The organism is Pseudomonas sp. Z5-35 (assembly GCF_051131945.1).
In the GTDB taxonomy this organism is placed as follows: Bacteria; Pseudomonadota; Gammaproteobacteria; order Pseudomonadales; family Pseudomonadaceae; genus Aquipseudomonas; species Aquipseudomonas marvdashtae.
Genome location: NZ_CP071640.1, coordinates 5,515,119 through 5,572,313, shown reverse-complemented (window position 1 = coordinate 5,572,313; position 57,195 = coordinate 5,515,119). Strand labels below are relative to the sequence as shown.

The following is a 57,195-nucleotide window of genomic DNA, read 5'->3' as shown; positions in this document are numbered from 1 at the left end:
CTGCTGCACGTCTGGCCGAGGCTGCAGCCCAGCTGCGCACCGTCCAGCAGATCCGCAAGAAGTTTGGCGGCTAAGCCGTCTGCTTTTTGTGTGATTGATTAAAAAGGGTAGCCTCGGCTACCCTTTTTTCTTTTCCCCACATTCATCATCTGGTCGCAGCCGCTGACCACCCAGGATTGGTAGCCAGTCATGTCTCTCGAAATCGTTATTCTCGCGGCCGGTCAAGGCACCCGCATGCGTTCGGCGCTGCCTAAGGTATTGCACCCGATCGCCGGAAATTCAATGCTGGGGCATGTTATCCACAGTGCCCGGCAGCTTGATCCACAGCGCATCCACGTGGTGATCGGCCATGGTGCCGATGCGGTGCGTGAACGCCTGGCGGCGGATGACCTGAATTTCGTGCTGCAAGACAAGCAACTCGGTACTGGCCATGCGGTGGCCCAGGCCGTGCCGTTCATTACCGCCGATACCGTGTTGATTCTCTACGGCGACGTGCCGCTGATCGAAGTCGATACGTTGCAGCGCCTGCTCAAGCACGTTGCACCACAGCAGCTTGGCCTGCTGACCGTCGAGCTGGATGACCCGACCGGCTACGGCCGCATCGTGCGCAACGGCGCCGGCCAGGTGACCGCTATCGTTGAGCAGAAGGACGCCAACGAGGCCCAGCGCGCGATCACCGAGGGCAACACCGGGATTCTTGCCGTGCCGGCCGAGCGCTTGGGCGACTGGATGAGTCGTCTGTCGAACAACAATGCCCAGGGCGAGTACTACCTGACCGATGTCATCGCCATGGCGGTGGCGGACGGGTTGGTCGTGGCCACCGAGCAACCGTTGGACGCCATGGAAGTGCAGGGCGCCAACGATCGCCGGCAATTGGCCGAGCTGGAGCGCCACTACCAGCTGCGCACCGCCCGCCGCCTGATGGCCCAGGGCGTGACGTTGCGCGACCCGGCTCGTTTCGATGTGCGTGGTGAAGTCAGCGTCGGCCGCGACGTGGTCATCGACATCAACGTCATCCTTGAAGGCAAGGTTGTCATCGAAGACGACGTGGTCATTGGTCCGAACTGCGTGATCAAGGACAGCACCCTGCGCAAAGGCGTGGTGATCAAGGCCAACAGCCATCTCGACGGCGCGGTCATGGGCGAAGGCAGCGACGCCGGCCCGTTTGCACGCCTGCGTCCTGGCACCGTGCTGGAAGCCCGTGCCCATGTGGGTAACTTTGTCGAGTTAAAGAATGCCCGCATGGGCGAGGGCGCCAAAGCGGGTCACCTGACTTATCTGGGCGACGCTGAGATCGGCGCGCGGACCAACATTGGCGCCGGCACCATCACCTGTAACTACGATGGCGCCAATAAGTACCGGACGACCATTGGAGAAGACGTATTTATCGGCTCCAACAATTCCCTGGTAGCTCCCGTGACGATAGGCGATGGCTCAAACACGGCTGCGGGTTCGACCATCAATCAGGATGTGGATAAGTCCCAACTGGCAGTGGGTCGAGCACGCCAGCGCAACATCGATGGCTGGAAGCGTCCGGAAAAGATCAAGAAGCCGTAAAGTTATCCACAGCCCCGCATGGGAGCGAGGAAGCCGCTCTCATGCGGGCCCAATAATTTCTGAATTTTTCTCCTTGCGGCTTGACGATATCCTCTCAATAGGTTTTGATTGCTTACGTTATCTTTCGAATCGAAACTTAAGCCGATATGTCAAAGCGCAACACACCACAGCGCCGCCACAACATCCTCGCCTTGCTTCAAGAGCAGGGCGAAGTCAGTGTGGATGAGTTGGCCAAGCACTTCGAAACCTCCGAAGTTACGATTCGCAAGGATCTTGCCGCGTTGGAAACCAACGGTTTGCTGTTGCGCCGTTACGGTGGCGCCGTGCCGATGCCGCAGGAACTGGTGGCCGATAACGGCCAAACCGTCTCCAAATACAAACAAGCCATCGCCCGGGCTGCTGTGAAGCGGATCCGCGAGCATGCGCGCATCATTATCGACAGCGGCAGCACCACGGCGGCCATGATCCCTGAACTCGGCCAACAGCCGGGGCTGGTGGTGATGACCAATTCGCTTCACGTAGCCAATGCCTTGAGCGAATTGGAGCATGAGCCGGTGCTGTTGATGACCGGCGGTACCTGGGACCCTCATTCCGAGTCATTTCAGGGCCAGGTCGCCGAGCAGGTGCTGCGCTCCTATGACTTCGATCAGTTGTTCATCGGTGCCGACGGCATCGATCTGGTGCGTGGCACTACCACTTTCAACGAACTGCTGGGCCTGAGCCGTGTGATGGCTGAGGTCGCCCGCGAAGTGATCGTGATGGTGGAGGCCGACAAGATCGGCCGCAAGATCCCCAATCTGGAGCTGCCGTGGAGCAGCATCCATACCCTCATTACCGATGATCGCCTGCCCGTGGAGGCACGCGATCAGATTCAGGCCCGCGGCATAAATTTGATCTGCGCGCCTGTCAGCCAGGAGAAATAGCATGTGTGGAATTGTCGGCGCCGTTGCTGAACGCAACATCACTGCAATCTTGCTTGAAGGTCTCAAGCGTCTCGAATATCGCGGCTATGACAGCGCGGGCGTGGCGGTCTTCACCAACGACGAGACGCTTGAGCGGATGCGTCGTCCGGGCAAGGTCAGTGAATTGGAACGGGCGCTGGAAGCGCAACCCCTGGTCGGTCGCCTGGGTATCGCCCATACCCGTTGGGCCACGCATGGCGCTCCGTGTGAGCGTAACGCCCACCCGCATTTCTCCGACGATCTGGCGGTTGTGCACAACGGCATCATCGAAAACTATGAAGCCTTGCGTGAACAGCTCAAGGCGCTTGGCTATGTGTTTACGTCTGACACCGACACTGAAGTCATTGCCCATTTGCTTAACCATAAGCTCAAGGATCTGGTTGACCTGACCGTGGCACTCAAGGCGACGGTCAAGGAGCTGGATGGCGCTTACGGCCTGGCGGTGATCAGCGCAAAACAACCGGATCGCCTGGTCGCGGCCCGCAGTGGCAGCCCGCTGGTAATTGGCCTGGGCCTGGGGGAGAACTTCCTGGCGTCCGATCAGCTGGCGCTGCGCCAGGTCACTGACCGCTTCATGTACTTGGAAGAAGGCGATATCGCAGAAATCCGTCGCGACAGCGTGCAGATCTGGGACATCAATGGAAAAGAAGTCGAGCGGGAGACGGTCCAGTACCGCGACGGCGCCGAAGCCGCCGACAAAGGCGAGTTCCGTCATTACATGCTCAAGGAAATCCACGAGCAGCCTGCCGTCGTCCAGCGCACCCTCGAAGGGCGCCTGAGCCAGGATCAGGTATTGGTTCAAGCCTTCGGGCCACAGGCGGCCGAGTTGTTCGCCAAGGTGCGCAATGTGCAGATTGTGGCCTGCGGCACCAGCTATCACGCCGGCATGGTCGCCCGTTACTGGCTCGAAGAACTGGCCGGCATTCCGTGCCAGGTCGAAGTGGCGAGCGAGTTCCGCTATCGCAAAGTCGTGGTGCAGCCCGACACGCTGTTCGTGACCATCTCCCAGTCCGGCGAGACCGCCGATACCCTGGCCGCGCTGCGTAACGCCAAGGAGCTGGGTTTCCTCGCCAGCCTGGCGATTTGCAACGTTGGCATCAGCTCCTTGGTGCGTGAATCCGACCTGACCCTGCTGACCCAGGCCGGCCGTGAGATCGGTGTGGCGTCGACCAAGGCGTTCACCACGCAACTGGTGGGCCTGCTGTTGCTGACGCTGTCGCTGGGTCAGGTACGCGGCTCGTTGGGCGAGGGTGTCGAGGCCAAACTGGTGGAAGAACTGCGACGCCTGCCGGCCCGCCTGGGCGAAGCCCTGGCGATGGACAGCACCGTGGAAAAAATCGCCGAGCTGTTCGCCGAGAAAAACCACACCCTGTTCCTCGGCCGTGGCGCGCAATTCCCGGTGGCAATGGAAGGGGCTCTCAAGCTCAAGGAAATTTCCTATATCCACGCCGAGGCCTACCCGGCCGGTGAGCTCAAGCACGGTCCGTTGGCGCTGGTGGATAACGACATGCCGGTCGTCACTGTGGCGCCGAACAACGAGCTGCTGGAAAAGCTCAAATCCAACTTGCAGGAAGTCCGCGCCCGTGGCGGCCAGTTGGTGGTTTTCGCCGATGAAAAGGCCGGCATGACCAACGGTGAAGGCACCCACGTGGTGCACATGCCGCACATCCACGACATCCTCTCGCCGATCCTCTACACCATCCCATTGCAGTTATTGTCGTACTACGTGGCGGTGCTCAAGGGCACTGACGTCGACCAGCCGCGTAATTTGGCGAAATCGGTAACGGTTGAGTGAGATAGAGCATAGGCCAACGGATCTGGCCTGTAGCGTCAAGCCCAGGCCCTCGTAAAAATCCAACCCCCTGAATTCAAGGGGGTTTTTTTATGCATGCCGTAAAAGGATTTGTCAGTTCAGGCAGGTACTAAGCTTAAGTCCTGACTCGTCGCTAGCCCGGTTCGTCGTATTCATGGCGAGCGGCTGAACAACTGCGTTGACAACGCGGCATAGAGGTGATGATATCGAGTCATACGACAACGTATGACATCAAAATAATAAAAACGAAAGGCGCAGCCATGTTTCCCACATTTGCGGCCCAGCGGTTTAGCAGTCCACCGGTCCCACGCGTTAACGCAGTGCCCCAGCTACTTTCCTCATTTCTCGGCAAGCCCCTTTCGGGCTGGCAAGCACATTCGAATTTCCCTATCTCAACACCCAAGCATCCTTGCCTGTCTCGACAGGCGTGGCGTTCGGGCGTGTCCGTTTCTTGCTCAACTTCTAACCCACAATGAATGGCTGTACCCGGAGAACAATAATGAAGAAAACACTCTGCGCCTCTTTGATCGCCTCGTTCCTGAGCCTGACCGCCGGCACGGCAATGGCCGCCGACGCAAGCGATTGGCCAAGCCGTCCGGTACAGGTGGTGGTGATTGCCAACGCCGGCGGTGACACTGACTTCAACGCACGCATGATGGCCAAGTACTTCACCAAGCTCACCGGCAAATCCATGGTAGTGACCAATATGGCCGGCGGGGGCGGGACGATTGCCGCCGACGCGGTGAAGAGCGCGGCGCCGGATGGCAATACCATCCTCTTCACCCACACCGGCCAGTTGATCGTCAACGAGGTCGCGGGGCTGTCGGAAGACCGTTTTGATGCGTTTGATATCTCCTGCATCGCTGGCGTCGACAAAGGCGCGGTGTTCGTCTCGGCGAAAAGCTCGGGCATCGACAGCCTCGACCAACTGGTTGAAAAGGCCAAGGCGAAGCCCGGCACCATCACCTACGGCACCGAGATGGGCAACTTCTCTCACCTGCAGGGCCTGATGTTCGAGAAGCTGGCCGGCGTGAAACTGAAGATGGTCGACAGCGGCACGGTGTCCGAAAAAATCGTCGCCTTGCTGGGCAAACGCATTGACCTCGGCGCCATCAGCTATGGCTCGGTCCAGGACTACATTTCCAGCGGCAAGATGACCGCGCTGGGTCAGCCCAACGCCGAGCGCAACGCGCTGCTGGGCGACGTCAAGACCTTCAAGGAGCAAGGCGTGGACCTGATTCTGGACAAGCCTTACGTCGTCGCTTTCCCGAAAGGCACGGACCCGGCCATCGTCAAGAAAATGGCCGACACCATGAAGAAAATCACCGAACAGCCGGAATACGCCGAGGAGTTGAAGAAGTCGTTCAAGCAGCCGGTCAGCTTCCAGGGCACCGAAGAAGCCGTCGCAACCTTGAGCAAAACCCGCGACAGCTTCATGGAGTTCAAGGACGAAATGCGTAAAGGCAAGTAATTTTGCGTAACGGGCGCGGGGCGCGCTGCGTTGGCAGCAAGCACCCGACGCCCAGTCCTTTCCAGTATGAGGAGCCTGTATGGATTCCTATAAAAGAAACGAGCTGATAGTCGGCCTGGCCATGCTCGGCGCCGGGGTGGCCTATCTGGTGTTGACCTTGAACCTGCCGCGTCGCGGCACCGTCGATGCCGCGTTTGTACCTTTGATTCTCGCCGTTTCATTGTGCCTGTTGGGCGCGTTGCAATTGTGGGCGTGGCGAAAGCTGCCGAACAAAAGTGCCGAGCCCGCGGAAAAGTCCGAGTCGATTGACTATCCGACGGTCTTCAAGTCCCTGGCATTGGTGCTGCTTTTCACAGCGCTGCTGGAGCCCGTGGGCTTCGTGATCATGACCGTGCTTTATCTCTATGCCCAGTTCATCGTACTCACCCCGGCGGAACAAAAGGTCAAGCACCTCCAGTACGCGCTGATTGCGGTCGTCTCGGCAGTTCTGATTTTTTACATCTTTCGCCATGGCTTCGACTTGCTCCTGCCTGTCGGTTTATTGGATTTCTAGGGGGCAGCCATGATTGAACTCATGCAAACAGGCTTCGCGGCCGTACTTACACCCTACGTTTTTCTGCTGATCACCCTCGGTGTTGCGGTGGGGATCGTTTTTGGCGCCGTGCCCGGGCTCTCGGCCACCATGGCGATCGCACTGTGCTTGCCGCTGACGTATTCGATGGGACCAGGTCCTGGCCTGGCACTGCTGGTCGCGCTGTTTGTCGGCGCGACCTCGGGAGGGTTGATATCGGCGATATTGCTCAACATACCGGGAACGCCGGCCTCCATCGCGACGACATTCGATGGTTGGCCGCTGATGAAACAAGGCCATGGCGTCAAGGCCCTTGGGATTGGCGTGGTGTTCTCGTTTCTGGGCACGATTTTCAGTATCGCCGCACTCATGTTCATCGCGCCGATCCTGGCGGATCTAGCCCTGAGCTTCGGTCCGCACGAATACTTTTCCATCGCGATATTCTCGTTGACGTTGATCGCCACGCTGTCCACCGGCTCGCTGGTCAAAGGCTTGTTTGCCGGCGCCCTGGGCTTCGCCTTCTCCACCGTGGGCATCGCCCCGGTCGAGGCCATCCGCCGCTTTACCTTTGACCTGCCGAGCCTCAATGGCGGCTTCGCCATGCTGACCGTCATGATTGGTATGTTTGCGGTCTCCGAGGTGCTGAAGTTCGCTGAAAGTGCACGCCTGAGCCACCGGGCCAAACCCCAGCACGTCAGCATGAAAGGCGTGAAAGGTTTCGGTTTTTCGATGAAGGAGTTTGTCGGTCAACTGCCCAACGCCACCCGTTCATCCTTGATCGGCCTGGGCATTGGTATCCTGCCCGGCATCGGTGCTGGTACGTCGAATATCGTCTCTTATATCGTTGCCAAGAAACGTTCCAAAACGCCTGAGGAGTTCGGCAAAGGCAAGATCGACGGCGTGGTCGCCAGCGAGACGGCCAACAATGCCGGCATCGGCGGCGCGATGATTCCGTTGCTGACGCTGGGCATTCCTGGCGATACCACCACGGCGGTGATGCTGGGCGGTTTCATGATCCACGGCATCCAGCCTGGGCCTTTGCTGTTCATCAGCCAGGCGCCGCTGGTCTACACGATTTTCGCCGCGCTGATCCTCGCTTCCGTGCTGATGCTGGTGCTCGAGTTCTACGGCCTGCGCATGTTCATCAAACTGTTGGCGGTGCCCAAGCACATTCTGTTGCCGATTATCCTGGTGCTCTGCGTGGTGGGCGCTTTTGGCCTGAACAGCCGGATCTTTGACGTCTGGGCGGTGCTGCTGTTTGGCTTGCTGGGGTACGGGTTCGTCAAAGCCGGTTTGCCGATCGCACCCTTCATCATCGGTTTCATCCTCGGCCCGATGGCGGAAACCAACTTGCGCCGTGGCTTGATGCTGTCCGATGGCAACTTCAGTGGTTTCCTGACCAACCCCATCTCCGCGGGCTTCCTCGTTCTGGCCGCCGCGTCCATCTCCTGGCACTTGGTGACGGTCATCCGCAACAGGAAAAGTGCTGCTATCGAATTGATGCGCAGCTAGCCCCCTGCATTCGTCCGCATTCGCTGCTGCAACGCGACAGGTGTTGCAGCAGCCGAGCCGGATCGCCACGTATCGCTGCAAACGAGCAAATGGCTGGCTGGACGATGAGCAAGGCTGAGTCCTGGCAGCGTCCGTCAGCTGATTGAGGAGAGAGGCATGTCGTTGAACCATGATGTCATCCAGCGCATCGAGCAGGTGGTCGGGCTGATCGGGTTGGTGCGTGATCCTGAGCTGATGCGCGGCTATCTGACCGACTGGCGTAACGCCTACCAGGGCCAAGCTGCCCTGGTGGTGCGCCCGGCCACCACCGAAGAAGTGGCTGAGGTTGTACGCATCTGCCATTACGCCCAGATTGCCTTGGTGCCGCAGGGTGGCAATACGGGCTTGTGTGGCGGATCGATCCCTGACACCTCAGGCAACCAGGTGGTGCTGTCCTTGACCCGGATGAAACGCATCCGTGAGATCGACTTGGCCAATGAAACCATCACGGTCGAGGCCGGTGTTATCTTGCAGCAATTGCAGGACGCCGCCAGCCAGGCCGGTCGCTTGTTCCCGCTGTCGCTGGGTGCGGAGGGCAGTTGTACGGTCGGCGGCAATCTGGCGACCAATGCCGGCGGCACGGCTGTGCTGCGTTACGGCAACATGCGTGAGCTGACCCTTGGCCTGGAAGTGGTGCTGCCTGACGGTCGCGTCTGGAATGGGTTGCGCGGCTTGCGCAAAGACAATACCGGTTACGATCTCAAGCATCTATTCATCGGCTCGGAGGGCACGCTCGGCATCATCACGGCGGCGGTGCTCAAACTGTTCCCGGCCACCCACAGCACCGCGACTGCCTGGGTCGCGCTGCCTTCGCCACAGGCAGCGGTGGACTTGATCGGCCATGTCCGCAGCCTGTGTGCGGATCGTCTGACGGGCTTCGAGATGATGTCGCGCCAAAGCCTGGATTTCGTCCTGGATCATGTGGCCGGCTGCACTGATCCGCTGGAAGCGAAGCATCCCTGGTACGCCTTGATTGAACTGCGTGACACCGTGCCGGACGCGCCGTTGGCGCTTTTGCTTGAAAACGGCCTGGCTCACGCCTTTGAACAGGGTTGGGTCACCGATGCGGTGCTCGCCAGCAGCCAGGCGCAGGCTGCGGCGCTGTGGGCGCTGCGCGAAGGGATTTCCGAGGCGCAGAATCATGAAGGCCCGAGCCTCAAGCACGACATCAGCGTGCCCGTGAGTCGGATACCGGAATTCATCGAGCGCACCGACAGCGCGCTACAACAGGACTTTCCGGGCGTGCGCATTGTTTCTTATGGGCACATGGGCGACGGCAACCTGCACTACAACATCAGCAAACCGCTCGGCGACACGGACGCTTCGTTCAAGGCCGGGGAGCAGGCGATCATGCAGGTCATCTACCGGATGACGAGCGCTTTCAATGGCAGCATCAGTGCCGAGCATGGGCTGGGACAAGCCAAGCCTGACGCGGCGGCTCGCTTCAAGGATCCACTGGAGATCGAATTGATGCGTGCCATCAAACGCACGCTGGACCCCGCTGGGTTAATGAACCCTGGTAAGGTCTTCGCCACTGCGCTGGAGTGATCGAGTCGGCCTCTGCTAGCCTCCCGCTCGAATACCGGACAAGGAGTGGGTGATGACCCAGGTAACCGCCACCAAAGAACGCGTGCGTATCAAGAACGTAGAAGTCCTCTCGGACAACTGGTACATCCTGCGCAAGACCACCTATGACTACCTCGGCCGCAATGGCCAATGGCGTGAGCTGACGCGCGAGACCTATGACCGCGGCAACGGCGCGACCATCCTGCTTTACAGCAAGGCCAAGCAAACCGTGGTGTTGACCCGGCAGTTCCGCTTCCCGGCATTCGTCAACGGGCACGACGGCCTGCTGATCGAAACCTGCGCCGGTCTGCTGGACAACGATGACCCACAGACCTGTATCCGCAAGGAAACCGAGGAAGAAACCGGCTACATCGTCCAAGACGTGCGCAAGGTGTTCGAAGCCTTCATGAGTCCGGGTTCAGTGACCGAGCGTGTGCATTTTTTCGTCGGCGAATATTTCGATGAAGACAGACAGCACGAAGGTGGCGGGCTTGAGTCCGAGGGCGAGGAGATCGAGGTGCTGGAAATGCCCTTGGACCAAGCCTTGGAAATGATCGAAACCGGGGAGATCTGCGACGGCAAGACCATCATGTTGCTGCAGTACGCCAAGCTGCATCGGTTGCTGGAATAACCGGGATCAGCAATTGGCGATCCATGCAGCCTGTTTGCCGGCCTCGCCGCTACCGAACCGTTCACGGTAGGCGGACGGAGCCAGCCCCACCGCATTGCGAAAGGCCGCTCGAAAACTTTCCACCGAGCGGTATCCACAGGCGTGTGCGATGCCAGTGGTGTTCTGGTCGGTGCTTTCCAGCAGCTCCCGCGCCCGGTTCAGCCGTTCCTGCTGCAGCCAGACCTTGGGCGAGAGTCCCGTGGTCTCAATGAAACGGCGCAAAAAGGTGCGCTCGCTCATGGCAACGCGCGCGGCCATGTCAGCCACGCTCAACGGTTGCTCCAGGTTCTCGCGAATCCATTGCAGCACTCGCGTCAGCTCGTTGCGCGGTGACTTGCACACCGGGGCGACGATGAATTGAGACTGACCGCCGGTTCGTTGCGGCGCCATGACCAGGCGTCGGGCCACCGAGTTAGCGATGTGCGTGCCGAAATCCCGGGCGATCAAGTGCAGGCAGGCGTCGATCCCGGCGGCGCTTCCGGCAGAAGTGATCAACTGGCCTGAATCGACGTAAAGCACATTAGGGTCAACCTTGATGTTGGGGAATCGTTCGGCCAGTTCCTTGGAAAATTGCCAGTGAGTGGTTACGGTTTCGCCATCGAGCAGCCCGGTGGCGGCCAGTACGAACACCCCCGAGCAGATAGACAGCAAGCGTGCGCCGCGAGCGTGGGCTCTTCTAAGGGCTTGCAACAGCGCTTCGGGGGGCGGCTCGTAACGATTGCGCCAACCGGGAACGATGATGGTCTGTGCGGTCTCAAGCTCCTCGAGACCTGCGTCGACGCTGATCTGCAATCCTCCCAACGCATGCATTGGTCCCTTGTCGACAGCGACGATGCGGTGGGTATACCAAGGCACGTCCAGTTCCGGGCGGGGTAGCCCGAATATCTCCAGGGCGATACCGAATTCGAATACGCAAAGGCCCTCATAAACGAGGATTGCCACTGTTCCGGGATGAGCATGCATTTGGCGTAATTTCACCGTTTATTGTCGTCTGCTGCACTGTAGCGGACAGTCCCATGCCCCTACAATCGCTGCCAGGCAATCAACGAAACCAAGACGGCTGCACCCCACAAAGGTGACTGCCGCATTACCGGTACCCCACCCCATCGCATCGGTAGAAGATTGTCACTTCCAGATTTATTCCTGCTTCAACAGAAAACGATTCGTGCGGATTGCTGAAGTGTGCGTATTAGATTGAGTTCTGTTAAAGGACGCTGCTAATGGATATTAGCGGTGTCGAGGAGTTGTAGTGATACCCGGATTAACCTGGACGTTGTAAGGGAATGGACTATGTTGCTGATCCAGATAGTGTTTGTCATGTTGTCAGCAAAACTCCTGGGGGCTGTGTTCAATCGCTTGGGACAGCCTCAGGTTGTTGGAGAAATGATCGCGGGTTTTGTGTTGGGCCCGGTTGTACTGGGTCAGCTGTTTCCCGCCTTTCATCAACGGTTATTCGACAGTAGCGCTATCACCCAGCTCAAAGTCCTGAGCGAGTTGGGTATCTTGTTATTCATGTTCGTCATCGGCGCCGAGTTTCGATTCCCATTGAAACAGAGCAAGACTGGCTTCAAGGCCATCGTCATCGGCGCCTTCAGCATTGTTATTCCTTTCTCTCTTGGCGCCGCGATAGCGCCGTGGCTGTTCGAGCATTTCGCCACACCTGAGACCCCCCGGTTGGGTTTCGTCCTGTTCATAGGCACCGTGTTTTCTGTCACCGCTTTTCCGGTACTGGCGCGGATCCTCAAGGAACGCGGCATGCTTGGTACGCAAGTCGGTGCGATCGCCTTGCTGGCCGCAGCCATGAGCGACGTGGTCGCGTGGATGCTGATTGCCGCCGTCGCCATGGTGAATGGTCATGACAGCAACTGGATGGCCTTGGTCGTCCGGGGTGCCTGTCTGGTGTTGCTGGTGGTGTTTTCGTTCCTGGTGCTCAAGCCGCTGTTGAGCCGCTGGCTCGCCGCGGAAGGAAAATTCGCGCAACCGGTGGTGCTGGTGGCATTGCTGGCCGGCGTGATGATCTACGGCAGCCTGACTCACGCGTTGCAAGTGCATGCGGTGTTTGGTGCCTTCCTGTTCGGCCTGTGTGTGCCGCGGGAACAGCGCTTGCTGGACATGATCATCGAACGGTTGGAGCACGTATCGCTGATCATACTGATGCCCTGTTTCTTCGCTCTTGCAGGCCTGAGCACCACCTCGTCGGCGTTTACCGGCCTGGGTGTCTGGGTGCTGCTGGTGATCCTGCTGGTGGCCATCACCGCAAAGGTTGCGGGTAGCGCCCTGGGCGCCCGGTTGGTGGGATGCACCTGGTCGACGTCGCTGACCATCGGTGCCCTGATGAACACCCGCGGGTTAATGGAGCTGGTCGTGCTCAAGATCGGCCTGGACATGGGAATCATCGCAAGTGAGTTGTTTACCGCCTTGGTGGTCATGACCATCGTCACGACGCTGATGACCGGGCCGCTGATGAATTTGCACAAAAAGAAAGTTATCCCCATGGGCACTCTGTCAATTCCAAGAGCGTCGCCACCCCACGGATTTGTAACACCGACCGATAACAATGGAATGGAGCGATAAATGAGCGAACAAACGTCCAGCTTGGTTATTGAAGTAATGGAGCAACAACTGGCCAAGCATTTCCAGAGCATTTTGCAAGATGAAAACCGGATGAAGCAGATTCGCAACGAATTCCGCCGCGACGGTTATTTCAACTTCAAGAACTTTTCTTTCCTACCGAAAAGGATCTTGGAAAACGTTCATGCCGAGGTTCATGCCTTACTCGATGAATATTCGGTACGTCGCGATGTTACGGTTCCGTCCACGGGTAATACCTATCGCAAGATGTACAACGTCAATCAACCGGAAATCGCCGAGGGCGGGACGTTCATTCCTGCGCTTTATCAATCCGAGTCACTGCGTCATTTCCTGGGCAACATTGCCGGCGATGACTTGGCCTCTTGCTGGGAGCAAGAGCAATACCTGATCACCAAGCTGAGCCATCCGGGCGATACCCACGGCTGGCATTGGGGCGATTACCCGTACACGATGATCTGGATCATCGAGGCGCCCGAGGACCCGGCGATCGGCGGCGTGCTCCAATGCGTGCCCCACAGTGAATGGGACAAGCAGAACCCGCAGATCTGGCAGTACATCCTCAACAACCCGATCAAGTCCTACCACCACCTCAAGGGTGATGTGTATTTCCTCAAGTCCGATACCACGTTGCACCACGTCGTGCCGATCCAGCAGGAAACCACTCGGATCATTCTCAACACGTGCTGGGCCAGTGCCCATGACCGGCGAACCGATGTCGCCCACGAGAGCATCGAAGTGATCTGGGACACCAAGGCCAGGACCACCGAAGAAGCTTGACGGCGAACGGCTGGGCGGATGGGTGTCCGCCCGGTTTTATCTATCGAATCAACGTTGCCCCCGGGGCTCAAGGAAGCAGGCCATGTCCATCACTCAAGAAACGTTTCAATCCGAAAGCGCCTACGTCGTGCGCAACGAAGGCGTCGATCTGGAACTCAAGTTGTTCATGGATGAGCAGATCGAATACATCCTCAAACATCGGGCGACCGAACACCCGTTTCTCAATGCCTACGCCGAGCACGGCCTGCCGCCGGAGCACAGCAAGGTGCTGTACTTGGAAACCCTGCATTACTTCAAATACCTGCCGTTCTACGTCTGTGGGATTTCCACCATCACCCGTGACGAGGCAGTGCTGCGCACTATCGCCTTCAATGCTCGTGACGAACTGGGCGAAACCCATTCCCATTCCGACCTGTACCGCAAGTTCCTGCACGACAAGGGCATCAGCGAGGAGCAGATCGAAGCCTACAAGTGCCTGCCCAGCACCCAGGCATTGAACGATGGCATTTGCGCGCTCTACAGCAAACCGCCGCTGCAAAAGGCCCTGGGCGGTTTGTTCGCGGACGAGGCGATGTCGGCATCGATGGTTTCCAAGTACAACGATGGATTGATCAAGGAAGGCGTCAGCGAACGCGGGCGGTTCTTCTGGACGCTGCACATGGAAGTGGAGGTTGGCCATTCCAACGCAGTGTTCAACGTCATGGAAAAGCATCTGCAAACGCCGCAAGAACGTCGTCTGTTCGCTGAAGGGATTGAACAGTACTTGCACCTGATGGAAGTTTACTGGGATGGCATCGAGCGCAAACTCAACGTTGGAGGACGCCAATGACCGCCAAGAACGAATCCGGACAAGGCGTCGCCTTCGGTCTCGGCGCCACGCTGCTCTGGGGCTCGTATCCGCTGTGGTACAAGCCGCTGGCTGGGCTCGATGCCTACCACCTGCTGTCTTGGCGGGTCGTGTTCGCCGAGTTGTTTCTCTTGGCGCTCGTACTCCTGACCGCGCGGGTAGGAACGTTGCGTTCGACCCTCAAGACGGTTCGCCCGGTCAATGTGCTTACCGTGTCCGCCGTGTTGGGGCTGTGGTGGTTGATGTACATCTACGGGATTATGACGGGGCGCGTGCTGGAGGTGGCTTTCGGCTATTTCCTTAGCCCGATCATGAGCATGCTGGTGTCGCGGGTGATCTTCAAGGAACGCCTCACTTCATTGCAGACCTGGGCGATCTTCCTGGCCGTCACCGGTGTGACATTGATGGCGTTCGAACTGCTGAACCTGCATTCCTTCCCGTGGATCGCACTGGTCATTGGTTTCTGCTATTCCTTCTACGGCATCTTCAAGAAGAAAGTACCTGGCGATCCGGTGGTCATCCAAACCCTCGAGATCGCCGTGCTGCTGCCGTTTGCGGCGCTGTTCCTGCTGCTGGCGCAGGCCCAGGGCGTGGGGCACCAGTTCCTGCAATCGGGCACCCGCGACCTGCTGCTGGTCGCGACGGGCCTGATCACGGTGCTGCCGTTGTGGTGGTACAGCTTGGCGGCCAAGCAGTTGTCGATGATCACGCTGGGCTTTTTGCAGTTCGTCCCGCCAATTTGCAACTTCCTGTTGGCGGCATTCGTTTATGGTGAACCGGTCTCGTCGTTGAAACTGGCGGCGTTCTCGTTCATCTGGCTGGCGCTTGCGTTGTTCACGTTGAATTCCATTCGGGTCCAGCGTGCAGCGGCAGCCGCCAGATTGTCCGTGCAAATGCGTACGGCATGACCTACCCGCCCGCGCCGCCTAGAAACGGCGTGGGTTTTTCAGGATAAAGGAATTGAAATGAAGAAAGTCGCCGTAGTGGGCTGCACCGGTGCAGTGGGCATGACCATGCTGCAATTGCTTGAAGACACCGACTATGAAGTGGTCTGCATGGCCTCTGAACGTTCGGCCGGCAAGCGCTTGAAGGCGGGTAATACCGAGCACGTGATCGAGCCTTTTTCGGTCGAAGGCTGCGCTTCGTGCGATATCGTGTTCCTCTGTGTTTCAGGCTCATTCGCCTTGGAGTATGGCGAGCGTCTGGCTGAAAACTCCTACGTGATCGATAACTCGTCGGCGTTTCGTTACCACCCGAACATTCCGCTACTGGTTCCGCCAATCAACGGTCAGCGCTACAAGGGCGAAAAGTTGATTGCCAATCCCAACTGCTCCTCAGCCATTGCACTGATGGTACTGGGGCCGTTGCACGATGCCTTCGGGTTGGAAAGCGCGATCATTTCCACCTATCAGGCCGCCAGCGGCGCGGGGCAACCCGCCATGCTCGAGCTGCGGGAGAAGGCCAAGGCGTTCAGTGACTACGGCGATCAGGACGACAGCGAAAACTTCGCTCATAACCTGGCATTCAACGTAATCCCTCAAGTCGATTCGTTCGAAGACAACGGTTATACCCGCGAAGAAATGAAAGTGGTCTGGGAGTTGCGCAAGGTTTTGGACGAACCGGACCTGGCCATCAGCACCACAGCGGTTCGGGTGCCGACCCTGCGTTCCCATGCCGAGAGCCTGAGCCTGCGATTCAAGCAACCGGTGCGTTCACTGGCCCAGGTGCGCGAGCTCTTGGCGGCTGCGCCGGGCGTCGAGGTGGTGGATGAGCCCAAGCAGGGCGTTTATCCGATGCCCATGACGTCCACGTACAAGCATGCGGTGGAGGTTGGGCGGATCCGCTATAACCTGATCTACGGGGAACATGGACTGGACCTGTTTATTAGTGGTGATCAGTTGCTGCGTGGCGCGGCGCTGAACGCGTTCGAGATCATGCAATTGGTCAATGACTGATCCATCGAGGCATGGCGTAAAAACGCGCAATCACTTTACGGTGGTTGCGCGTTTTTTCATTCAGCTGGACTGAGGCTCGCTGTCGTCTTGCATGTCATCCAGGTATTCCGGCTGATCGGGCAGCTCGGTGATGACGCTGAAGTCGCTGATTTCGATGGCGCCCGTTCCATGGCCGAGCAAGTGAAAGGAGAACGCCTTGCGCGGTTGCGGGTTATCGAAATGGATGTCCATCACCAGTGGCTGGTCGGAAGTCACCGCCACCTCGGTGGGAAAATCCATCGGCACGTCCCGCTCGAATTCCTTGGCCTTCAGGGAGATATAGGCGGCGTGGTCCGTATCCACGGCGCGGATGGTCAAGCTCACACGCGTGCGAGTGCCCTTGGGCATTTCCAGGTATTGGGCGCCGATGAGGTTGTCAGTCCAATCGTTGATGACCTGGGCGGGAAGGGGGATCTTTTCAGCACTGCCGAACTGATAGGGCTGGTTCAAGGACGTGGTAAGCAGCGTCTGGTCCAGTGCCGTGGCCCGTGCGCTGATCAGCCTGGCGCGCTGGCCGCTGTATTGCCCGGCGTAGGTGGCGCGATCGGCGATGAAGCCCTCGCTCTTGTAGTCGCGGCAACGCTGGAGGAAATCGCACTCAGTGAAGGTGCCCTTGCCATCGTGATAGCGCAGCTTGCCGTTGGTGAACGACATGATTTCCCGGCCCGTCGCGTAGTCCCGGAACATCGAGCGACCGGACAACGATGCGGGCACCCTGTAACCGAAGTAGTCGAGAATCGAGGCGGTCAGGTCCACGTGGCCGTAGACGCCTGGCTTGATCCTGGGCAGTGGCTCGGGCGCCAGCGTCAGGTTGAATCCCCAGGACGATGCCAGGCGTACATCGTCGATGCCATGGGACTCGTCCGAGGTGATGACCACCAGCGTGTTTTCAAGGATCCCCTGGCGTTCCAGGCCTGTCAGGAAACTGTCCAGGGCGTCGTCCAGATAGCCCACGGCGGCCTGCTTGGCGGTGTCGTAGCGTTCCAGATAGTCCTCCGGCGCGGAGTAGGGCTGATGCGTGCCCACGGTCAGCAGGGTCAGCATCCAAGGCTTGTCGGCCTGTTGCAATTGCCCGACATAATCCAGCGCGCCTTCGAAGAAGGTCTTGTCATCCTTGCCCCAAGGGAATTCCAGATAGGCAGGGCGGGTGAACCAGTCCATGCCCAAGGTGGTGTCGAAGCCGATGTGCGGCATGATCCGGTCCTTGGCCATGAACCGCAGGCCAGCGCCTTGCAGGAAGTGCGTGGAGAAGCCGTTCTTGCGCAACTGAGCCGGTAGGCAGGCCTGGTTGCGTTGGGTCTGGTTCAACATCTCGACACCCTTTGGGGTGCCATCGTCGAGTTTGTCGTAGTCGCCACACAGCATCGCGTACAAGCCCCGGATGGTCTGGTGACTGTGCAGCACATAATCAGGCGTGTTCATGCCGCGTTCGGCCCAGGCACTGAGGCGCGGCATGAGGTTTTCCTGATAACTGCTTTTCAGGGCTTGGCGGTTGGTTTCCAAGTAGGCGCCGGGGATTCCTTCCAGAGCGATGACGAGGACGTTGCGCGCTTGGCCCGGTGCAGCCAGCAGTTTATGTCCATCAAGGTCCAGCCGGGTGAGTCCTTCCATGGGCGGAGCCTGATCCGGCACATCGCCGGCAAAACGTTGCTCGATATGCTCCTGACCGGCGGCGAAGCCTGCGGTGATGAGTTGATGGGGCAGGTTGAACAGGTTCCATTGGTCCGCCTCGTTGGGCCGCCAGGTTTGCACGGTGCTGTGGGCCAGCAAAAGCACGATCGGCAGCGCCCAGGCATGGCGCGGCAACGGCGGCGCCTGGCGGCGCCGATTGGTCCACTGGACGATCAACCACAGCGCCAGCGCGGCCAGCACCATTGCGGCAAGCCAAGGATGTGCGAAGCCACCGCTGGTGGAGTTCTCGACGAATTGCGGGTCGATCAGATACTGGATGTCCGCTGGTGTCGGCATCCGGCCCACGGCATTGACCAACTCGATGCAAGCCAGCGTCAGCGCACACCAGGCCAGCAGCACCGGCAGTGCCAACCACCAGGGGCGTCGATACAGCAGCGTGATTAACAAGACGCCGATCGCCAGGTCCGAAAGATAACCCAGCGGGTCGGACCAGCCCAATGCAAGCCGCACGCCCATGGGGACGAAGAGGACGGCTCCGGCCAAGGAGGCGAGGGGCGCAAGCGGATGGGTGAGTGAGCGGTAAAAAAAGTTCACAAATATGGGCCTTTCGGTTGGAGCTAATCCTTCGGATAACCGCAGGATTCCCTAAATTGGTCACGAAAATGTAATGACATTGTGAGTGATAGTACCAAGCGTAGCTGTCAGCGACCGCTCGACAACCCTGTGCCTGGCTGTGGTTCGCTTGCGGGACCTTTACAATGGCCATGCAAAGCGGTTTAGAGGCGTGCGCAAACTTGTATCAGGATTTCTCACCGGGGGATGGATGGACAGGTTCCAGGAAATGCAGGTATTCGTCGCCGTCGCCCAGGACTCGGGGTTTTCCTCGGCTGCGCGACGCCTGGGGCTGTCGGCCGCCAGCGTGACGCGGGCAGTGGCGGCGCTGGAGCAACGCATTGGAACGCCGCTGCTGGTACGTACCACGCGCAACGTCTATCTGAGTGAAGCCGGCCAGCGCTTTCTCGACGACTGTCGGCGGATCCTCGGCGATTTGCAGGAAGCCGAGGATTCGGCGGCAGACAGCCACGCCCAGCCTCGCGGGCAACTGACCATTACCGCGCCCGTGCTGTTCGGCCAATTGTTTGTCACGCCGGTGCTGGTGGATTACCTGGAGCGGTTTTCCGAGGTCTGTATCAACGCCCTGTTGCTGGATCGCACCGTCAGCATGGTCGAGGAGGGCATTGACGTCGCCGTGCGCATCGGCGAGTTACCCGACAGCAGCTTGCACGCCGTTCGTGTCGGCGAGGTGCGGTGGGTGGTGTGCGGTTCTGCGCAATATTTCGCCCGCCATGGCCGGCCCCAGCACCCACAAGACCTCGAGCGGATGCCCGTGGTGTCGTCATCAGCCATTGGCCAGATCAGGAACTGGACCTTCGTCGAGGCAGGCCAGCCGCTGTCAGTCCGGCCCGCGCCTCGGCTGGTGGTCACGGCCAATCAGGCGGCCATTGGTGCAGCGTGCCAGGGATTGGGGATGACGCGGGTCCTGTCCTATCAAGTGGCGGCCAACGTTGCCGCCGGCGAGCTGGAAATCGTCCTGGCTGACTTCGAGCTGCCGCCGTCGCCGATCCATGTGGTGTACCAGGGTGGCCGCAATGCGCCGGCACGGGTTCGCAGCTTCGTCGACTTCATCGTCAGCGCGTTGCGCGAACACCCGGCATTGAAGGGCTGACGCATTGTTGCGCCGATAGAAATGATGGATTGCGCTTTCAGGTGATTCTATAACCCCGGGCTTGAGCAGAGGATGAAGCCATCGACGCCGCTTACCGATGGCGTCATTTCCCAGCGGAGTCGACCATGAACCCTATCAAGCTCTATCACTTCCCCCTTTCTGGCCACGCGCACCGCGTGCAGCTAATGCTGTCGCTGCTCGAGTTGCCAGTCGAAGTCATCTTCGTCGACTTGGCCAAGGGCGCGCACAAACAGCCTGATTTCCTCGCGATCAATCCGTTCGGGCAAGTGCCGGTGATTGATGACAATGGTGTGGTGCTGGCTGATTCCAACGCCATCCTGGTGTACCTGGCACAAAAATATGGTCAAGGCCGTTGGCTGCCAACGGACCCGGTCGGCGCCGCTCGCGTGCAGCGTTGGCTGTCGGTAGCGGCCGGACCTCTGCACGCCGGACCGGCCACGGCGCGGTTGATCACCGTATTCGGCGCGTCCCATAACGCCGAGGATGTTATTGCCCGTTCCCACAGCCTGCTCCAGGTCATCGACCATGAATTGAGCAACAGCGCCTATCTGGCCGGTGATACGCCAACCATCGCCGACATCGCTGGCTACAGCTACACCGCCCATGCGCCAGAGGGCAATGTTTCGCTGCAGGACTATGCCCATGTGCGCGCATGGCTGGCGCGGGTCGAAGCCTTGCCCGGGTTCGTGGGGATGCCACGTACCGTGGTGGGCCTGCAAAAGGAGGCTTGAGCACTCGACCGCTCGTGGAGGGGGCAAACGCCCTCGCCACGGTTTCTGTTAGACGTCGAAAGCGCTAATCTGCCAGCCTTTTCCCGCGGGCGGCTGCGCTTCATGACTTTTATCCACAGGCTGTCGCTGGCCCTTGCCGCGCTGTTCCTGAATGGCTGCGATCAGCCCGCACCTCTGGTCCTCGATCAGCAACTCTATATCTGGCAACGCCAGTGGACGCCGGCTCACGCGTTGGCGCTGCGCCAGAGTCGTGACGACTTTTCCAGTGTTCGGGTGTTGGCGTTGCAGGCATTTCCCGGCGCCGGCTGGAGCCGGGCGCGGATCGATCCGGCGATGCTCAAGGCTGACGGTCGGCCGCTGGTGGCTGTGATTCGCCTGGACGGCCAGCTCAAATCCCTCAACCAGGACGAGGTCATCGCGCAGATCCGACAGGTGCTGGATGACTGGCAAGCCCAAGGCCTGGCGCCGGTGGGGGTTGAGATCGATCACGATGCCGGTAGCGCACGACTGCCGGCCTACCGGACATTCCTTGCGCGATTGCGCGAAACCTTGCCGACGACGTTGCAGCTAAGCATCACGGCGCTGCCCGCCTGGCTCGACAGCCCTGAACTGCCCGAGCTGTTGAAGACGGTGGACAGCAGCGTGTTGCAGGTCCATGCGGTCAGCGATCCGCGGCAAGGGTTGTTCGATGCCGACCAGGCCAGGCGCTGGGCCAAGCGCTGGGGCGGCGTTACCACGCAGCCTTTTTATCTGGCCTTGCCGGCGTATGGCGTGGCGCTGCTGACAGAGGAAAACGGAGCGCCGATGGTAGAAAGCGAAGTGCCCATCGACCGGGGCGGCGAGCGTCGGGAATTGTTGGCCGATCCGCAGACCGTGGCCGGGCTTGTTGCGGACCTGCGTGCCGAGCCGCCGGAGCATTTGGCCGGGCTGATCTGGTTTCGCCTGCCGCTGGCGGGGGACCGGCGTGCCTGGAGCCTGGCCACGCTGGGCGCGGTTGCCCGTGGGGACAGCCTCGACAGTCGCCTGGCGGTGCACGTTGACGAGCAAGACGGCCTTTACGATATCCGGCTGGTGAACCGGGGCAATCTCGACAGCCCGTGGCCCCTGCGCCTGACCCTTGCGGTAGGCGCCTGTGACGGGGTCGATGCCTTGGCGGGTTATACGTTGCAACAAACCCCCGGACTGCTTACCTTCACCCGCATTCAGGAGGGCCGCTTGGCTGCCGGTGCCCAACGGGCTATCGGCTGGGCGCGCTGTACGAAAATCGACCAAGGAGGATTCAATGTCTACCCGTAACTGGCCTCGTCGCCTGCTGTGCCTGAGCCTCAGCCTGCCGCTGGGCCAGGCACTGGCTTGCGGGCCGGATTTCCCGATGCGCCTGCTGGATAACCGTGCCCAGTCATTGGCTGAATTGCCCGAAGGCAGCTTTCGCTTCGAAGTCAGCCGCCTCGGCCAGGCCATCGCGGGGTTGAAGCCAGTGACCGAGGCAACGCGCAACCCGGATTACAGCTACGACGATGTTTCCTCCTACGTGGAACAACGCAACAAGGCCGAACAGATCGGCCTGACGCCACCGCAACAAGCCGTGCTGGAGCGTTTGCGAGCATTGAGCGATGTCGAGCAGGTCGTTGCCGAAGCGGCGAACCTGCCCGCCGAGCTGCGCTTGTATGCGATCGGTGCGGCGGCCTTCAATGCGGGCGACCATCCGCGGGCTGTGGAATCGTTCCAGCAACTGCTGGCGCTGCCGCCCGACGAGCGCCGGCTGCGCAGTACCTGGGCCGCCTATTCCCTGGGGCGTGCCTTGTTTGCCATGAGCGTCGAGGCCGGGCGCGGCGAACCGGCGGTGATGCAGGATCAGGCTCGCCAAGCGTTCCGCCAGGCTCGCGAGCTGAGTATCGCCGGCTTCAGCGATCCGCTGGAACTGGGCGTCGCCAGCCTGGGCGAAGAGGCCAGGGTCGCCTATACCGCCGACGACTGGGACGCTGCCATCGGCCTGTATGCGAGCCAGAACGCTCAGGGTTCCCCGGTGGGCTACAGCTCGTTGCTGCAGTTGGCGGGCGGCCTCAGTGTCGAGTCGGATGAACGCCTGGGCGAATTGCTCAAGGCAAAAGCGGTCCAGCGCTTGGTAACCGCCTATTTGCTCAGCCGTGTCGGCTGGTGGGACGGCGAAGAGCCGTCCGGCGAGAAAAAACTCGTCAAGCTCCTGCAAGCCAGCGCCCAGGGCAACCTGGAAGACGCTGATCGCTTGGCGGCGGTGAGTTATCAACATGCGGATTACGCCGGCGCAAAGGCGTTTGCAGACAAGGCCGCCGACACCGGATTGGCCTGGTGGGTACGGGCCAAACTTGCGTTGCGCGAGGGCGACAAAGTCGCTGCGGCGGCGGCTTATGCCAAGGCCGCCCAGGCTTTTCCGCAAGACGAATCCTGGGGCGCCCGCCGCACGCCAGACTGGGATTACGAGACGGTACAGCCCAAGTGCAGGATCGAGGGCGAAAGCGCGATCCTCGCGTTGCAGCGGGGCGACTATCTGCAAGCGTTCGATCAGCTTTATCGCGGCCAGGGCAATTATTGGTATGACGCCGCGACGGTCGCCGAGCGCGTGCTGACCGTCGAGGAACTCAAGCAATATGTCGACGCCCAGGTGCCGGCACCGCCGCCGTTGAGCCAGGAGGATCGGGACAATTATGTGCAGTTGTCCGGAGCCGCGAAGCTGCGCAACCTGCTGGGACGTCGCCTGCTGCGTGAGGGACGCTACGACGAGGCGGCGGCTTATTTCGATAACGCCGAGCTACAGGACAAGGCCCGCGCCTACGCAAAGTTGCGGCAGGAAGCCGAGTCCAAATGGTGGCCGACCAGTCGGGCAGAGGCTTACTTCAACGCTTCCGTCATCGCGCGCAAGTCCGGCATGCAATTGCTGGGCTACGAGATGGCGCCGGATTACGCGAGCCTGGACGGCAACTACAGCTTTGAGCCGGTGGAGCTGAAGATCGGTCCGCTGGTGGCCGAAGGCGAAGTGCAACGGCAACAGGCCAGCGCAGCGCAACCGGACGTGCGTTATCACTACCGTTTTGTCGCCACGGCGTTGGCGAGCCAGGCTGCCGATCATTTGCCACACACCAGCCAAGCGTTTGCGGCGGTGTTGTGCAAGGCGGTGGGGTACAACTCGAGTCTCCAAGAGCAAAGCGCGTTGTATCAACGTTACGTGAAGGAAGGCCCCTACGTGGAATGGGCGTGGGATTTCGGACATCAATGTGCGGAACCGGCGTTCGACCAGGCGAGTAAACGCTACGTCACACAGGCCCTCGCGCCGATTCGCTCGACCCTGCGGCCTTTCAAGATTTGGCTGGAGGCGGGCGGCGCGGTGCTGGTGGTGGCCGTGGTGCTGGCATTCATCAGCCGCCGCAAGCGCAAGGCGCGGATGGCGGCCGATTAGCCAATCAAGCTGTGGCGAGGGAGCTTGTTCCCCCGCCGCAGGAATCCACCGCAGTGCATGCCATGCCTACATCTGCGTGGCCATGCCTTCCACATCCATCGCCGCCTGGCGCAGCGCTTCCGAGCGAGTGGGGTGGGGCTGACGTTGATGCCCAGGTTGGCGAATTCAAGGGTCCTAGGGCGTTTCCGAAGCATTCGGTCAAGGCTTACCTCAAGTGACGGGCGTCTGGCTGGTCATGAACAATTCAAAACAGAAATTTCACAGAAACGGTTATAAGGTAACGCCATGTAACGGAGCGGCATTGGGCGTCGGTTGCCCATGCGGATTTTTGATCGCCATCAGCACTGGGGTGACATGCAAGTCGATCTTGATATCCAAGGGGCACAAGTGGCTGAGTGGCCGCGCTTCCAGCAGGCAACGTTGCAAGCGCATCGCTTGAAGCGGATCGTTTTGGCGCTGGCCGGTCTGGCGGGCGTTGGGTTGTTGCTCGCGTTTTTTACGGCAGTGTTTTCGCCGCAGTCGGTATGGCCTGCGCTGCTGGTTAGCCAAAGTGCCGGTTTGATTGTACTGGTGGCGGGCTTGCAATCGGCTGGCTGGGTGGCCAAATGGCGCAGCCAGGCGCTCCTGCCCCAGGTCGATACCCTTCTTCTTGCCGCCGCCGAGCCTGTGGATAACACCGGCTGGTATGAGCAAATGCTCGAGCGAATCAGCGCACGCTGGGTGGGTTTGTTGAAGCAGATCGGAGCGCCTGCCTTGTGGCTCGCCGGCTGGTCGATCTTGGCCCTGCTGAGCCTGGAGCAGGCTTGGAACCTCGATCTTCCGGCTGCTTCGCTCGGCATATCGGCCAGTGTCGGCGCCGTGCTCGCATTGTCGTTGGCGTTTGGCTTGCTGGTGTTTGAGCGGCAACTGGCTCAACAATCTTCTCTCGAATGGCCGGAGGCATTGTCGCTGGCGCAACTGTCACGAGTCGCCATCACCGTTCTTGTGCTGACTGCCTTGTGCTTGCTCTTCGCCGGGGAATCGTCGATATGGCCGGTACGCTTGGCGGTGCTGACCGGGGTATTGCCTGGGCTGGTGGCGGTGGAGTTCTTGTTGCGCGCCGCGCTCTCGTTATTCAGCCCGCGCCGAGAATCCCTGGAGCCGACGTTGCTGGGACGAAGCGTCATCGCCGACCTGCTGCGCTGGCCGCCGCAACCGTTGCTGGCCCTGCAACAGGAGCTGCACAACCGCTTCGGCATCGACTTGCGCCAGATCTGGGCGTTCAGCTACATGCGCCGGGCCTTCTTGCCGGTCCTGGCGCTGGTGGCATTGGTGGGTTGGCTGCTGACGGGCGTGCATGAGGTGCCGCTGCAAGCACGTGGCATCTATGAGCGGTTTGGTAAACCGATGGAAGTCTTCGGCCCGGGCCTGCATGCCGGGCTGCCTTGGCCGTGGGGCAGGGTGCTCAGAGTAGAAAACGGCGTTGTGCATGAGTTGGCGACCAGTATCGGCGATAACAAGGCGGTCCCGGAAGCTGAGCCAGCGGAAGGGCCTGCCCCGACGGTTGCCAATCGCTTATGGGACGCCAGTCATGTGAACGACAAATCCCAAGTGATTGCCAGCCGGCGCGGCGATCAACAAAGCTTCCAGATCGTCAACATGGACGTGCGCTTCGTATATCGCATCGGCTTGACGGACGCCGCCGCACTGGCGGCCACTTACAACAGTGCGGATGTGCCGGCGTTGATCCGCAGCACCGCCAGCCGCATCCTCGTGCATGAGTTTGCGTCGCGCACGCTGGACGGTTTGCTCGGTGCGGACCGTGTCAGCCTGGCGGATGAAATCGGCCGTGCGGTGCAGGCCGACTTGCAATCACTCGACAGCGGCGTGGAGATTCTCGCGACGGTGGTCGAGGCGATTCACCCGCCGGCCGGTGCGGCCAATGCCTACCACGGCGTGCAAGCGGCGCAGTTCGGTGCCCAGGCACTGATTGCCCGGGAGCGTGGCGCCGCTGCGGAACAGACCAACCAGGCGCAATTGCAAGCGAGCGTTGCCCATGACCGGGCTCAAGGTGCCGCCCGGGAAATCAGTGCTACCGCCCAAGCTGCAGACTTGCGTTTCAATGCCGAACGCAAAGCCTACGCGTCGGCGGGGCCCGCCTTCGTCCTGGAGCAGTACCTCAGCCAGCTGAGCCAGGGACTTGGCCAGGCCAATCTGCTGATACTCGATCATCGCCTGGGCGGCAGCGGCAACGCGCCGACCATAGACCTGCGTACCTTCACGCTGCCGGCGGACCCCGCGTCGCCACGTAACCCTGCCCAGCCAGGAGCTGCCCATTGAGCCAGTCTTCGTCACACGATCACCACGACCACGCCGGTCACGATCACGGCCATGCTGGCCATCACCACGGACATCATCACGCCCATCACGGCGATCCGCAGGAGGCCGGGCCGTTTCCCTGGCGGCGGATGGGTTGGGCAGTGTTGCTGGTGGCCTTTGCTATTGCCGCCGCCAGCCTGGTGCAAGTGCGGTCAGGTGAAGCCACCGTCATCACGCGTTTTGGCAATCCGGCGCGGGTGTTGCTGCAGCCGGGCCTGAGCTGGCGCTGGCCAGCGCCTTTCGAAGCGGCGATCCCGGTGGATTTGCGCCTTCGTACCAGCTCCAGTGGTTTGCAGGACGTCGGTACGCGCGACGGATTACGGATCATCGTCCAGGCCTACGTAACGTGGCAGGTGCAGGGTGACACGGACAATGTGCAGCGTTTCATGCGCGCCGTGCAGAACCAGCCGGACGAAGCTGCGCGGCAAATCCGCACGTTTGTCGGTTCAGCCCTGGAGACCACGGCCGCCAGTTATGACCTGGCAAACTTGGTCAACACCGATGCCAGCCAAGTGCGCATTGCTGATTTCGAAGCCCAGTTGCGCCAGCAAATCGAACAGCAACTGTTGGCCACCTACGGCGTGCGCGTACTTCAGGTTGGCATCGAGCGCCTGACGCTGCCGTCAGTGACGCTCACTGCAACGGTGGACCGTATGCGTGCAGAGCGCGAAACCATCGCTACGGAGCGCACGGCCATCGGTAAGCGTGAGGCTGCGCAAATTCGGTCCGCCGCCGAGCGTGATGCGCGAATCCTGCAAGCTGATGCAACGGTTAAAGCCGCTGAAATCGAGGCGCAGTCTCGGGTAGAGGCGGCTGAAATCTATGGCAAGGCCTATGCGGGTTCGCCTCAGCTTTACAACCTGCTGCGCTCACTGGACACCCTGAGCACTATTGTCAGCCCAGGCACCAGGTTGATCCTGCGCACTGACGCCGCACCGTTCCGTGTCTTGGTAGACGGTCCTCCGACGGCTGAACTCAAGGGTGGAACACAGCCATGAGTTTGGTTCCACGTGGAACAAACGAGTTGTCCAGCCCATGGATCCAGGCCGGGCGCTTGGCGTTTCTTGCACTTTATGCGGTCACGATTTTGGCTGCGTTGGCTTGGGTTTTTTCTAATGTGCGGCAGATCGATCCGCAGGATCGGGCGGTAGTGATGCACTTTGGTGCCCTTGATCGAATCCAGAACGCCGGGCTCTTGATCGCCTGGCCTCGTCCCGTGGAGCAGGTGATTCTTTTGCCCGCTGCGGATCGCGTACTGGAGCGAAGGATCGACAATCTGTTGCGTTCCGACGCGGCTCTGCAAGCTGATCGTGTCGCCAGTTTCGCTGCCCCGGTCAGCGACGCATTGGCGGGCTCTGGTTATTTATTGACCGGTGACGCGGGTGTGGTGCAGCTGGATGTGCGAGCATTCTACAAAGTCACCGAGCCTTACGCCTACGTCCTGCAAGGTGAACATGTGCTGCCGGCGCTGGACCGACTGGCGACCCGCAGCGCCGTTGCACTCGCCGCCGCCCGGGACCTGGACACCATTCTGGTGGCCAGGCCTGAACTGCTGGGTAGCGACAACCAGGCTGCGGAGCGCCGCGAACGCTTGCGTGGCGACTTGGTGCAAGGCATCAACCGCCGCTTGGCTGATCTTGCAGCGACAGGGCAAGGGCTGGGGATCGAAGTGGTCCGGGTCGATGTGCAATCGAGCCTGCCGGGTCCAGCGGTGGGGGCGTTCAATGCGGTATTGACTGCTAGTCAGGAAGCCGACAAAGCCGTCGCCAATGCTCGCACCGAAGCCGAAAAACAAACCCAGGCGGCCCGGCAGGACGCCGATCGTGCGCTGCAAGTGGCCCATGCACAGGGCGGCGAGCGGCTCGCCAAGGCTTCGGCGGATACGGCTACGGTGTTTGGGTTGGCGAAAACCCAGGGTCAGGATCCTCAGATGTTGCTGCGCCTTTACCGCGAACGCATGCCTGACATCCTCCGCCGAGCGGGGTCAGTCACCACGGTCGACCCGAAAGACGACAGCCGACTGATCATCCAGGGAGCCGGCCAATGACCGCTCAAAACACAGCCATGCCGATGTTGTCCTCCGCCGAGCAGCGATCAGCCGCGCGGCAACTGACCTTGGCGATGCTCGCCCTCGGCCTGCTTGCCTTAGGCCTTGCGTGGCGCGGCTGGTCGCCGGAGCAAAGCGGGGTCAGCCAACTAATGTTGGGGGTTGCCTCACTGCTAGTGGCGGTGCCGGTGATGCGTTCCGCCTGGTACAGCTTGCGTTATCCAAGCCTGCACGGGATCACCGATCAACTGATCGCCCTGGCGATGCTCGGCGCCTGGGCCACTGGCGATCTACTGACCGCGGCTCTGCTGCCGATCATCATGATTTTTGGTCACGTGCTGGAAGAGCGCAGTGTCATTGGTTCCCAAGAAGCGATTCACGCCCTCGGCCAGTTGACCCGCAGCCAGGGCCGCAAGGTGCAGGCCGACGGCTCGATTGTCGAAGTCGATAACGGTTCGTTGCGACCTGGCGATGTGGTGGAGGTTCGGGCCGGAGATCGGGTGCCCGCCGACGGTCGGGTGTTGTCCGGCCAGGCGAGTCTCGACACCGCGCCGATTACCGGGGAGTCGGTGCCATTGGAAGCTGTGGCCGGCGTCGAAGTGTTTGGTGGCGCGATCAATCTTGATGGTCTGCTGCGTCTGGAAGTGACGCGCACCGGCGAGGAATCGACGCTGGGCAAGGTGATTGCCCTGATGCAAAACGCCGAGCGCTCCAAGCCACCCATTACGCGTTTGCTGGAACGATACGCCGGCAGTTATCTGGTGTTGGTGTTGTTGCTGGCGGCGGTGACCTGGTTCGTGACCAACGACGCCCAGGCGATGCTCGCGGTTCTGGTCGCGGCGTGTCCCTGCGCCCTGGTGCTGTCGGCGCCGGCCACGGCGATTGCCGGCATTGCGGTGGCGGCGCGCCATGGCATCTTGATTCGCAGCTCGGCCTTCCTTGAGGAGCTGGCGGACCTGACATCGTTGGTCATCGACAAGACCGGCACTTTGACGTATGGCACGTTGCGCCTGCAGTCGATCCAAAGTGCCTCGGCTGATCGCACCGTGCTGCTGCCATTGGCCGCCAGCCTCGGCTCGGCCAGCAGTCATCCGGTCAGTCGTGCTTTGGCGAGCTTGGTGGAACAGCACCATTATCTGCCGCTCACCGATATCCACGAACGCCAGGGTTTGGGTGTGGTGGCAACGACCGAGCAAGGGGAGGCAGCACTCGGCCGCCCCGAGTTGTTTGCCCAATTGGGTATCCAAACCTCGACGATTCCCGACCATGACGGCCCGATCGCCGGATTGGCCCTAAATGGAGAATTTCTCGCCTGGTTGCTGCTGGCAGACAGCGTCAAGCCGGAAGCGGAGGCGGCCCTGGAGCAATTACGCGCGCTCGGCCTGGGGCGCCAGTTGTTGTTGACCGGTGATCGCCAGAGCGTGGCCGCTGCCCTGGCAGAAGAAGTTGGCATTAGTGACGTTCAGGCACAGGCCTTGCCGGAAGACAAGCTCAAACGGGTCATGGCCGAAATTGACCACGGGTTCCGGCCCATGGTGGTGGGGGACGGGATCAATGATTCGTTGGCGCTCAAGGCCGGCGTAGTGGGCGTTGCGATGGGCGCCAGCGGCGCGGACATTGCCCTCGCGTCGGCGGATATTGTCCTGATTGGCAGCGACCTGCGGCGCCTGGGCACCTGCGTGCGGCTGAGTCGGCAATGCCGACGGACGCTCCAGGTCAATGTAATCATCGGCCTGGGCTGGACGCTGGCCATCGTCGCCTTCGCCGCATTCGGCTGGCTAGGGGCGGCGGGGGCGATGATCGCGGCGCTACTGCATAACTTAAGCACATTATTGGTATTGGGTAACGCTGGGCGACTGCTGCGGTTTCAGGAGCCGTTGCCAAAAATCTAGCGTGTCCGCTCGAGCGCTTGAAGCGAACTGTTGGTCGCTTCCACAGTCATTTACGAGAGGGCGTACCACTTCAGGCGGTTACTGCTCAAACAGTAGATTTAGAAGACGATAGAAAAAGGCTATAAATTCGATAGCCGGCTATTTTTCTACCATGGTCTACCCTCATTTCAGACGTCTGAAACAAGAGGGGGTTACCTCATGCTCGCTCAACTTCCACCGGCCTTGCAGAATCTGCATCTACCGCTTCGGCTGCGGCTCTGGGACGGCCATGAATTCACGCTGGGTGCCGACCCCAGCGTCACGATTGTGGTCAAGGACCCACAAATGGTTGCGCAATTCACCCATCCCAGCCTGGACGCATTGGGAGCGGCATTTGTCGAAGGCAAACTTGAACTCGAGGGCTCGATCAACGAAGTCATTCGGGTCTGCGACGAGTTGAGCCAGGCCCTGGTGGAAGACGACGACAGTCATTTGCCGGTGCGCTCGGTCCATGACAAGGAAACCGACGCCAAGGCGATCTCCTACCATTACGATTTATCCAACGCCTTCTATCAGCTCTGGCTCGACAGCGACATGGTGTATTCATGCGGCTATTTCGAAACCGGCAGCGAAACCCTCGAACAAGCGCAGCAAGCCAAGTTCCGCCATCTGTGTCGCAAGTTGCGCCTGCAACCGGGCGACTATCTGCTGGACGTCGGTTGCGGGTGGGGCGGGTTGGCCCGCTTCGCGGCGCGAGAATTCGGCGCCAGGGTTTTCGGCATCACCTTGAGCAACGCGCAACTGGCCTTGGCCCGGGAGCGGGTCGAGGCGCAAGGACTGGCGGATCAAGTTGAACTCCAGCTGATGGATTACCGGGACCTGCCCCAGGACGGTCGCTTCGACAAAGTGGTCAGCGTCGGTATGTTCGAGCACGTAGGGCACGCCAATCTGGCGCAGTACTGCAAGACGCTGTTCGGCGCCGTTCGCGAGGGTGGCTTGGTAATGAACCATGGGATTACTGCCAAGCACACCGACGGCCGACCGGTTGGTCGCGGCGCGGGTGAGTTCATCGAGAAATACGTGTTCCCCAACGGTGAACTGCCACACTTGTCGATGATCTCCGCCGAGATCAGCGAAGCAGGATTGGAAATCGTCGACGTGGAAAGCCTGCGCATGCATTACGCGCGCACGCTCGACCACTGGAGCGAGCACCTCGAAGACAACCTCGAAGCCGCCTCCAGGGAAGTGCCTGAACAGGCGCTGCGAATCTGGCGACTCTACTTGGCCGGCTGCGCTTATGCGTTTGCCAAGGGTTGGATCAACCTGCACCAGATTCTCGCGGTGAAGGCCCATGCCGATGGCAGCCATGATTTGCCCTGGACCCGCGAAGACATCTACGCGCCTTAAAGGATCGGGGAAATAAGCCGGGCGATCCGCATGCCGACTTTCTGCAGGCGGTGGGTCTCCCGGCTTTCTTGCTTGGCGATTTCGTGGGCTTGGGCGAAATCGTTTTCCAGCATCTGCTCCACTTCGCTGGCGAAGGTGGCATCCACTGTCAGAAGCATCACCTCGAAATTCAATCGGAACGAACGGTTATCCAGGTTCGCGCTGCCGATGGCGCTTATTTCCCGGTCGACCAGTACAACTTTCTGGTGCAGGAAACCAGGCTCATAACGGAACACCCGCACGCCGGCCCGGACCGCTTCGAAGGCATAGAGGCTGGACGCGGCGTAGACGATTTTGTGGTCTGGCCGCGACGGCAGCAAAATGCGCACATCCACTCCGCGCAGGACCGCGAGGCGCAGTGCCGCAAACACTGCTTCGTCGGGAATGAAATACGGCGTGGTAATCCAGACCCGCTCGCTCGCGGCATGGATGGCCTCGACAAAGAACAGCGAGCAGGTTTCGTAGGCATCGGCCGGACCGCTGGATAATAGCTGGCAGAGTACGCCGCCCTCTGGATAGGTGTCCGGAAGGATCAGCGGCGGCAACGAGCGGGCTGCCCAGAACCAGTCTTCAGCAAATGACTCCTGCATGCTCCCCACGACGGGACCGCGGACTTCGACATGGGTATCGCGCCACGGAGCCAAGGGCGGCTTTTCACCCAGATATTCATCGCCCACATTGTGGCCGCCAACGAAGCCCAGGACACCGTCCACGGCCACTATCTTGCGATGGTTACGGAAGTTGACCTGGAACCGGTTGAGCCAGCCGCTGCGAGTGGCGAACGCCTTCACGTGGACGCCGCCGTCACGTAGCGCCTGGACGTAACGGTGGGGCAGGGAATGACTGCCGATACGGTCATAAAGCAGATACACCGCCACGCCTTCGGCGGCTTTCTTCAAAAGCAGTGCTTGCAGGCGTTGTCCGAGACGGTCGTCGTGGATGATGAAGAACTGAACCAGCACCGCTTCCCTGGCGTTTTCAATGGCTTGGAAAATAGCCTCGAACGTCACCTTTCCGTCTACCAGCAACCGCACCTGATTGTTCGCCAGGCACGGTGCCCGGCCCAATTTAGGCATCGCCCGTAACGAGGCATAAGCCTGGGAAGCGCGAGCGGTCAGCGCTTCCTCAACCCAGGGGCGCCAATTCAGCTCCGAGATTGCCTTGCGCATTTCTTCGTTGGCTTGCCGGCGCGCCTTGATGTAACCGTCGAAGGTGCTGCGACCAAAAACCAGGTAGGGAATCAGTGTCAGGTAGGGAATGAACACCAGTGACAGGGCCCAGGCGATCGAACCTTGGGCGGTTCGCACGGTAAGCACTGCATGAACGGCAGCGATGGAGCCGAGGGTGTGAAGCAGCGCGATCAGGTAACCAAAAACATGCGGGCCGAAATAATCCATGGGGCAGCCGTGCTCCTGAGGTTCGATGCTTAACAGACCATGTTCCACCGCGAATGTCGCTATTTAATTCACTCGCTCGGGCCTGAACCGAAGTCTATGGGAGACGTCTAACGGCCACTTGTCCTCTGGAGTTTTTGCAATGAAAGTTCGTCTGCTGGGTTTGGCCTTGGCCGTTGGCTTGTCGGTTCCTGTGGCGGCTCAGGCGCAGATGCTTCAACCGGGCCTGTGGGAATTGACGACAAGCAATATGAAAGTCGACAACCAGAACCTGCCGGACCTGCAATTGATCCTCGGCCAGTTGCAAAACCAGATCACGCCGGAGCAACGGGCAATGCTTGAGAAGCAAGGCATTACCATGGGCGGCAAGGGCATTCGGGTGTGCCTGACTCCGGCACAGGTCCAGACCAACGACATTCCGTTGCAGGACCCACAATCGGGATGCAAACAGCAGATCACCGAGCGAACCGGCAATCAGTGGAAGTTTCGCTTCAGTTGCCCTAAAGCCCAGGGCAACGGTATCGCGACATTCCAGAGCGATCGGGAATTCACCACCAAGGTCAACGGCACGTTCAACGCCACTGGCATCCAGCAGAACGGTAGCCTGGACACTCGAGCCGTGTGGCTGGGGCAAGATTGCGGCACGGTCAAGCCGAGGGCTTGACCTGCTTCAGGTTCGGATATGTGACGAGGGGATTCTGACGGGTAGTCTGCCGATCAAGGCCGGCTCAATGCCTCGTACAACGTGTTGAGGTTGTACTCGAACAGGCCGGTGAAGGTACTGGCGGGGCCGCTGGCAGCAAGGGCGTCGGAGTACAACGTGCCGCCTATGTGTGCGCCGCTTTCGTCGGCGATCTGCTTGAGCAGGCGTGCGTCCTTGATGTTTTCCATGAACACCGCTTTGACTTTCGCCTGGCGAATTTGAGTGATCAGGGCGGCGACTTCTGCCGCCGATGGCTCTCGTTCAGTGGACAAGCCTTGGGGCGCCATGAAGTCGATGCCATAGGCTTGGCCCAGGTAACCGAATGCATCATGGGACGTAACGATCTTGCGATCGCCCGGTGGCAGTGCACCGAACTTGGCCTTGGCTTCGGCGAGCAGGGCGTAGATCTTCTTCAGGTAAGCCTGGCTGTTTCGCTCGTAGTCAGCCTTGTTGGCCGGGTCGGCGGCTTCCAGCGCCTTGGTGATATTGCTGACGTACAGTTCGGCGTTGGCAAGGTTATGCCAGGCATGCGGGTCGGGGATGGTCTCGCCATCTTCATCCAGCGAACGCGGGATCACGCCACGGCTGGCGCTGATCACCGGGGCACTGGTTTCAGTGCTGGTGACCAGGCGGTCCAGCCACGGCTCGAAGCCCAGTCCGTTCTTGATAATCAGTTTTGCCGCGAGCAGCGCCTTGGCGTCGTCCGGTGTGGGCTCGTAGGTGTGCGCGTCGGCGTCCGGTCCTACCATGTTGATGATCTGGACGTGTTCGCCGCCGACCTGTTGGGTCATGTCGGCCAAGATGGAGAAACTGGTGACCACTTGGAGCCTTTCTGCCGCAGACAAGGACATGGACAGCATCAAGCTGAATATCAGAAACAGGACGCGCATCGGGAAACACCTCATTGGGATGTAAGCAGGGGCGGGCGGCGCAGTAAACCGTGCACCGGACCAAAAATCACGGACAGCAGATAGGACGCGCCCGCCACCAAGACGATGGCTGGCCCGCTGGGGAGCGACAGATAGAACGACAACAGCAGGCCCAGCCACACGGACAGGCAACCGAGCAGCGCCGCGACCCCTATCAGGATTGGCAAGCGCCGACTCCAGAATCGCGATGCGGCCGCGGGTAACATCATCAGGCCGACGACCATCAGTGCGCCGATAGCCTGGAAGCCGATCACCAGATTGAGCACCACGAGGGTCAGGAATACGCCATGGGCCAACGGCCCCAGACGACTGACGGTTTGCAAGAACAGCGGGTCGAGGGTGTCGAGCAAAAGGGGACGATAAATCAGCGCCATTGTCGCCAGGCTGCCTGCCGAAACCCAGAGCATGCCGGTGAGTGTCGGGCCGTCCACGGCCAGCGCCGAGCCGAACAACAAGTGCAGCAAGTCCAGGCGTTTACCGGCCATGCCGAGAATCAACACACCCGCGGCCAAGGAGATTGGATAGATCGCCGCCAGGCTGGCATCTTCCCGCAGGCCAGTACGGCGGGTGATCCAGGCAGCCAATCCGGCCATGCTCAGACCAGCGCCCAAGCCGCCCAAGGTCAAGGCTGGCAAGCTAAAACCTGCGAACCAGAAGCCTAGGGCAGCGCCGGGCAAAATGCCGTGAGCCACCGCATCGCCAATCAAGCTCATTCGCCGCAGGATCAAGAAGACGCCCAATGGCGCCGTGCTGCACGCCAACACCAAGCCGCCAAGCAAGGCTCGACGCATAAAAACGAATTCCTGGAAGGGTAGCCAGAGTTGAGCGGCGGCGAGCATCAAGCCACCTGCGTGTATGTGGGCTGGGCGATGAGGTCGGCGCTGCGACCCAACACGCATCCGGTGGGTCTGATCAGCAAGGTGTGGGGGATGTGTCGGTGGACGGCGGTCAAGTCGTGGCAGACCACCACCAAGGTGCGCCCCTCGCGATGCCATTGATGAATGTGTTTCCACAGCAATGTCTGGCCCTGTTCGTCGAGGGCCGCGTGGGGTTCGTCGAGTAGTAGAAGCGGCGCTTCGGCCAGGCTCAAGCGGGCGAGCAGGGCACGTTGCAGCTCGCCTCCGGAGAGCGCCATCAGCGGCCGCCGCTCGAGACCGCTCAACGCCCAATCGTCCAGGACAGCCTTGAGTCGCTGATTTCGTGTGGCTGGAGCTTGTCTTGAGCCCCAGGAGCCAGCGGCCACCAATTCTTGAAGACTGATGGGGAACTGCCGATCCAGATATTGTTGTTGGGGCAGGAATGACACGCCGCCGCGCCGAGGGACTTGCAGTACGGCTCTTCCCGACAGGGGCCTTTGCAGCCCGGCGAGGACTTTCAAAAGGCTGCTTTTCCCAGCGCCATTCGCGCCAATAATGGCCGTCAGGCTACCCTCCGGTCGTTCCATATGTAGCGGCGGTGTCAAGGGCTGTCCGGGCGCGCCCCAACGCAAGTCTTGGCAAAGAATCATGATTGCTCCCCGGCCCAGTGGCTTTTTGCAACAGCATCATGGGCGTGCAGGCTTTCGGCATGAACCACTCGCACGTCGAATGAAGTGACTGAAGGCACGCTTCTTAGCGCTCTGTTCAATCGACGCGCAGCGTCTTCACAAAACATCAGGTTCTGGCCATTGGCGAGGGCGAAGGCTTGTTCATCGGCGCGTTTGACGGCTGTTTGCACGGCGGTGCCGAGGGCTTTTTCGGCCTCATCGATAATCGGCAATAACGGAAGCTCGGCGACGTCGGTATTCAGCCGCACGGCAAGGGCGGCCACGCTGCGTTGGCTATGAGGGGTGGCAACGATGCCTTTCGTTGAGCCTAGCCAAGCGAGCACTTGCGCATGCTCTAGGGCTTTGTTGGCGAAATCGTTGACGAATTGTTGCTGGATCAACTGCCGCGCCAGCGCTGCAGAGCAAGGGCACGTCGATGAATAAGGAATCCGAATTTCAAGTTCCACGTGGAACACTGAGTTTTTCAGGTGAGCTTCGATGGCTATTGGATAACGCTTCCAGCCCGCCAGCGGGCTGACTAGCGCGGGGCGCTTTAATAACAAGTCAGTATGCAAAGTCAGGGAAGCGCTACGGGACAGGCCATCATGGCTAACAAGAAATTGCTCCAGGATTTGGCGTAAAAGGGCCGGAGAGAGCGGGGCCTCTTCTAGCATCTGCAATGCCAGATACAAGCGTGACATATGGATGCCACGCGCCTCGCCGTCATCGAGACTGACGCCGGCGTCGGCCGTTGCGCTCAATCTCTGGCCGTTCACCAATACCGGCACTGCGATGCCGCACATCCCTACCCACTCCAAAGGCAAAGCTTGGCGAGAGGCCTGCGCCGCTATATCCGGCAGAGTTAACGCGTTCATTTTTAAGGTCCGTGTGGGGCTCGTTTTTAATGTTATACTATAACAATAAAGGCCACGACTCCTTTTTTATGAACAGAGTTTCATCCAGCTGCGGCCGGTCGTTCCACGTGAAACATCAGCGCGCCGAATCCTGGCTGCCCGTCATTCGCCCGCACACAAATCTCCCGGCGCTGCCCCCGGAACTCGAGAAACGATTGATCGTTGTCCAGCCTACGCGACGACTGTATCCAACCCAGGCTTCGCCATCTGAAGCCAATCCGGTGAAAAAAGTTAGCTGTCCGTAACGGCTGTTCGTCTGGGCCCAAGAGCGGCGGCCAGATACCTCGAACCCGCGCAGATAAATAGTGTTTCCAGCCGTTGAGACGCTATAGGCGTTGCCTTGTGCATCCACACAGGCAAGCACATTGGCGCTGCGGGTGCATTTCGCCAACAAAGGATTTTGCGCGGATACGCCTGGGGCGACCAGCAACAACAAACACCCCGCGACCAGGAACCGAAAGAGGTTGTGCATGAATTGATTCTCAGCGGGCAGTTGGAAAGGTCGCTTTTGAGGTTATAGTATAACATCAACAAAACAGGCCTTGGCCGAGCTAAAGCCTGAAAACGAGCCGTGACACGCCACAACGACGTCGCCAGCGGCCACCCTGATGAGGATATACCTGATGCCCAAACGCCTCCCAGTGACCGTGCTCTCCGGATTTCTCGGTGCCGGTAAAAGTACCCTGCTCAACTACGTCTTGCGCAATCGTGACAATCTTCGCGTTGCGGTGATCGTTAACGATATGAGCGAGATCAATGTCGATGGCAGCGAAGTCCAGCGAGATGTCACTCTCAATCGAGCCGAAGAACGATTGGTGGAGATGAGCAATGGTTGTATATGCTGCACGCTGCGTGAGGACTTGTTGGTAGAAGTCGGCAAGCTGGCCAGGGAAGGGCGCTTCGATTATTTGCTGATTGAGTCCACCGGTATTTCGGAGCCGATGCCCGTGGCCGAGACGTTTACCTTTCGTGATGAAGAAGGTCGTAGCCTGGCCGATGTGGCGAGGCTCGACACCATGGTCACCGTGGTCGACGGTGTGAATTTCCTGAAGGATTACCAGGCCGCCGAGAACCTTTCGACAAGGGGCGAAACCCTCGGGGAAGAAGATGAGCGCTCGATCACTGATTTGCTGATTGAGCAGGTCGAGTTTGCCGACGTGATCCTGATCAGCAAGATTGATCTGATCAGCCGCCACGAACGGGAAGAACTGACGGAAATTTTGAAGCGTCTCAACAGCCAAGCGCAGATTGTTCCGATGGTCATGGGCCAGGTACCGCTGGAAACAATCCTCGACACCGGCCGCTTCGACTTTGAGCTCGCTGCCCAGGCGCCCGGTTGGCTGCGAGAGCTACGCGGCGAGCATGTGCCCGAAACCCAGGAATACGGCATCGCGTCGACGGCCTACCGCGCCCGCCGTCCATTCCATCCTCAACGGTTCTTCAGCTTTATCGATCGTCCATGGACCAACGGCACGCTCCTGCGCTCCAAGGGTTTTTTCTGGCTGGCGAGCAAACACGAGGAGGCCGGCAGTTGGTCGCAAGCCGGCGGTCTGATGCGCCACGGCTTCGCCGGACGCTGGTGGCGGTTTGTGCCCAAAGGCCAATGGCCGCAGGACGGGGAGGACACCGCAGCCATCATGAAAAATTGGCTGGCAACCACCGGCGATTGCCGCCAGGAGCTGGTGTTCATCGGTCAGGACATGGATTTTGCCTTGCTCGCCGCCGAACTGGATGCCTGCCTGCTCACCGATGCGGAAATGAACCTGGGGGTTGAAGGTTGGCGTCACTTGCCGGACCCGTTCGGTCCCTGGCACGACGAGGCTGCGGCGTGATGCTGGCGCCTAGACTGAAACAGGTGCGGCAGGTCCACGGGCATACCCCGCTGACCTTGGCGCAGATTCTGGAGGATGACATCAACCTGGCGGTCTGGCAGCGTCAGCTCCCGGCGCATATTAGTGACTTCGCGGCCATGCTGGTTTCGATGAACCAATCCGTAGCCGAGTCGATGGTCCTCGACATGCCGGATGAAGACACCCAGCCGGCGCTGCGCGGTCTTGCTGCAGGTTTCAGCGATCTGCAGGGATATGAAGGGTTCGTCGCGGACGTGGCCTGGCTGGTCAGCGCATTTTCGTGCCTGCTGGGCGCCCGACGCGTAGGCGTGCGCCTGCGAACGTTGGATTCGGCGATGTGCCCGCGTTTTCACGTCGACCATGTGCCGGTACGACTGATCACCACGTATGCCGGTGTCGGTAGCCAGTGGCTGATGGAGGGCGGCCTGGACCGTCGACGATTGGGCCAGCCTGACGCCGAGCCTGGCGACCCGGAGGTGATCCAGCAGATGTGCAGCGGCGAAGTGGCCCTGCTCAAAGGCGAAAAATGGCACGGCAATGAAGGTTTCGGACTGGTCCACCGCTCACCGCAACCGATGCCGGGCGACCGTCGGCTGATCCTCTCGCTGGATTGGCTGGCCTAAGGCTTGAGCCAGGTTCCTTGGCTTTTGCTCTCACAAAAGGGTTTCAGGTAAGCCGCATCGGTGGCCACGCCGTAATAGTGAATGTCCTGGCGATAAGGCATATTGGCGACCTGGGCGTTGCTGCAGATGCCAAAGGCGCCGCCGGGGCAATGTTCGACGTACTGCACGTCGACTTTCTGCCCGGCCAGGCTTGGCTGGCAGAAACCGTCGGCGAACAGCTTCTGCGGGATATTGCGGTTTTGTTGGCAGACTTTTACATCGAGCCGCTCAGCCTGGCTGTGCACCACGCAAGCCTGGGCCATGGCCTGGTTCGAAGTCAGGGCCAGCAACAACCAGCCAATCATTCGCATCGTTAACCTCCGTCGAAAAACTATCGATCATGTTGCAGAACATTCCCACCCATGTCATTGCCGGGCCCTTGGGGGCAGGCAAGACCAGCTTGATCAGGCAACTGCTGGCCCAGCGCCCGGCTGATGAACGCTGGGCGGTGTTGATCAATGAGTTCGGTCAGATCGGCCTGGACGCCGCGCTGCTGAGCCAGGCTGCCGATGGTATCGCACTGGGCGAAGTGGCCGGGGGCTGTTTGTGTTGCGTCAATGGCGCGCCGTTTCAGATTGGCCTTGGCCGTTTGTTGCGCAAGTCGCGCCCACACCGTCTGTTCATCGAACCTTCCGGGCTGGGTCATCCTGCGCAATTATTGCGGCAGCTGAACCACGCGCCCTGGCTGGGTGTACTGGCTGTCCAGCCTTGCGTGCTGGTGTTAGACGCCCGGGCGTTGGCTGATGGCAAGCCATTGCCTGATGCGCAACGACAGGTCTTGGCTGATGCCGGTTTATTGGTATTGAACAAATCCGAAGGCCTGACCGAAACCGATCGCCAGCGCATCTCTGCGCAGCTGCCGGAGGTTGGGTTGTACTGGACGCACCAGGCTGCGTTGCCTGTCGATCGATTGCCTGGCCTTGGCACTCGCGGCAACGGTGTCGTGGGTAACTTGGCGCTGCCCAAAAGCCTCGGGCTAATGCCGTCCATTTGGAGTGACCCAACGTCGCCGATTTGCCTTTATCAGCAACAGGGCGAGGGATGGAGCATCGGATGGCGCTGGCATCCGAGCCAACGATTCAACGTGGCGGCGGTGTCTCGATGGCTACAAGGCGCCCTTTGGGAGCGGGCGAAAATGGTCATCCACAGCGATGGCGGTTGGGTTTCAGCCAATGCGTTGGAAGGCGGGACGTTGGAGTGGCAAGCAAGCGAGTGGCGGCAGGATTCGCGAATTGAACTGATTTTCTCCGAGCCGCAAGACTCGGAAGCGCTTCAAGCAGGCTTGGCGAGTTGTCGCCTTCCATGATTCCTGCTTATTTCAGGGCTTCCACTTGTTGTGCTCCTGGCGCCACTGGCTCAGCTCGATGACTTCAGCCCTGGGGCGGGTCTGGACCGACTCGATCGGCGGTGGCGGCGTCTCTTCGAACGGCATGGGGTAGGGTGCGAGTTCGATGTGAGCACTGTGCGCCCCGAACTGCGTGATGGTGCCCGAATGACGGGTCTCACCCGTCACCGTGAACTCGAAATTATAGATCCGTGCCAGCCGTCGTCGCCCGCTGGCGTCCTTTACGAAGCCGATCTTTCGTAGCGCCACGTTGCCATCCAACAACTCGATCTTGAGGTTGGCGCAATGTTGCATGACCCTCGCCAAGGCCCGTTCGCGCAAGCCATGGTTGTGCCACAGCCAAGCGCCGCCGGTAGCCAGCAGCATCAGCACGAAAATGTTTCCAAGGGTCAGCATGAACGAGGTGCTCCAACAAGTTGCCGTCAGCTTAACTGTCTCGCCGGTCTGTCGTACAGGCTGTGTTTAGTCGCATACTGCGCGGCTTGAATTTCATTCGTTTTACGGAACCAGCCGCATGAAACGTACGCCTCATCTGCTTGCCATCCAGTCCCATGTGATATTTGGTCACGCCGGCAACAGCGCTGCCGTATTTGCGATGCAGCGGGTTGGGGTAAATGTCTGGCCGCTCAACACCGTACAGTTTTCCAATCACACCCAGTACGGACAGTGGGCCGGAGAAGTGCTTGCGCCGGCCCAGATACCGCTTCTGGTAGAGGGCATCGCTGCGATTGGCGAGTTGGGCAATTGCGACGCGGTGCTGTCTGGTTATCTGGGCAGCGCCGCCCAGGGGCAAGCCATTCTGGCGGGCGTAGCGCGGATCAAGGCATGCAATCCCAAGGCGCTGTACCTGTGTGACCCTGTCATGGGACATCCGGACAAGGGCTGCATCGTGGCGCCCGAGGTGAGCGAATTCCTGCTGGAAGAGGCGGCCGCCGTGGCGGACATCATGTGTCCGAACCAGTTGGAGCTGGACAGCTTTTCCGGGCGCAAGGCGCAATCCTTACTTGATTGCCTGGCTATGGCTCGCGCGCTGTTGGCCCGTGGACCGAAGGTCGTGCTGGTTAAGCACTTGGCTTACTTCGGCAAGCCAGACGACAGCTTCGAAATGCTGCTGGTGACAGCTGATGGCAGCTGGCATCTGCGCCGACCATTGCTGGCGTTTCCCCGTCAACCCGTGGGGGTGGGTGACCTGACCTCGGGATTGTTCCTGGCGCGGCTATTGTTGGGAGACAGCCTGGTAGCGGCTTTCGAGTTCACCGCTGCGGCGGTACACGAAGTGCTGCTGGAAACCCAGGCGTGTGCAAGCTACGAGCTGCAGTTGGTTCGCGCCCAGGATCGAATCGCCCATCCGCGCGTGCGCTTCGAAGCCGCGACGATCAGCCAATGACCGAGAAAAATCAATGTGGGAGCCAGTTCGCTCCCACATTGATTTTTGACAGCCCTATCAAGGCCCGTCTGCCTTGATTTCCTGATAACGCCGCTCCAGCTCCTGGCGGATCTGACGCCTTTGCTGGGCTTGTTCGTAACGGCGTTTTTCCTCGCCATTTTGCGGTTGCAAGGGAGGAACGGGCGCGGGCTTGCGCTGGTCATCCACCGCAACCATGGTGAAAAAGCAGCTGTTGGTATGGCGGACCGAGCGTTCACGGATGTTTTCGGTCACGACCTTGATGCCCACTTCCATCGACGTGTTGCCGGTGTAGTTTACCGACGCCAGGAACGTCACCAGCTCGCCAACGTGAATGGGCTCGCGAAAAATGACCTGGTCGACCGACAGCGTCACCACATATCTCCCCGCGTAACGGCTGGCACAGGCGTAGGCGACTTCGTCGAGGTATTTGAGCAAGGTGCCGCCATGGACATTGCCAGAAAAGTTGGCCATATCGGGGGTCATCAACACCGTCATCGACAGCTGGGCGTTTCCGGGTTCCATAACATTCTCACGGTTCAAGGCAGCCAATCGGGAGTGCGCCTCTGCGGACGCTGGCGGATCATTCCAAAACCACCGATATCGGGACGTTGCGCCCGCAGTTGCCGTCACGCTTCGGTGGATCTGTTTCGATATATTGCACCGTCTTTCTGCCAGAAGTCGCGGTGTTACCCTTCAAAAGCCCCTCGCAAGGGCATTTCCTACAAAGGAAACGGACTTATCCACCAACGATGAGTCATTTTGAACAGGGAGCCTCGTCTATGCATGCCATCAGTTTTATCCAGGATTTGGCGATCATCATGATGGCTGCGGGGCTGGTGACCGTACTCTTTCATCGTTTCAAACAACCGGTGGTGCTGGGCTACATCGTCGCAGGCTTCATCATCGGCCCGCACACACCGCCGTTCGGGTTCATCCATGACGAAGACACAATAAAGACCCTGGCCGAGCTTGGGGTGATCTTCCTGATGTTTTGCCTGGGCCTGGAGTTCAGCCTTCGCAAGTTGTTCAAGGTGGGGGCCACGGCATTCATCGCTGCGTTCCTCGAGATCGTGTTGATGATCTGGATCGGCTACGAGATAGGTCGCTGGTTCGACTGGAGCGCCATGGATTCGCTGTTTCTCGGCGCTATTCTCGCAATCTCCTCGACGACGATCATCGTCAAGGCCCTCAATGACCTGAAGATGAAAAACGAGCGCTTCGCGCAGCTCATATTCGGCGTCCTGATTGTCGAGGATATCCTCGGCATCGGCATCATCGCCTTGCTGTCGAGCATCGCCGTCAGCGGCACGGTCAGCTCCGGCGAAGTTTTTTCGACGGTCGGCAAGTTGTCGCTGTTCATGATCGTCGCCCTGGTGATCGGCATTTTGCTGGTGCCGAGGCTCTTGGCCTATGTGGCGAAATTCGACAGCAACGAGATGCTGCTCATCACCGTGTTGGGCTTGTGCTTCGGCTTCTGTCTGCTGGTGGTAAAGCTCGAGTACAGCATGGTATTGGGAGCGTTTCTGATCGGTGCGATCATGGCCGAATCCCGGCAGCTGCTGAAGATCGAGCGACTGGTCGAGCCGGTGCGTGACTTGTTCAGCGCCATTTTTTTCGTCGCCATCGGCTTGATGCTCGATCCCGCGATCCTGCTGCAATATGCTTGGCCCATCGCGGTAATCACCGTAGCGGTGGTGTTGGGCAAGATGTTGTCTTGTGGCCTGGGTGCCTTTATCGCCGGTAACGATGGACGTACCTCGCTGCGCGTTGGGATGGGGCTTTCGCAAATTGGCGAGTTTTCTTTCATCATCGCCTCGCTGGGGATGACATTGCAGGTCACCAGCGATTTCCTGTACCCGGTAGCCGTCGCCGTCTCGGTGCTGACCACGCTGTCCACCCCTTACCTGATCCGTGCTGCGGACCCCTTATCTGTGAAACTGGCGACGGTGATGCCGCAACGGCTAACACGGGTGCTAGGCATGTATGGCGAATGGTTGAGCAGCATCCAACCCCAAGGCGAGGGCGCGCTGGTGGCGGCTATGATCAGGCGGATTTTGTTGCAGGTGGGCGTCAATCTGGCGTTGGTGATCGCGATTTTTGTTTCTGGCGGCTATTTCGCCGAGTGGATGTCGACGTATCTGCAAGCATGGATCAGCGATCCAAGCTGGCAGAAAGCATTGATCTGGGGCGGGGCACTGCTGTTGTCACTGCCGTTCCTGATTGCTGCATATCGCAAGCTCAAGGCGTTGTCGATGCTGCTGGCAGAGCTGGGTGTGAAGCCGGAAATGGCCGGCCGTCACACTCACCGCGTCCGTCGGGTGATTGCCGAAGTGATCCCCATTCTTTCGCTACTGGTGATTTTCCTGCTCTTGGCAGCCTTGTCGGCCAGTATTCTACCGACCAACAAGTTGCTGGTATTGATCGCCGTGGTGGCGATTGCCGTGGCGGCGCTGCTCTGGCGCTGGTTCGTGCGCCTTCACACGCGTATGCAGGTGGCGTTGCTGGAAACCTTGGAAAATCACAAGGAATCGTCCGGGCATTGACCGACGGCAGGCGTCTGGCGGATCAGCTTTCCAGCCAGACGTCCCGCGCCCAGTGCCAGACTGATTCCCAGGTTTCCTCGGCGATCAGTTCTTCTTCGGCCTGCCACAGCACCACGGTGCCGTCCTCTTCGACGCAATAGTAATCGTCGCCGTCCTGGCAGATCGGAATCAGGCTGCGGTCCACGCCAGCATCCCAGGCATTTGCCGCTACATCCGGCAAGTAGGTGTGGGATTGCGGGTCGGTAACGGTCACCGGTTCCAGGCTGCCGTATACAACGTCGCTGACCGTCAGCAAAAACTCCCTGAACACGAACGGTATATCGATGAACAACTGCTCTTCGATCTCTACCAGCAAATCTTCGTCGGGCAGCTCCAGCGGGACCGGTACGGGCTCGTTGGCTTCACGCAATTGTTCGATGATTTCTTCCACGTCCGGGGATCCTCTTTCTCGATGGCGCGGTTTTATATGGAGCGGTTTATACAGTAGCTCGCTATAGATGCAACCGCGAAATAGAGAACCCCGGCCTGAGCCGGGGTTCTTTTATTTCAACATGCAAAACGGGCAAAGGTTCAACCGTTCTGGCGGATACCGGCCACCATCCAGGGCTGGTCATCGCCCTGGGCACGTTCCATGTTCCAGCTTTCGCTGAACGCTTCGCCTTTGTCGAAGCGAGAATCCTTCGACAAACCACTGAAGGTCAGGGTGGCGATGGTCTTGTCGGCGCGATCGTCGACGCCATCCAGTTGCACCTGCAGATTGTCGATATAGGTGGACTGGAAGCCATCACCCAGCTCGGCGCGTTCGCGCTTAAGGAACTCCAGCAGCTGCGGGGTCACGAACTCGGCAATTTTGTCCATTTCGTTCGCGTCCCAATGTTGCTGCAGGGACATGAAGTGGCTACGCGCCGCTTCGATGAAACGTTCTTCGTTGAACCAGGCCGGCGCATTGATGACCGGACGAGCGGCCACAGGCGCTGCCGAACCACCGAAAATCGAACCGCTGGCAGGCGGCTGGTTGAACACCTCACGCTGCATTGGCGCATGGCCGGCTGGAGCCAGTTGCTCTTGCTGCTTGCGACGACGAGCGGCAATGAAGCGGAAGACCAGGAAGGCGATGACCGCCATGATCAGGATGTCGAAGATTTGCATGCCTTGGAAGCCGTCGCCCATGAACATGGAGGCGAGCAGGCCGCCGGCGGCGATACCGGCCAGGGGGCCGAGCCAGCGCGATGCGCCGCTGGCCTTGGTGGCAGCGCCTGCGGCACCGGCCGCGCCTGCGGTGGCAGCAGTGGACCCGGCCGCAGAGGACGGCGCCATCTGGCTGGTCTGGTGAGTCGGGGCCGCGCCCGAACTTTTACCACCGCCAAAACGCTTGGCGGCATTGGCGTCGATTGCCATCGTCAGGCCGATGCACAGCGCCATGGCGATGCTAAGAAAACGTTTCATATAAAGGCATTCCCATTTGTGAGTAGCACGCGGCCCATGTTGCACAGGTGAACTGTTGCTGGCTAGCGGCAGAGTGTTTCGGGCTTTTGCATGACAGCCGAGGTTCAGGTTCGCTTGCGCAAGAGGCTTGTTCGATTTGGGCTGTAGGAAAGGGGGACAAGTTCTATCAGAAATGCTTCGGCGTCCTAAAATAACCTATGGGCCGCGTGTCAGCTCGCTTCCCACAGGTTTCCACGCACTTCAAATGGCCTCGAGCTTGGCGTACCCCAGCATCAGCCATTTGCTGCCTTCGCTGAAGTTGACCTGGACCCGGGCCTGGGCTCCAGCGCCTTCGAAATTGAGGATCACGCCGTCGCCAAATACCGAATGGCGCACAGCCTGGCCGAGGCTGAAGCCGGTTTCCGGTATATCGCTGCCGCCAAACAGGCTGCTGGTGCCTTGCTGCTGGCTGCCGCCGAACGGACGGCTGACGCTGTTGGAAAGCCGCACTTCCTGGATGAGACCCTTTGGCACTTCGCGTACGAAACGAGACACCTTGTTGTAGGTCTCGCTGCCATATAAACGACGGGTTTCAGCATAGGTCAGCACCAGGTTCTGCATGGCCCGGGTAATGCCGACGTAGGCCAGGCGCCGTTCTTCTTCCAGGCGGCCCGGTTCTTCCAGACTCATCTTATGTGGAAACAGGCCTTCCTCCATGCCCACCAGGAATACGTACGGGAACTCCAAGCCCTTGGCGCTGTGGAGGGTCATCAACTGAATGCTGTCCTCGTGCTCATCGGCCTGGGTGTCGCCGGCCTCCAGGGATGCATGCCCCAGGAACGCCGACAAGGGGGACAGGTCCCCATCCTCGTCCGTGGTTTCGAAGTTGCGCGCAGCGCTGACCAATTCCTCAAGGTTTTCCACCCGGGCCTGGCCTTTTTCGCCCTTTTCTGCTTCGTGGTAAGCGATTAGGCCAGACTGCTCGATGACGGTCTGGGTCATCAAGTGCAGGGGCATCTCGGCGCATTTGGCAGCCAGGTCTTCTATCAGATCAATAAACGCCTTCAGCGCCCCGGCTGCGCGGCCGGTTACGCCTTTATTGTCGACCAACTGGCGCATGGCTTCCCACATCGACACGTGGCTGTGGCGGGCATGGTCGCGAATCGCTTCGACGGTTTTCTCGCCAATGCCCCGCGTCGGCACATTGATCACCCGCTCCAGGGCGGCATCGTTGCCGCGCCCTTCGATCAGGCGCAGGTAGGCCATGGCGTTCTTGATCTCCGCGCGCTCGAAGAAACGTTGGCCGCCGTAGATCCGGTAAGGGATCCGCTCGCGCAACAAGGCTTCTTCCAAGACCCGCGACTGCGCGTTGGAGCGATACAAGATGGCGATATCGCTGCGGGCCAGGCCGGTCTTCAAGGCGCTTTCGATGGTTTCCACTACATAGCGGGCTTCATCGTGTTCATTGAATGCGGCGTAGAGATTGATCGCCTCGCCTTCGCTGCCGTCAGTCCAGAGTTCTTTGCCCAGGCGGCCGGTGTTGTTGGCGATGAGGGCGTTGGCGGCCTTGAGGATGCCGGCGGTGGAGCGGTAGTTCTGTTCCAGGCGGATGACTTCGGCGTCCGGAAAGTCCGCCGAATACTGATGGATATTTTCGATTTTGGCGCCGCGCCAGCCGTAGATCGACTGGTCGTCGTCGCCTACGACCATCAGGCTGTCGCCGCCCTTGGCGAGCAGGCGCAGCCACGCGTACTGAACGGCGTTGGTGTCCTGGAATTCGTCCACCAGGACATGCCGGAAGCGTTTCTGATAGTGCGCCAACAGGCCCGGATGGTCGCGCCAGAGGTCCAGCGCCCGCAGCAGCAGTTCCGAAAAGTCGATGACCCCGGCACGTTGGCATGCTGCTTCGTAGGCTTCGTAGATGCTGCGCATGGTCGCCAGGAACAAGTCGCCACTGGCCTGGATGTGTTGCGGGCGCAGGCCTTCGTCTTTCTGGCCGTTGATGAACCACTGGGCCTGACGGGCGGGCCAGCGTTGTTCGTCCAGGCCCAGTTCGCGGATGACGCGCTTGACCAACCGCTGCTGATCGTCGCTGTCGAGGATCTGGAAGGTCTGGCTCAGGCCGGCCTCCTGCCAATGGGCACGCAACAGGCGGTGCGCCAGGCCGTGGAACGTACCGACCCACATGCCGGCCGGATTGAGGCCCATCAACTGTTCGATGCGATGACGCATCTCGGCAGCGGCCTTGTTGGTGAAAGTCACTGACAGGATCGAATGGGGCGAGGCGTTCTCGACCTGGATCAACCAGGCGATACGGTGCACCAGCACTCGGGTCTTGCCGGAGCCGGCACCGGCCAGGACCAATTGACGGCCCACGGAGGCAGCAACTGCCTGGCGTTGGGCATCGTTTAGGGAGTTCAACAGAAGGGAGAGATCATCGCGCATCGAAGCATTCTAGGGTGCGGCGTCACCCCGGGCAAACCGAGCTTCGCATCAGCCGATAAAAGACCGTTTGTTGATGACCGGCTGGTCAGCGCTTACAAGCCTTTGCGGGTCGGGCTTGACGCGACTGGCACTCAATGAAATGGCAGTTTTTTCAGCATTTTTATGAGCGAGAGCAGTGTGGGATGCTCTTTGGCTTGTGTATGCTCGGGGCTCGTTTCGGATGCACCATGCATCCTTGAATAAGAACAAGAACATCACCTATGACCTTCAATTCCGATCTGGCGGGCCCTTGTGTGGAGCCACGGATCATCTGCAAGCAGTACGCCACGGAAATGGCGGTCGAACGCACAAGGTTGTTGTATCAGGGCTCGCTGCTGCCCACCCTCTTCATGCTGATCAACGGGCTGGTCTGCGCCGGGCTGTTGTGGGAGCCGTCGCGTTATTTCCTGGTGAGTGTGTGGCTGGTCTGGCTGCTGTCACTGGTGGCGCTGCGGGTGATTCAGGTGGCCGCTTTCGATTCAGCGATACCCAGCCGCCAAGCGCACCCGGTCTGGTTGCGTATGTTTTTGTTGGGCTCGGCCATGACCGGCCTGACGTTGGCGGCTGCTGGCATCGCCCTGGTGCCGGCTGACAGCTTTCAGCAACAGGCGTGGGTGTTTGGGCTGATTGGCGCAGCCACCCTTTCGGCCAGCGTCGCTTATGCCGTGAGTCTTCCGGCATTCCTATCCTTTACGCTGCCCTGTCTGCTACCGGCCATCGGTTATCTTTTCTGGGGCGGTGATGAGCATCAGCGCGGATGGGGTTGGCTCGGGCTGATTGTGCTGGTGTCGCTCAGCGTGGTGGCCTGGCAGGTCAACCGAGTGATACGAAATGGAATGTTGCGACGATTCCAGAACCAGGCGCTGATCGAGCACCTGCAGCAGACGCAAGCCCGTAGTGCGCAGCTTAACGAGGCATTGGGCAGGGAAGTCGAACAACGCCGTTCTGCCGAGGCCCAGCTGCGTACGGCGCAGGTTGGGCTGGAGGCGCGGGTCGAGCAGCGCAGTCTTGAGCTGGAGGTGGCCAGCCGAGCCCTGAGTAAAAGTGAAGCGCGTCTGGCGCTGGCCCTAAAGGCCAGCGAGCTGGGGTTGTGGGATTGGAACCTGCAGACCGATGAAGTCCATCACACCCAACTCAAGGAGCTGTTTGGCCTGGAGCCCGAATACATCACTGCCATGCTCAGTCATCTCACTCCGCGCCTGCATCCTCAGGATCTCCCGGCGCTCAAGCGCGCCCTGATCGAGCATCTCAAAGGGCGCAGCGAGGATTACCAGATCGAATACCGAGTGCGCCATGGGGACGGTCATTGGGTCTGGATCGAAGATCGCGGCCGGGCGGTTGAGCGCAGCGCGAGTGGCCGGGTGCTGCGCATGGTCGGCACCCGGCGAAACATCAGCGCCAGCAAAGAGCTGGAACAACAGCGGCAACTGGCGGCCACGGTGTTCGAAGCCGCCAGCGAAGGTATTGTGATTTTCGACCCCAACTACGCATTGCTTGCGGCCAATCAGGCATTCACGCGCGTGACGGGCTTCAATATCGCCGACATGCTGGGTTGCAATGTGGTTGATTTGCCGTGCAGTCGCGACGCGCGCCGGCACTATCCGATCATCCGCCAGGCCTTGAAGCAGCATGGCACTTGGCAAGGCGAGCTGGTGGAGGCGCGCGCCAACGGCGAGCTCTACCCGCAGTGGCTGCAATTGAATGTTGTGCGAGACCCTCGGGGAAATGTCAGCCATATAGTGGGCTTCTTCGCTGATCTTTCGGCTCGGCGCGAGTCCGAAGAGCGGATGCGTTATCTCACCCATTACGATGAGCTGACCGGGTTGGCGAACCGCTCGCTGTTCCGCGAGCGCCTGAACGAAGCCCACCAGCGAGTGCGCCAGGGCGGGCGGCGGAGCCTGGCGTTGCTGCACATCAACCTGGACCGTTTCAAACTGCTCAACGACAGCCTTGGTCATGACATCGCCGATCAATTACTGCAGAAAATGGCCCGGCGCTTGATCAATGCATTGCCCGAAGCCGACACCATCGCCCGGTTGTCCGGCGACGAGTTCGCGGTACTGTTCGACGCCTATGGCAACCTTTCGAGTCTCGCCCGGGTGGCGACCCGGCTGGCGGCCAAGCTGCGCGTGCCGCTGACCGTGGAAGGCCACGAGCTGGTGATCAGCGCATCCATCGGCATCAGCCTGTTGCCTGACACTGCGCGGGAAGTTTCCACACTGGTCAGCCAGGCAAACATAGCCATGCAACATGCCAAGCATCTGGGGGGTAATAACTTTCAGTTTTACACCGACAGTTTGCAGGCCAGCACGCTGGAGCGGCTGCAACTGGAAAACCAGTTGCGCAAGGCTCTCGAAGAAAAACAGCTGAAGGTCTTCTATCAGCCCAAGCTGTGCCTGGCGACCGGTCGCTTGAACGGCGCCGAGGCGTTGGTGCGCTGGGACCATCCCACCATGGGTCGAGTCCCGCCGGGGGATTTCATTGGCTTGGCTGAAGAGACCGGTCTAATCGGGTCGATTGGTGAGTTCGTGTTGCGCCAGGCCTGTTGGCAGGCATGCGAATGGCAGCGCCAAGGGCTTGAGCCGATCAGGATGTCGGTCAATCTGTCGGTGCACCAATTGCGCCAGGGAAAGCTTGTCAGCCTGGTGCGGCAAGTGCTGGAAGAAACCGGCTTGGCGCCCCAGTACCTGGAGTTGGAGTTGACCGAGAGCCAGCTGCTCGACAGCGTCGAACACATCATTGCCACGTTCCAGCAGCTGCGCGACCTTGGGGTCAAGCTGGCGATTGACGATTTTGGTACTGGCTACTCATCCCTGAGTTATCTCAAGCGTATCCCGGTGGACTACGTGAAGATCGACCAGGCATTCATTCGCGGGCTGGGCGAGGGCAGCGTCGACACGTCCATTACCCGAGCGATCATTGCAATGGCCCATGGACTGTCGCTTAAGGTAGTGGCCGAAGGCGTCGAGCGGCAGGAGCAGCTCGATTTTCTCAGGAACGAGCGTTGCGATGAGGTGCAGGGGTATCTGATCAGCCGCCCCGTGGAAGCCGAGGGGCTGGCCGGGTTATTGCGGATGCAACACTTGGCGGAATGAACCTGATCCTCGATTGGACTTGTCGGTGACTACCGGCAGCGAAATTCCTTGGGGGTGGGATCGGTTGCGCAAACTGTTTGCGTCCCGGCACAGGCTGCTACATCGGGCGATCCTCTGCCAAAACAAAGGGGCCGCGAGGCAATCCAGTTACGTTTTGGACGGGCAAAGCGCCAATTCTTGTAGTATAACTACAAGCTTGCTACATCCCGGCATCCGCCCATAACAAGAGTCCAGCCCCTTGAACCTGTTGCAACACATCGCCCAATCACGCCACCTGCTGCGCAAGTCGGAGCTGAAAGTCGCCGATCACGTACTGCTTGATCCGGCGGCCGTGATGCACAGTTCCATGGCTGATCTTGCCCACAGCGTCGGTATCAGCGAGCCGACCATCGTGCGTTTTTGCCGAGCCATCGGTTGTTCGGGTTTCCAGGATCTCAAACTCAAGTTGGCGCAGAGCCTGGCGGCTGGGGCGAGCTTCGGCCAGTTTGCCATCCATGAGGACGACTCAGTCGCGGACTACAGCCTGAAGATCTTCGACACGACCCTGCACACGCTGATGGAGGTTCGCGAGAAGCTCGACCCGGTGGCGTTGCAAAAAGCCGTGACGGCCATGTCCCAGGCCCAGCGTGTCGAGTTCTACGGTTTTGGCGCTTCCGGTGCGGTGGCCGCCGATGCACAGCACAAGTTCTTCCGTTTGTTGCTCACCGCAGCGGCGTATTCCGACCCGCACATGCAGGCGATGTCAGCGGTCACGTTGAAACCCACCGATGTGGCAATCTGCATTTCCCAGTCGGGGCGTTCCAAGGACCTGTTGATCACCGCAAACCTGGTGCGCGAAAGCGGCGCCTCGTTGATCACTCTGTGCCCGAGCCAGACTCCATTGGCTGAGCTGTCGACGGTGAACCTGGCGATCGATGTGCATGAAGACACCGAAATCTATACACCATTGACCTCGCGCATCGCCCATCTGGTGGTGATCGACGTGCTGGCGATGGGCGTCGCCATGGCCCGTGGCCCGAGCCTGGTCAACCACCTCAAGAGCGTGAAGCGCAGCCTTCGCAGCCTGCGGCTGTCGCCCAAGTCGGTGAAGGCGCTGGACGACTGAGCGCAGATTTTGGGGCCTTGGGGGGCATCTGCCCAAATTCATCGTTCTGTAACCGTCGCGCCGCCAAATCGTCATCCCGCGCCGTCATCTTGAAGCTCCCGTATACGTCTTGGGAGTCTCGACATGACCCAGTCCTACGAAGACCGCAGCGCCGTCAAAACCCGTCGTCAGCAGGAAGATCAGCGCCGCATGGCGTTCCGTCGTGCCATTGAAGACCGCTATGAACAGCGCCAGCTTCTGGCCCAGATCAGCGAATTTCCTGACGCGGTAGAGTTCAATTACTGGCAGGCAACACCGGCGGCTTCCCGTCGAAACGTTCAACCAGGGCGATGATCTGAGCGCGCTCGCCGCGTACGAACGCCAGGAAGGCATGCGCGACCGGTGACAAGCGCTTCGCCTTGGCCTGCACCAGGCACCAGCTGCGGTACAGCGGCAATTCCTCCACCGGTAACTCGATGAGCGCGCCGGACGATAGTTCCCGGCTTACGGCGTGGCGCGTCAACAGCGCCACGCCCAGCCCGGCTACCACGCATTCGCGCTGGGCCTCGGCCGACGCGACTTCCAGCGTCTGGGTGAAATGCACCCGTTTCTCCTTGAAGTATTCCTCGCAGGCCAGCCGCGTGCCGGACCCCGGTTCGCGTAACAGCAGCGTGTAAGGTTCCAGGTCCTGCAAACGCAGCGGACCCATATGGCACAGCGGATGGTCGGGCGGCGCCACGGCGACGATTGGATTGTTGAGAAACGGCAAGAATTCCAGCCCCATGTCCTGAGGCACCATGGACATGATCACCAGGTCGTCACGGTTGTCCGAGAGCCGTCGAATGACCTGGCCGCGATTGACCACCGTCAGATTCAAATTCACCTCAGGGTGTTGGCGCTTGAACGCGGCGAACAGGTGAGGGACGAAGTACTTGGCGCTGGATTCCACCGCAAGCTTCAGTTGGCCTTGCAGCGAGCCCTGCATGTCCGAGAGCTGCATGTCGAGGTTTTCCAAGCGTCCAAAGATGTCCCGGCTGGCACGTTGCAGGGCCTCGGCGGCTTCGGTCATGTAGAGCTTTTTGCCAACGTACTCAAACAAGGGCTGGCCGATCAGCTCCTCTAAGGATCGAATTTGTAGGCTAACGGCCGGCTGTGTGAGAGACATTTCATCAGCTGCACGGCTGTAGGACCTTAGGTCGCACACCTCGTTGAAAATCTGCAATTGACGCAACGTCATACGCATCAACGACTTACGCATATCTGAAGTACCTTGGGCCGAGACGGATGCCGGAACTATAAGTCTTTGCTTATGCACCTCCCAACAAATATTCATTTTTGTTAATCCCCAGTCGGGACTAGTGTGGAGCTGCGACCAATTGTTACATCTGGTCACGCATCGGCCTGAACCTCAGGCCGTGGGTATCACCGGCTCAAGGGAACCTCCAATTGATAACAAAGATCCTGATCGCCAATCGTGGTGAGATTGCCGTCCGCATCGTCCGCGCTTGCGCCGAGATGGGCATCCGCTCGGTCGCGGTCTATTCCGACGCCGACCGCCACGCCTTGCATGTCAAGCGTGCGGACGAGGCCCACAGCATTGGCGCCGATCCGCTGGCCGGTTATCTCAACCCACGCAAACTGGTGAACCTGGCGGTGGAAACCGGTTGTGATGCGTTGCATCCCGGCTACGGTTTCCTTTCGGAAAACGCCGAACTGGCGGACATCTGCGCCGAGCGCGGCATCAAATTCATTGGCCCGTCGGCGGAAGTCATTCGCCGCATGGGCGACAAGACCGAAGCGCGCCGCAGCATGATCAAGGCCGGTGTGCCGGTCACGCCGGGCACCGAAGGCAACGTGGCGGGCATCGAAGAGGCCCTGACCGAAGGTGATCGGATTGGTTACCCGGTCATGCTCAAGGCTACGTCTGGTGGCGGCGGTCGCGGTATCCGTCGCTGCAATAGTCGCGAAGAACTCGAGCAGGCCTTCCCGCGAGTGATTTCCGAAGCCACCAAGGCATTTGGTTCGGCGGAAGTGTTCCTGGAAAAATGCATCGTCAATCCCAAGCATATCGAAGCGCAGATCCTGGGCGACAGTTTCGGCAATGTGGTGCACCTGTTCGAACGCGACTGCTCGATCCAGCGCCGCAACCAGAAGCTGATCGAAATCGCCCCGAGCCCGCAGCTGACCCCCGAGCAGCGCGCTTACATCGGCGACCTGTCGGTACGCGCGGCCAAGGCCGTGGGCTATGAGAATGCCGGCACCGTGGAGTTTTTGCTCGCCGAAGGCGAGGTTTACTTCATGGAGATGAACACCCGGGTGCAGGTGGAACACACCATCACCGAAGAAATCACCGGTATCGACATCGTTCGCGAACAGATCCGCATCGCCTCCGGTCTGCCGTTGTCGGTCAAGCAGGAAGACATCCTGCACCGGGGTTTTGCGTTGCAGTTCCGCATCAACGCCGAGGACCCGAAAAACAACTTCCTCCCCAGCTTCGGCAAGATCACCCGCTACTACGCCCCTGGTGGGCCGGGTGTGCGCACCGACACGGCGATCTACACCGGCTACACCATCCCGCCGTTCTACGATTCGATGTGCCTGAAACTGGTGGTCTGGGCGTTGACCTGGGAAGAAGCGATGGACCGCGGCCTGCGAGCCCTGGATGACATGCGCCTGCAGGGGGTCAAGACCACCGCCGCGTATTACCAGGAGATCCTGCGCAATCCGGAATTCCGCAGCGGCCAGTTCAATACCAGCTTCGTTGAAAGCCATCCTGAACTGACCAACTACTCGATCAAGCGCAAACCCGAAGAGCTGGCCCTGGCCATCGCCGCCGCCATTGCCGCACACGCAGGCTTATGAATAAGCAGCTGCAAGCCCCAAGCTGCAAGCTGCAAGTAAAAGCCGATTCGCTCTTACTTGCCGCTTGTAGCTTGCCGCTTGTCGCTACGAGGAGATCGTGAAATGCCCAAGAAAATCTTTGTAACCGACACAATCCTGCGCGACGCCCACCAATCGCTGCTCGCCACGCGCATGCGCACCGAAGACATGCTGCCGATCTGCGACAAGCTCGACAAAGTCGGCTATTGGTCGCTGGAAGTCTGGGGCGGTGCCACCTTCGACGCCTGTGTGCGCTTCCTGAAGGAAGACCCGTGGGAGCGCCTGCGCCAACTGCGCGCGGCGCTGCCCAACACTCGCCTGCAAATGCTGCTGCGCGGCCAGAACCTGCTGGGCTACCGCCATTACAGCGATGACGTGGTCAAGGCGTTCGTGGCCAAGGCCGCCGTCAACGGCATTGACGTGTTCCGTATTTTCGATGCGATGAACGATGTGCGTAACCTGCGCGTCGCCATCGAAGCGGTGAAGGCCGCCGGCAAGCACGCCCAGGGCACCATCGCCTACACCACCAGCCCTGTGCATACCATCGAGGCGTTCGTAGCCCAGGCCAAGCAGATGGAAGCCATGGGTTGCGACTCGGTGGCGATCAAGGACATGGCCGGCCTGCTGACCCCGTACGCCACTGGCGAACTGGTGAAAGCGCTAAAGGCCGAGCAATCATTGCCGGTGTTCATCCACTCCCACGACACCGCTGGCCTGGCCGCGATGTGCCAACTCAAGGCCATTGAAAACGGTGCCGATCACATTGACACCGCGATCTCCAGCTTCGCCTGGGGCACCAGCCATCCGGGCACCGAGTCGATGGTCGCGGCCCTTAAAGGCAGTGAATTCGACACCGGGCTGGACCTGGAGTTGTTGCAGGAAATCGGCCTGTACTTCTACGCCGTGCGCAAGAAGTACCACCAGTTCGAAAGCCAGTTCACTGCCGTCGACACCCGCGTCCAGGTCAACCAGGTTCCGGGTGGGATGATTTCCAACCTTGCCAATCAGTTGAAGGAGCAGGGCGCACTGAACCGGATGAACGAAGTGCTGGCGGAGATCCCGCGCGTGCGCGAAGACCTCGGCTTCCCGCCGCTGGTGACTCCTACCTCGCAGATCGTCGGCACTCAAGCGTTCTTCAACGTGTTGGCCGGTGAGCGCTACAAGACCATCACCAACGAAGTGAAACTCTATCTGCAGGGTGGCTACGGCAAGGCTCCGGGTGCGGTGAACGAGAAGCTGCGTCGCCAGGCCATCGGCAGTGAAGACGTGATCGACGTCCGTCCGGCCGACCTGCTCAAGCCGGAAATGACCCGGCTGC

At 60.0% G+C, this 57,195-nt stretch carries 49 protein-coding genes (2 of these 49 running past the window's edge); 34 read left to right on the top strand and 15 right to left on the bottom strand.

What is annotated here, in order from left to right:
* The 9 genes from J3P95_RS25290 to nudK form a co-directional block, all read left to right on the top strand.
* Window positions 1-74: the end of a F0F1 ATP synthase subunit epsilon gene (locus J3P95_RS25290; protein ID WP_434559694.1), read on the top strand. It extends 352 nt beyond the left edge of the window; 74 of the gene's 426 nt are visible here — the last part of the coding sequence; its start codon lies off the left edge, out of view; it ends in the stop codon at window positions 72-74.
* Window positions 75-189: 115 nt separating this feature from the next.
* Window positions 190-1,557 (top strand): bifunctional UDP-N-acetylglucosamine diphosphorylase/glucosamine-1-phosphate N-acetyltransferase GlmU, encoded by a 1,368-nt coding sequence (gene glmU, locus J3P95_RS25285; protein ID WP_434579262.1) that lies wholly within the window; start codon window positions 190-192, stop codon window positions 1,555-1,557.
* A gap of 146 nt (window positions 1,558-1,703) precedes the next feature.
* Window positions 1,704-2,480 (top strand): DeoR/GlpR family DNA-binding transcription regulator, encoded by a 777-nt coding sequence (locus J3P95_RS25280; RefSeq protein WP_434559690.1) that lies wholly within the window; start codon window positions 1,704-1,706, stop codon window positions 2,478-2,480.
* 1 nt (window position 2,481) lies between these two features.
* Window positions 2,482-4,314, top strand: coding sequence for a glutamine--fructose-6-phosphate transaminase (isomerizing) (gene glmS, locus J3P95_RS25275; protein WP_434559688.1), 1,833 nt, complete (start codon window positions 2,482-2,484; stop codon window positions 4,312-4,314).
* A 517-nt stretch (window positions 4,315-4,831) separates the two neighbouring features.
* Window positions 4,832-5,803, top strand: coding sequence for a tripartite tricarboxylate transporter substrate binding protein (locus J3P95_RS25270; protein ID WP_434559686.1), 972 nt, complete (start codon window positions 4,832-4,834; stop codon window positions 5,801-5,803).
* Between the two features lie 79 nt (window positions 5,804-5,882).
* On the top strand, window positions 5,883-6,356 hold the full coding sequence (locus tag J3P95_RS25265) for a tripartite tricarboxylate transporter TctB family protein (protein ID WP_434559684.1): 474 nt from the start codon (window positions 5,883-5,885) through the stop codon (window positions 6,354-6,356).
* A gap of 9 nt (window positions 6,357-6,365) precedes the next feature.
* Window positions 6,366-7,886 carry a tripartite tricarboxylate transporter permease gene (locus tag J3P95_RS25260; RefSeq protein ID WP_434559682.1) on the top strand — a complete coding sequence of 507 codons (1,521 nt, stop codon included), beginning with the start codon at window positions 6,366-6,368 and terminating at the stop codon, window positions 7,884-7,886.
* A 156-nt stretch (window positions 7,887-8,042) separates the two neighbouring features.
* Complete coding sequence (locus J3P95_RS25255; protein ID WP_434579265.1) at window positions 8,043-9,473, top strand: FAD-binding oxidoreductase; 1,431 nt, start codon at window positions 8,043-8,045, stop codon at window positions 9,471-9,473.
* Between the two features lie 52 nt (window positions 9,474-9,525).
* Window positions 9,526-10,122 (top strand): GDP-mannose pyrophosphatase NudK, encoded by a 597-nt coding sequence (gene nudK / locus J3P95_RS25250; RefSeq protein WP_434559678.1) that lies wholly within the window; start codon window positions 9,526-9,528, stop codon window positions 10,120-10,122.
* A 6-nt stretch (window positions 10,123-10,128) separates the two neighbouring features.
* On the opposite strand, the gene ftrA is transcribed toward nudK, so the two are convergent.
* The gene (ftrA, locus tag J3P95_RS25245; RefSeq protein WP_434581323.1) at window positions 10,129-11,124 is read right to left on the bottom strand and encodes a transcriptional regulator FtrA; all 996 of its coding nucleotides are present in this window, start codon (window positions 11,122-11,124) and stop codon (window positions 10,129-10,131) included.
* A gap of 327 nt (window positions 11,125-11,451) precedes the next feature.
* Between ftrA and J3P95_RS25240 the strand changes: the two genes are divergently transcribed.
* The 5 genes from J3P95_RS25240 to J3P95_RS25220 all read left to right on the top strand — a co-directional run bounded on the left by J3P95_RS25240 (window position 11,452) and on the right by J3P95_RS25220 (window position 16,332).
* Window positions 11,452-12,735 carry a cation:proton antiporter domain-containing protein gene (locus J3P95_RS25240; RefSeq protein ID WP_434559676.1) on the top strand — a complete coding sequence of 428 codons (1,284 nt, stop codon included), beginning with the start codon at window positions 11,452-11,454 and terminating at the stop codon, window positions 12,733-12,735.
* Window positions 12,736-13,530, top strand: a complete 795-nt coding sequence (locus J3P95_RS25235; RefSeq protein ID WP_434559674.1) for a HalD/BesD family halogenase — start codon at window positions 12,736-12,738, stop codon at window positions 13,528-13,530.
* A gap of 82 nt (window positions 13,531-13,612) precedes the next feature.
* Window positions 13,613-14,359 carry an iron-containing redox enzyme family protein gene (locus tag J3P95_RS25230; RefSeq protein ID WP_434559672.1) on the top strand — a complete coding sequence of 249 codons (747 nt, stop codon included), beginning with the start codon at window positions 13,613-13,615 and terminating at the stop codon, window positions 14,357-14,359.
* A complete protein-coding gene (gene rarD / locus J3P95_RS25225; protein WP_434579267.1) occupies window positions 14,356-15,285 on the top strand; it encodes an EamA family transporter RarD in 930 nt (309 codons plus the stop codon). The genes J3P95_RS25230 and rarD overlap by 4 nt, the downstream gene beginning before the upstream one ends.
* A gap of 57 nt (window positions 15,286-15,342) precedes the next feature.
* Entirely contained in the window at window positions 15,343-16,332 is a 990-nt protein-coding gene (locus J3P95_RS25220) for an aspartate-semialdehyde dehydrogenase (protein ID WP_434559668.1), read from the top strand.
* 60 nt (window positions 16,333-16,392) lie between these two features.
* Here J3P95_RS25220 and J3P95_RS25215 read toward each other — a convergent pair whose 3' ends face one another.
* Window positions 16,393-18,597: an LTA synthase family protein gene (locus tag J3P95_RS25215; protein WP_434579269.1), complete on the bottom strand. Its 2,205-nt coding sequence runs from the start codon at window positions 18,595-18,597 to the stop codon at window positions 16,393-16,395.
* 229 nt (window positions 18,598-18,826) lie between these two features.
* On the opposite strand from J3P95_RS25215, the gene J3P95_RS25210 reads away from it, so the two are divergent.
* The 9 genes from J3P95_RS25210 (at window position 18,827) to cfaB (ending at window position 31,597) form a co-directional block, all read left to right on the top strand.
* Window positions 18,827-19,729 (top strand): LysR family transcriptional regulator, encoded by a 903-nt coding sequence (locus J3P95_RS25210; RefSeq protein ID WP_434579271.1) that lies wholly within the window; start codon window positions 18,827-18,829, stop codon window positions 19,727-19,729.
* Window positions 19,730-19,854: 125 nt separating this feature from the next.
* Window positions 19,855-20,481 carry a glutathione S-transferase family protein gene (locus J3P95_RS25205; RefSeq protein ID WP_434579273.1) on the top strand — a complete coding sequence of 209 codons (627 nt, stop codon included), beginning with the start codon at window positions 19,855-19,857 and terminating at the stop codon, window positions 20,479-20,481.
* A 102-nt stretch (window positions 20,482-20,583) separates the two neighbouring features.
* On the top strand, window positions 20,584-21,777 hold the full coding sequence (locus J3P95_RS25200) for a DUF3142 domain-containing protein (RefSeq protein WP_434579275.1): 1,194 nt from the start codon (window positions 20,584-20,586) through the stop codon (window positions 21,775-21,777).
* Entirely contained in the window at window positions 21,764-23,914 is a 2,151-nt protein-coding gene (locus J3P95_RS25195) for a hypothetical protein (RefSeq protein WP_434579277.1), read from the top strand. The genes J3P95_RS25200 and J3P95_RS25195 overlap by 14 nt, the downstream gene beginning before the upstream one ends.
* 354 nt (window positions 23,915-24,268) lie before the next feature.
* Window positions 24,269-26,233: an SPFH domain-containing protein gene (locus J3P95_RS25190; protein WP_434579279.1), complete on the top strand. Its 1,965-nt coding sequence runs from the start codon at window positions 24,269-24,271 to the stop codon at window positions 26,231-26,233.
* Window positions 26,230-27,270 (top strand): protease modulator HflC, encoded by a 1,041-nt coding sequence (hflC, locus tag J3P95_RS25185; RefSeq protein WP_434579281.1) that lies wholly within the window; start codon window positions 26,230-26,232, stop codon window positions 27,268-27,270. Before J3P95_RS25190 ends, hflC begins: the two co-directional genes overlap by 4 nt.
* Complete coding sequence (hflK, locus tag J3P95_RS25180; RefSeq protein ID WP_434579283.1) at window positions 27,267-28,319, top strand: protease modulator HflK; 1,053 nt, start codon at window positions 27,267-27,269, stop codon at window positions 28,317-28,319. The genes hflC and hflK overlap by 4 nt, the downstream gene beginning before the upstream one ends.
* The gene (locus J3P95_RS25175) at window positions 28,316-30,211 is read left to right on the top strand and encodes a cation-translocating P-type ATPase (RefSeq protein ID WP_434579286.1); all 1,896 of its coding nucleotides are present in this window, start codon (window positions 28,316-28,318) and stop codon (window positions 30,209-30,211) included. Before hflK ends, J3P95_RS25175 begins: the two co-directional genes overlap by 4 nt.
* Window positions 30,212-30,409: 198 nt before the next feature.
* A complete protein-coding gene (gene cfaB / locus J3P95_RS25170; protein ID WP_434579288.1) occupies window positions 30,410-31,597 on the top strand; it encodes a C17 cyclopropane fatty acid synthase CfaB in 1,188 nt (395 codons plus the stop codon).
* On the opposite strand, the gene cls is transcribed toward cfaB, so the two are convergent.
* Complete coding sequence (gene cls / locus J3P95_RS25165; protein ID WP_434579290.1) at window positions 31,594-33,033, bottom strand: cardiolipin synthase; 1,440 nt, start codon at window positions 33,031-33,033, stop codon at window positions 31,594-31,596. The two genes, cfaB and cls, sit on opposite strands and share 4 nt — an antisense overlap.
* 139 nt (window positions 33,034-33,172) lie before the next feature.
* On the opposite strand from cls, the gene J3P95_RS25160 reads away from it, so the two are divergent.
* On the top strand, window positions 33,173-33,694 hold the full coding sequence (locus tag J3P95_RS25160) for a DUF3617 domain-containing protein (protein WP_434559642.1): 522 nt from the start codon (window positions 33,173-33,175) through the stop codon (window positions 33,692-33,694).
* A gap of 53 nt (window positions 33,695-33,747) precedes the next feature.
* Here the strand turns inward: J3P95_RS25160 and J3P95_RS25155 are convergent, their stop codons facing one another.
* From J3P95_RS25155 to J3P95_RS25135, 5 genes are all read right to left on the bottom strand, one after another.
* On the bottom strand, window positions 33,748-34,623 hold the full coding sequence (locus J3P95_RS25155) for a metal ABC transporter substrate-binding protein (RefSeq protein ID WP_434579292.1): 876 nt from the start codon (window positions 34,621-34,623) through the stop codon (window positions 33,748-33,750).
* Window positions 34,624-34,634: 11 nt separating this feature from the next.
* Entirely contained in the window at window positions 34,635-35,501 is an 867-nt protein-coding gene (locus J3P95_RS25150; RefSeq protein ID WP_434579294.1) for a metal ABC transporter permease, read from the bottom strand.
* A complete protein-coding gene (locus J3P95_RS25145) occupies window positions 35,501-36,169 on the bottom strand; it encodes a metal ABC transporter ATP-binding protein (RefSeq protein WP_434579296.1) in 669 nt (222 codons plus the stop codon). Before J3P95_RS25145 ends, J3P95_RS25150 begins: the two co-directional genes overlap by 1 nt.
* On the bottom strand, window positions 36,166-37,062 hold the full coding sequence (gene folE2, locus J3P95_RS25140; RefSeq protein ID WP_434579298.1) for a GTP cyclohydrolase FolE2: 897 nt from the start codon (window positions 37,060-37,062) through the stop codon (window positions 36,166-36,168). The genes J3P95_RS25145 and folE2 overlap by 4 nt, the downstream gene beginning before the upstream one ends.
* 115 nt (window positions 37,063-37,177) lie before the next feature.
* On the bottom strand, window positions 37,178-37,573 hold the full coding sequence (locus J3P95_RS25135) for a glutamine synthetase (RefSeq protein ID WP_434579300.1): 396 nt from the start codon (window positions 37,571-37,573) through the stop codon (window positions 37,178-37,180).
* A gap of 151 nt (window positions 37,574-37,724) precedes the next feature.
* Here J3P95_RS25135 and zigA point away from each other — a divergent pair, with 151 nt between their 5' ends.
* The gene (gene zigA, locus J3P95_RS25130) at window positions 37,725-38,933 is read left to right on the top strand and encodes a zinc metallochaperone GTPase ZigA (RefSeq protein ID WP_434579302.1); all 1,209 of its coding nucleotides are present in this window, start codon (window positions 37,725-37,727) and stop codon (window positions 38,931-38,933) included.
* Window positions 38,933-39,574, top strand: a complete 642-nt coding sequence (locus J3P95_RS25125; protein WP_434579304.1) for a DUF1826 domain-containing protein — start codon at window positions 38,933-38,935, stop codon at window positions 39,572-39,574. The genes zigA and J3P95_RS25125 overlap by 1 nt, the downstream gene beginning before the upstream one ends.
* Here J3P95_RS25125 and J3P95_RS25120 read toward each other — a convergent pair.
* On the bottom strand, window positions 39,571-39,924 hold the full coding sequence (locus J3P95_RS25120; RefSeq protein WP_186611331.1) for an NADH:ubiquinone oxidoreductase: 354 nt from the start codon (window positions 39,922-39,924) through the stop codon (window positions 39,571-39,573). The genes J3P95_RS25125 and J3P95_RS25120 overlap by 4 nt on opposite strands.
* 29 nt (window positions 39,925-39,953) lie before the next feature.
* Here J3P95_RS25120 and J3P95_RS25115 point away from each other — a divergent pair, with 29 nt between their 5' ends.
* Window positions 39,954-40,919, top strand: coding sequence for a CobW family GTP-binding protein (locus J3P95_RS25115; protein ID WP_434559626.1), 966 nt, complete (start codon window positions 39,954-39,956; stop codon window positions 40,917-40,919).
* Between the two features lie 12 nt (window positions 40,920-40,931).
* Here the strand turns inward: J3P95_RS25115 and J3P95_RS25110 are convergent, their stop codons facing one another.
* A complete protein-coding gene (locus J3P95_RS25110; RefSeq protein ID WP_186633224.1) occupies window positions 40,932-41,354 on the bottom strand; it encodes a DUF3301 domain-containing protein in 423 nt (140 codons plus the stop codon).
* A 118-nt stretch (window positions 41,355-41,472) separates the two neighbouring features.
* Between J3P95_RS25110 and pdxY the strand changes: the two genes are divergently transcribed.
* Window positions 41,473-42,345, top strand: coding sequence for a pyridoxal kinase PdxY (gene pdxY / locus J3P95_RS25105; protein WP_434559624.1), 873 nt, complete (start codon window positions 41,473-41,475; stop codon window positions 42,343-42,345).
* Window positions 42,346-42,402: 57 nt separating this feature from the next.
* On the opposite strand, the gene J3P95_RS25100 is transcribed toward pdxY, so the two are convergent.
* Window positions 42,403-42,888, bottom strand: coding sequence for an acyl-CoA thioesterase (locus J3P95_RS25100; RefSeq protein WP_186611335.1), 486 nt, complete (start codon window positions 42,886-42,888; stop codon window positions 42,403-42,405).
* A 257-nt stretch (window positions 42,889-43,145) separates the two neighbouring features.
* On the opposite strand from J3P95_RS25100, the gene J3P95_RS25095 reads away from it, so the two are divergent.
* A complete protein-coding gene (locus tag J3P95_RS25095; RefSeq protein ID WP_434559622.1) occupies window positions 43,146-44,909 on the top strand; it encodes a cation:proton antiporter in 1,764 nt (587 codons plus the stop codon).
* A 22-nt stretch (window positions 44,910-44,931) separates the two neighbouring features.
* On the opposite strand, the gene J3P95_RS25090 is transcribed toward J3P95_RS25095, so the two are convergent.
* From J3P95_RS25090 to uvrD, 3 genes are all read right to left on the bottom strand, one after another.
* Window positions 44,932-45,339, bottom strand: coding sequence for an SMI1/KNR4 family protein (locus J3P95_RS25090; RefSeq protein ID WP_003187120.1), 408 nt, complete (start codon window positions 45,337-45,339; stop codon window positions 44,932-44,934).
* 140 nt (window positions 45,340-45,479) lie between these two features.
* Window positions 45,480-46,355: a Tim44 domain-containing protein gene (locus tag J3P95_RS25085; RefSeq protein WP_186633215.1), complete on the bottom strand. Its 876-nt coding sequence runs from the start codon at window positions 46,353-46,355 to the stop codon at window positions 45,480-45,482.
* A 240-nt stretch (window positions 46,356-46,595) separates the two neighbouring features.
* On the bottom strand, window positions 46,596-48,779 hold the full coding sequence (uvrD, locus tag J3P95_RS25080) for a DNA helicase II (protein ID WP_186633212.1): 2,184 nt from the start codon (window positions 48,777-48,779) through the stop codon (window positions 46,596-46,598).
* Between the two features lie 260 nt (window positions 48,780-49,039).
* Between uvrD and J3P95_RS25075 the strand changes: the two genes are divergently transcribed.
* The 3 genes from J3P95_RS25075 (at window position 49,040) to J3P95_RS25065 (ending at window position 53,351) form a co-directional block, all read left to right on the top strand.
* Window positions 49,040-51,913: a putative bifunctional diguanylate cyclase/phosphodiesterase gene (locus tag J3P95_RS25075; protein WP_434579308.1), complete on the top strand. Its 2,874-nt coding sequence runs from the start codon at window positions 49,040-49,042 to the stop codon at window positions 51,911-51,913.
* A gap of 238 nt (window positions 51,914-52,151) precedes the next feature.
* Window positions 52,152-53,018, top strand: a complete 867-nt coding sequence (gene hexR, locus J3P95_RS25070; RefSeq protein WP_003187110.1) for a transcriptional regulator HexR — start codon at window positions 52,152-52,154, stop codon at window positions 53,016-53,018.
* A gap of 123 nt (window positions 53,019-53,141) precedes the next feature.
* Window positions 53,142-53,351 carry a PA3496 family putative envelope integrity protein gene (locus J3P95_RS25065; RefSeq protein ID WP_434559618.1) on the top strand — a complete coding sequence of 70 codons (210 nt, stop codon included), beginning with the start codon at window positions 53,142-53,144 and terminating at the stop codon, window positions 53,349-53,351.
* Here J3P95_RS25065 and J3P95_RS25060 read toward each other — a convergent pair.
* Window positions 53,293-54,255: a LysR family transcriptional regulator gene (locus tag J3P95_RS25060; RefSeq protein ID WP_434559616.1), complete on the bottom strand. Its 963-nt coding sequence runs from the start codon at window positions 54,253-54,255 to the stop codon at window positions 53,293-53,295. The genes J3P95_RS25065 and J3P95_RS25060 overlap by 59 nt on opposite strands.
* Window positions 54,256-54,443: 188 nt before the next feature.
* On the opposite strand from J3P95_RS25060, the gene J3P95_RS25055 reads away from it, so the two are divergent.
* Window positions 54,444-55,859, top strand: a complete 1,416-nt coding sequence (locus J3P95_RS25055) for an acetyl-CoA carboxylase biotin carboxylase subunit (RefSeq protein ID WP_123414084.1) — start codon at window positions 54,444-54,446, stop codon at window positions 55,857-55,859.
* A gap of 102 nt (window positions 55,860-55,961) precedes the next feature.
* Window positions 55,962-57,195 carry the 5' portion of a sodium-extruding oxaloacetate decarboxylase subunit alpha gene (oadA, locus tag J3P95_RS25050; RefSeq protein WP_434559612.1) on the top strand. The gene runs 575 nt beyond the window's last position, so only the first 1,234 of its 1,809 coding nucleotides appear in the window; its start codon is at window positions 55,962-55,964; its stop codon lies off the right edge, out of view.

What these genes read in the sequence shown, in the direction of transcription:
- folE2 (WP_434579298.1), bottom strand. Translation starts at nt 37,062, where the DNA reads ATGAACGCGTTAACTCTGCCGGATATAGCGGCGCAGGCCTCTCGCCAA.
- J3P95_RS25160 (WP_434559642.1), top strand. Translation starts at nt 33,173, where the DNA reads ATGAAAGTTCGTCTGCTGGGTTTGGCCTTGGCCGTTGGCTTGTCGGTT.
- J3P95_RS25100 (WP_186611335.1), bottom strand. Translation starts at nt 42,888, where the DNA reads ATGGAACCCGGAAACGCCCAGCTGTCGATGACGGTGTTGATGACCCCC.
- hflK (WP_434579283.1), top strand. Translation starts at nt 27,267, where the DNA reads ATGAGTTTGGTTCCACGTGGAACAAACGAGTTGTCCAGCCCATGGATC.
- glmU (WP_434579262.1), top strand. Translation starts at nt 190, where the DNA reads ATGTCTCTCGAAATCGTTATTCTCGCGGCCGGTCAAGGCACCCGCATG.
- J3P95_RS25095 (WP_434559622.1), top strand. Translation starts at nt 43,146, where the DNA reads ATGCATGCCATCAGTTTTATCCAGGATTTGGCGATCATCATGATGGCT.
- J3P95_RS25115 (WP_434559626.1), top strand. Translation starts at nt 39,954, where the DNA reads ATGTTGCAGAACATTCCCACCCATGTCATTGCCGGGCCCTTGGGGGCA.
- J3P95_RS25240 (WP_434559676.1), top strand. Translation starts at nt 11,452, where the DNA reads ATGTTGCTGATCCAGATAGTGTTTGTCATGTTGTCAGCAAAACTCCTG.
- glmS (WP_434559688.1), top strand. Translation starts at nt 2,482, where the DNA reads ATGTGTGGAATTGTCGGCGCCGTTGCTGAACGCAACATCACTGCAATC.
- J3P95_RS25210 (WP_434579271.1), top strand. Translation starts at nt 18,827, where the DNA reads ATGGACAGGTTCCAGGAAATGCAGGTATTCGTCGCCGTCGCCCAGGAC.
- J3P95_RS25085 (WP_186633215.1), bottom strand. Translation starts at nt 46,355, where the DNA reads ATGAAACGTTTTCTTAGCATCGCCATGGCGCTGTGCATCGGCCTGACG.
- J3P95_RS25195 (WP_434579277.1), top strand. Translation starts at nt 21,764, where the DNA reads ATGTCTACCCGTAACTGGCCTCGTCGCCTGCTGTGCCTGAGCCTCAGC.
- J3P95_RS25065 (WP_434559618.1), top strand. Translation starts at nt 53,142, where the DNA reads ATGACCCAGTCCTACGAAGACCGCAGCGCCGTCAAAACCCGTCGTCAG.
- J3P95_RS25125 (WP_434579304.1), top strand. Translation starts at nt 38,933, where the DNA reads ATGCTGGCGCCTAGACTGAAACAGGTGCGGCAGGTCCACGGGCATACC.
- J3P95_RS25135 (WP_434579300.1), bottom strand. Translation starts at nt 37,573, where the DNA reads ATGCACAACCTCTTTCGGTTCCTGGTCGCGGGGTGTTTGTTGTTGCTG.
- J3P95_RS25260 (WP_434559682.1), top strand. Translation starts at nt 6,366, where the DNA reads ATGATTGAACTCATGCAAACAGGCTTCGCGGCCGTACTTACACCCTAC.
- J3P95_RS25230 (WP_434559672.1), top strand. Translation starts at nt 13,613, where the DNA reads ATGTCCATCACTCAAGAAACGTTTCAATCCGAAAGCGCCTACGTCGTG.
- J3P95_RS25120 (WP_186611331.1), bottom strand. Translation starts at nt 39,924, where the DNA reads ATGCGAATGATTGGCTGGTTGTTGCTGGCCCTGACTTCGAACCAGGCC.
- J3P95_RS25265 (WP_434559684.1), top strand. Translation starts at nt 5,883, where the DNA reads ATGGATTCCTATAAAAGAAACGAGCTGATAGTCGGCCTGGCCATGCTC.
- J3P95_RS25150 (WP_434579294.1), bottom strand. Translation starts at nt 35,501, where the DNA reads ATGCTCGCCGCCGCTCAACTCTGGCTACCCTTCCAGGAATTCGTTTTT.
- J3P95_RS25235 (WP_434559674.1), top strand. Translation starts at nt 12,736, where the DNA reads ATGAGCGAACAAACGTCCAGCTTGGTTATTGAAGTAATGGAGCAACAA.
- cfaB (WP_434579288.1), top strand. Translation starts at nt 30,410, where the DNA reads ATGCTCGCTCAACTTCCACCGGCCTTGCAGAATCTGCATCTACCGCTT.
- J3P95_RS25270 (WP_434559686.1), top strand. Translation starts at nt 4,832, where the DNA reads ATGAAGAAAACACTCTGCGCCTCTTTGATCGCCTCGTTCCTGAGCCTG.
- pdxY (WP_434559624.1), top strand. Translation starts at nt 41,473, where the DNA reads ATGAAACGTACGCCTCATCTGCTTGCCATCCAGTCCCATGTGATATTT.
- ftrA (WP_434581323.1), bottom strand. Translation starts at nt 11,124, where the DNA reads ATGCATGCTCATCCCGGAACAGTGGCAATCCTCGTTTATGAGGGCCTT.
- J3P95_RS25280 (WP_434559690.1), top strand. Translation starts at nt 1,704, where the DNA reads ATGTCAAAGCGCAACACACCACAGCGCCGCCACAACATCCTCGCCTTG.
- cls (WP_434579290.1), bottom strand. Translation starts at nt 33,033, where the DNA reads ATGGATTATTTCGGCCCGCATGTTTTTGGTTACCTGATCGCGCTGCTT.
- J3P95_RS25220 (WP_434559668.1), top strand. Translation starts at nt 15,343, where the DNA reads ATGAAGAAAGTCGCCGTAGTGGGCTGCACCGGTGCAGTGGGCATGACC.
- J3P95_RS25200 (WP_434579275.1), top strand. Translation starts at nt 20,584, where the DNA reads ATGACTTTTATCCACAGGCTGTCGCTGGCCCTTGCCGCGCTGTTCCTG.
- rarD (WP_434579267.1), top strand. Translation starts at nt 14,356, where the DNA reads ATGACCGCCAAGAACGAATCCGGACAAGGCGTCGCCTTCGGTCTCGGC.
- J3P95_RS25205 (WP_434579273.1), top strand. Translation starts at nt 19,855, where the DNA reads ATGAACCCTATCAAGCTCTATCACTTCCCCCTTTCTGGCCACGCGCAC.
- J3P95_RS25145 (WP_434579296.1), bottom strand. Translation starts at nt 36,169, where the DNA reads ATGATTCTTTGCCAAGACTTGCGTTGGGGCGCGCCCGGACAGCCCTTG.
- J3P95_RS25110 (WP_186633224.1), bottom strand. Translation starts at nt 41,354, where the DNA reads ATGCTGACCCTTGGAAACATTTTCGTGCTGATGCTGCTGGCTACCGGC.
- J3P95_RS25155 (WP_434579292.1), bottom strand. Translation starts at nt 34,623, where the DNA reads ATGCGCGTCCTGTTTCTGATATTCAGCTTGATGCTGTCCATGTCCTTG.
- J3P95_RS25190 (WP_434579279.1), top strand. Translation starts at nt 24,269, where the DNA reads ATGCAAGTCGATCTTGATATCCAAGGGGCACAAGTGGCTGAGTGGCCG.
- J3P95_RS25060 (WP_434559616.1), bottom strand. Translation starts at nt 54,255, where the DNA reads ATGCGTAAGTCGTTGATGCGTATGACGTTGCGTCAATTGCAGATTTTC.
- J3P95_RS25255 (WP_434579265.1), top strand. Translation starts at nt 8,043, where the DNA reads ATGTCGTTGAACCATGATGTCATCCAGCGCATCGAGCAGGTGGTCGGG.
- J3P95_RS25075 (WP_434579308.1), top strand. Translation starts at nt 49,040, where the DNA reads ATGACCTTCAATTCCGATCTGGCGGGCCCTTGTGTGGAGCCACGGATC.
- uvrD (WP_186633212.1), bottom strand. Translation starts at nt 48,779, where the DNA reads ATGCGCGATGATCTCTCCCTTCTGTTGAACTCCCTAAACGATGCCCAA.
- zigA (WP_434579302.1), top strand. Translation starts at nt 37,725, where the DNA reads ATGCCCAAACGCCTCCCAGTGACCGTGCTCTCCGGATTTCTCGGTGCC.
- nudK (WP_434559678.1), top strand. Translation starts at nt 9,526, where the DNA reads ATGACCCAGGTAACCGCCACCAAAGAACGCGTGCGTATCAAGAACGTA.
- J3P95_RS25175 (WP_434579286.1), top strand. Translation starts at nt 28,316, where the DNA reads ATGACCGCTCAAAACACAGCCATGCCGATGTTGTCCTCCGCCGAGCAG.